Below are 57,671 nucleotides of genomic sequence, written 5' to 3'. Positions count from 1 at the left end.
CAATATAATACGTTTCACTCCGATCCAGCTGGTACTTGTCCACTAGGTAATCGACTCCTTCTGGGTCTGGTTTTCTCCTGAAGCCATTGTCAGTTGTAACGACCTCTTGGAAATAGGATAGAATCCCTAAATCTTCCAGAATTGAGTAGGCATTCTTCCCCTTGTGGGTATAGACGAATTGAACAATCCCTTCTTCTTTTGCCCAAGCTAGAATGTCTCTAGCTCCTGGCATTAGGTGGACCTGGGCGTTTTTCTCACGCAGACTAGAAGTGCGATAGCGATTCATCTCCTCCGCATCTAAGTCATGCTCTCTAGCCACTTCTTCAAGCAGAGCCTGGACAGACTGTTTGAGGATAAAGGCATAGACCACTTCCCGGTCAAAGTCTAGAGAGTAATGGGCATAAGTCTCTGCGATTCCATCCAAAATAGCTTCATAAGAGTCTAAAAGCGTCCCATCCAAATCCCAAATAAAAGCTCGTGTCATAGGTCTTATTCCTTCCATTTTCGATGATAGAGCGTTTTTAAGAAAAACCAGCGAAATCCATTGTCCAAGAGGGTACCTGCCCAAATACCTGGTAAGCCCCAGCCAAGGACGACCCCCATCAGATAACCAGAGCCAATCCGTATCACCCACATACCGATAGTGGTCGCATAAAAAGGAAGGCGGGCATTGCCCAAACCTTGCCAAACCGCCGTATAGATGACGGTCCCAGCTGTCAGAGGTGTTCCAAGTAAGGAGAACAAAATGACAGACAAGGAGGCAACAAGGGCCCCTGGATCCTTGGTGTAAAGGGCTGTTAAAGGACTTCCAAATAAGAAGATCGTAAGGGCGAGGGGGAACATGGAAAGAAAGGAAAGCCAAAAACTACGACTGGTGATTTGCTTGATACCTTGCCAATCATTCTGTCCCAAACTTTTGGCAACCAACATGACTGTCGCGGTCGCAATCCCAAAAGCCGGCATATAGTTGAACTGGGTCAAGACTTCCCCAATGGCATTCCCAGCTACCGCTCTGGTCCCAAAAACAGCCACCATAGCAATGATGACAATATCCCCTGCTCGCATCATGAGTCGTTCACCAGCAGCAGGCAAGACTAGGGAGAGCAAGTCTCGATCCAAGCCCCAACAAAAAGGAGCGAAGGGGAGTTGAACTTGACGCCAGAGCAAGTAGGTCCCTAGCAGGCGAGAAAGAACCGTTCCTAAGGCAGCCCCAGCTATGCCCAATCCAAAAACAAATATCAGGATACTCGATAACAGAGCATTCAACACATTAGTCAACAAACTGACATACATGGGTGTCCGCGGATTGTGGGCCACACGAACTAGGGCTCCAAAAGTCGTCATCAGCCCCAAAAGCAAAATACTTCCTCCGACAAGGGATAGATAGATCCCTCCGGCTTCTGCAACTGCAACTTCAACCCCTAAGAAGGCAATCAATTCCTTGCCAAAGCAGAGGGATAAAGTCCCTAAAACAAGACTTAATAAAACCGTTACTTTGATCGACTCAGTGGCTTGACGAGCAATGGCCTTCTGATCTTTTTGCCCCATACTTTTGGACAAGAGGCTCACGACCGCTGCTCCAAGAGCGATAAAAATAGCTTGGTAAATCGTAATGATATTGCCTGCAACGGATACACCCGAGACAGCAACCAAACCCAACTGAGCGACCAAGTAGCTATCTACCATCCCCATGAGCATCTGGAGAAAGTTTTCTCCGATGGCTGGAAGGGCAATCCTTAAAATTTGTCGATCTACTTGTTGACGAGACACACTTTCCTCCTGATGAAAAGAAACTCAGTTAGTTTCCCAACCGAGTTTACTTCCTCTCTTTTAAAGTCCTAGATAAGTTTCTACTGCCGTCTGCATATCTGCTGCGGCAACCGTTGTCTTGTGCCGAACTGGAGCTGTTTCAAGACCATCCACTGCTGGTGGCAAGGCAACGCCTGAAATCTCATGCAACTGTGCCAAGGCTTCAAAGTCGCTAAGTCCTGATTTTCCAGTTACAGCTTCTACTGCAACTACTGGGAACTTGTATGGACTAGCAGTTGATGCAATCACGGTCTTGGTCGCATCACCTGTCGCTGCTTGGTATTTTTTATATACGGCTGAGGCAACTGCTGTATGAGGATCCTCAATATAAGAATCTGATTCGTAAACACGTTTGATTTCTGCAGCTGTTTCTGCTTCAGTCGCATATTCAGCCGCAAAAAGGTCAAGAATCTCCGCATCAAAATCAGTCAACTCATACTGACCTTGGCTATTCAAAGCATTCATCAGTTCAGCTGTCTTAACCGCATCATTTCCCAAAAGATGGAAAATCAAGCGCTCCAAGTTTGAAGAGACCAAAATATCCATAGATGGACTAGTGGTTACCTTAAACTCACGCTTCTTGTCATAGACACGAGTTTTAAAGAAGTCTGTCAAGACATTATTGTCATTTGAAGCACAGATGAGCTTGCCGACTGGTAGGCCGATTTGTTTAGCGTAAAAGGCAGCCAAAATATTACCAAAGTTTCCTGTCGGTACAGTGAAGTTAAGCTTGTCCCCAGCCTTAATCTCACCAGTTTTAACAAGCTGAGCGTAGGCATAAACATAATAGACAATTTGTGGAACCAAACGGCCGATATTCATAGAGTTAGCTGATGAGAACTGGAGCTTGTTGGCTGCCAATTTTTCACGAAGGGCTACATCATTGAACATGTGTTTCACATTGGTTTGGGCATCGTCAAAGTTTCCATCAATAGCGATCACATGGGTATTGTCCCCAGTTTGCGTGGTCATTTGCAACTCTTGCACCTTGCTGACACCATCTTTTGGATAAAAGACGATAATTTCAGTACCTGGAACATCCGCGAATCCTGCCATAGCAGCTTTTCCAGTATCTCCAGATGTTGCTGTCAAGATGACGATCTTGTTTTCCAAGCCGTGCTTCTTAGCAGCTGTTGTCATGAAGTAAGGCAAGATCGACAAGGCCATGTCTTTAAATGCGATGGTTGAACCGTGGAACAATTCCAAGTTGTATTGACCATCAAGTTTGACAAGAGGGGCAATCGCTGGTGTATCAAACTTGCTATCATAGGCATTGGTGATACAGTAGTCCAACTCTTCAGCTGTAAAGTCATCCAAGAAGGCTGACAAGACAAGTTTAGCCACTTCTTGGTAAGAAGCGTCTTTCAATGTGTCAAAATCCAAGTCCACCTTTGGATAACTCACTGGAGTGAACAAGCCTCCATCTGTTGCCAAACCTTGCAAAATCGCTTGGCTGGCTGTTACTGTATTTTTCGCATCACGCGTTGATTGATAAACTAATGTCATGTAAATTTCCTCATTCTGTTCCTTTAGTGTACGGGCTAGACTGTTCTAGCTTTTGTACAATCCATTCCATTATACCATGAATCCTTCTGAATTTTATCAGTGAGAATGAAATTGTCTGAAAAAAGGGCCCTTCTTGCAAACTGAAAATCAACGAAAACCTCTCTTCATCGATTTATCTGCCCCCGACTCTCGCTACTCTCTTTTCACTTGTTCATAGGAGTCCTTGCCGTCATTGAGCTTGTCCCAAATGACAACCTTTCCTTCTTCCAATGATTTTTGAACATCAATGATCCGCTGGTTAGAAGAGCCTCGGAACTGCAACATCAGGTTGCGTTTGCTCTTATCATAGCGACCATCCACTAAGATATCAATCAGCGAAAGCAACTCCAGTTTGTCCGGTGTTTCCAGCATCATTTCTTCCCAGGTGTAGCCGGTCCAAGACCAGATATCTTTGTCAGGCAATTCTCTTTTCACGCGCTTGACCAAGGGCAGCAGGATGCCAGTGTTGAGAAAAGGTTCCCCCCCAAGCAGGGTCAGGCCCTGAACATAAGGTTGGGCCAAATCGGCCATGATCTGTTCTTCTAACTCTTTGGTATAGGGAATGCCAGCGTTGAAAGACCAAGTTGCTGCATTATAGCAGCCTTCACAGTGAAACATACAGCCACTGACATAGAGGGAGTTGCGGACGCCTTCGCCATCCACAAAGTTAAAGGCCTTATAGTCAATGATTCGCCCCTTACTCAGCTCCTCACTTTTCCATTCTTGAGGTTTGGGATTGTTCATGACACCTCCCCATCTAACTCTATCCAGTAGCGCTGACTTCTGTCGATTGTATTTTCGTAAACACCACCAGCAGATAGAATCGTGCGACGGCTAGCTTCGTTGTCTTCATCACAGGTAATCAGCACTCGTTCTAGTCCTTGTTTTCGAGCCTCTGCTAGTCCTAGCTCTAGCTGCAACTTAGCCAAGCCCTTTCTGCGTTGACTGGGCCGGATGGAATAGCCAATGTGACCACCCTCTACAAATAATTTGTCATTCAAGGACAAGCGCAGGGCTAAAAAGCCCAGAGGGTAGCCAGTCTCATCAAAGGATAAAAATTGAATGGCAGGAACCCAGCCTTCTGGCAGATTCTCAGTATCCTCCTGCTGCTCTACAATTCGCAACCAATCCGCAAAATCCTTTGCTCGCTTCCAAGTGGAGCCCATGCCACCGTGCATATAGGATTTTGCAGCATCGAACTCAGCAATCATCTCTAAAATCGCGTCTTTATCTTCTAAAGTTGGTCGTTGTAACTTCATAAACTTTCCTCAATCTAAATCAATCCAATAGCGCTCTTTCCCGCCTCGAACATCCTCTAAAGCTCCGCCATTAGTCAGAATCACTGCTCGACTGGCAGCATTATCACAATCGCAAGTCACTAGGACTCGCTTTATATTTTTACTTCTAGCTACTTGTAAGCCTTGTAGTCAATAATCCGACCTTGGCTCAGTTCTTCACTTTTCCACTCTCCTGGTTTTGGTGTATTCCATGTCATCCTTCTAGTCCACCTCTATCCAATACCGCTCCGTTCCATTTCGAACATCCTCAAATTGACCACCATTAGCTAAGATAACAGCTCTGCTGGCAGGATTTTCTGTGCTACAAGTTACCAGAGCTCGTTTGATATTCTTTTCCTTAGCAACTTGTAAACCTTGGCGGAGGGCCTCTTTAGCATAGCCCTTACCTCTTTCAGAGGGACGGATGGAGTAGCCAATATGGCCAGCATGATTCAGCAATCCCTCATTCAGTCTCAATCGCAGATTCAAAAATCCTAGAGCACGACCTACATCATCAAATGATACAAATTGAATAGAAGGAACACGATTTTCCGGCAATCCTATTCCCATTTCTTTATTATGGTTAGTTTCCAACCACTCCTCATAATCAAAGTTCTCAGCATCCCAAAATCCGCCATCGTGAGCTGATTGACTCTTTTCAAACTCTGCCATCATGTCTAATACAGTTTCCTTATCTGCTAGAGTTGGTCTGCGTAATTCCATCTTTACCTCCCCATAAGAGAAAAGCGAGAGCGGACTCTCACTTTTATTTTTTCTTAGCCTTTTTTAAGAATTGCTCTCTTAAGCTAGCTACGCGGTCTTTTTTATTGATTCCGCCTGTCGAATGTTTTTCGTGGAATCGTTGAACCTGGGCTTTGCCCTTATCGTCTAATTGGTATTTTCCCATAATATCCTTTTCTATTCTTTCACTCCATGTCCACCATACTTGATGGTAGACCCGTTCATGTGTTTAACCCGTGCAGCGATTTCTTTATGTCGTCCATTGACCATGGGGCGAGCTTGAGGATTTCCTAGATAGCCACAGGTCCGTTTGACCACATCTACCGTCTTGGGATCACTATTGCCACAGTTTGGGCAGGTGAAGCCCCGTTCGGTTGGTGTGAAGTCCCCTTCGAAATCACACTTGTAGCAACGGTCAATCGGCGTATTGGTTCCGAGATAACCGACCCGGTCATAGGCATAATCCCAAACCGCTTCAAGTGCTTTTGGATTTTGTTGCAAGACAGGGTACTCACAATAGTGGATGAAACCACCTGTCGCTCCAGCTTCTGGATAAACTTTTTCAAAATCCAGCTTCTCAAACGGGCTTGGATTCTTACGGACATCATAGTGGAAACTATTGGTGTAGTATTCCTTGTCTGTAATATCTGGAACCTTCCCAAATTTCTCTGTATCCAGGCGACAGAAGCGGTCTGTCAAGCTTTCTGATGGCGTCGAATAGATAGAGAAGTGGTAATCGTATTGGTCAGACCATTCTTCGACCCGTTTCTTCATATCCTTGATGATCTCGATTGTAAATTGTTTGGCTTCTGGATTTTCTTCCCAGTTAGGCCCATAAAAGACCGTCGCCACTTCATACAAGCCGATATAGCCGAGTGAAATCGTCGCTCTACGGTTACGGAAAAGCTGGTCTACCTGGTCATATTTGCCCAAGCGCTTTCCGAAAGCCCCATATTGATAGAGAATCGGTGCATTGGCTGGGGTTGCTTCCTTGGTCCGCTCTACCCGGTAAACCAAAGCATCTTCCGCGATGTTCATCCGCTCATTAAAGATTTCCCAGAATTTCTCTTTGTTCCCTTCTGACTCCAAGGCAATCCGGGGAAGATTGACTGTCACAACCCCCAGATTCATCCGGCCAGAATTGACTTCGACACCATTTTCATCCTTCCAACCTTGGAGGAAAGAACGACAGCCCATGGGTACCTTGAAGGAACCCGTCAATTCGACAATCTTATCATATGAGAGGACATCCGGATACATGCGTTTGGTTGCACATTCCAAGGCCAACTGTTTGATGTCATAATTGGGACTCCCCGGCTCTAAGTTGAGGCCTCTCTTCAAGGTGAAAATCAACTTCGGAAAAATAGCGGTCCGGTGTTCTGAACCGAGTCCCTTAATTCGAATTTCCAGAATGGCCTTTTGAATTTCCCGTTCGAAACGATTGGTTCCGAGACCGAAGCCTAGCGAGGTGAAGGGAGTTTGTCCATTGGAGGTAAAGAGGGTATTGATCTCGTATTCCAGCGATTGCATGGCATCATAGATATCTTTTTTCGTTTTTTGCCAAGCATAGTCCTCGCGTTTTTCAGGGAGAACCCACTCCTCAGCATCCTTCAAGTGCTTCTTATAATTCTTTTCTGCATAAGGGGCCAAAACTTCATCGATCCGGTCTGCCGAGCAACCACCATACTGGCTAGAGGCCACATTGGCAATAATTTGCGAGATTTGAGCCGTTGCAGTTTGGATGGATTTAGGACTTTCTACTTCTGCATTCCCAATCTTAAAGCCATTCTTTAACATACCTTCAAAATCGATCAAGCAACAGTTAGTCATTGGAGTATAAGGGCTATAATCCAAATCATGGTAGTGGATATCCCCTTTTTGGTGGGCATTGGCCACGTGCTTGGGTAACATTTTGAGACCAATAGATTTTCCGACAATCCCCGCAGTCAGATCACGCTGGGTGTTGAAAACATCGCTGTCCTTATTGGCGTTTTCATTCACCACTGCTTGGTCCTTGTTGAGGAGTTTGCCGATGGTAAAATTGATATCCGTCGCTTTTGAGCGCTCAAAATCCCGCTGGGTCCGATAAGTAATATAGCTCTCAGCAATCGCATACTCATTGGCTTGTAATAACTCGTGCTCGACGACATTTTGAATCTCGTAAATTTTCACGCCACGAGGGAAGCGTTCCAAAACTTCAGCCACGATCCGGTCTGTTACGGTTTCTAATTTCGCTTCCAGGGCCGGAGTGAGGCCTGTCACTTCTTCTGTCGCCTTGACCAAAGCACGGTAAATTTTATCGACATCAAACTTGACCTTCCGCCCATCTCTCTTTTCCACAAAGAGTTGGGGGAGACTTTGGATATGCTCTTCTCGTAACGTTATCATACTCTCGCCCACTTTCTTTTTAATACAAATAGAATTCACCCCATATTATATCACTCAAAAATAAAAAATCAATATCTTGTGGCAAAAAATGTTATTTCATTTCAAAACCACAAGATATTGATAGTCTATTTATATTGGTACAAGGTGTACTGCGAACCCTTCTGGTTCACTTTTTCGTAATTTTTGGTTAGAACTTTTTGCAGAGCAGACGTTACATCTAGGTCGTTATTGACCACAATAAACTTCGGCTTAGCTTGCTTAATCTGATTGATCAGATTGGTTCGATTTTCCTTCGGCCCCATATAGGCAGTTGGGGTTAGGAGGGCTGAAGCTGCTAAACGGCCACTTTCTTGATAGAGATGAGCCGTCTGATCCCAAGCATAGATTGTATCTTTGGAATCGCTATGACTCTTGATATACTGAGCGATTGCACTTCGGTCACTAGCTAGATTGCTTTGGAGGACCAATTGATTTACAACTGGATAACCCACTAAATAAGCCATTGCCAAAATCGGTAGGAAGGCTTGACTGGAGAAATAAAGGTCCCAGATAGAATTGTTCTTCATCTTCCGGCGCTGGTAAGTAGACTCATCCCCGGCAAACCAAAGGGCTAACAAGGGGAGACCAAAAGGTAACAGGCTAAGGAATTGATAGGCCCCTTGCTCTGGTGTCCCAACCACAACTGCAACAACTAGCAGAAGACCGAACCAACTCATAAACCGAATCACACGTTGACCACTTGTCGACACTTTTCGGAAGGACATGACGAAAGCTGAAGCGAAACCAAGCGTCAACAGCAATAAACAGTAATAAACTAGGTTGGCAAATAGATGCCCGGCATCAAACTGGAGGGAGCGGAGACTATACAAGGTCTGATGGATCGCATACCCAAATGAGCCGTTCCACACAGTGATGTAGCCCAAGGGATAGAAAACAAGAGAGAATCCCAAGAGGGCAGCAAGGAATTGATAGAAGCCGTGGGCTAATTTCTTTTGCTTCACATGATAGGCTGTCAATCCGAGAAAAGCAAGCAGATAAAAAATCACACTCAGCCATGGCACAATCATAAAGGCCAAACAGGCTCCTGCACCATAGGCGACAAAGGATTCGTCCGTTTTCTCACCTTCTAGATAAGCAAGGATGAAATTCATAGAGCCAAACAAGAAGGGAAGGGCATAAAAGACAGCATAGTTCCCACCAAAGCCAAGCACTCCAGCAAGAAGGTAGAAGAGTAGCTGAACTTGTCCTGCAATTTTTTCACTTGCAACCAAGCTTCTGACCATCCGATACAGGCTCGTCCCAGCAAAAAAGTAGGCTAAAATCTGGAAGGCCACCAAGAGAACTTGACCTCCTACCAAACTTCCTAAACCACTGAGCCCATAGTAGAGCAAACCATTGACCCCAAAGAAATGACCATAAGGAACTTGACCTTGAGAAATCGCCCAACCGGCATATAAGTCCTGGGTTTGTTGATTAGTCGCAACTAAGTTGATAAAAGGAAGAGCTACATGGACCATCCCAAGTAGGACACTTAAAGCAATTGGTAGTGACAAGGGAACTGGTCGCTTAATGGCATAGCGCCCCAAGGGCTTTTCATCTTCTTGGTTTTCTAACGACTCTTCTACATCCTCTTGGTCTCTTGACCTCGCTTCAAGCTTCTCTTTACGACTATGACCAGATCGTGATAAACGACTTAGAGTTTCGGTCGAAGCTTCTGTTTCGACCCCTTCTCCATTAACCTGGCTCTCTTTCTGGTTCTGATCTGATTCCACCGGTTGACTAGCAGTCAAAACTTCTTCTTCCCGGCTAATCGATTGCTCCAATACCTTTCGTAGCTCTTGAGTATCTTGAAAATTGGACCCGACACTTAAGCCAAGTTTATGCGATTCTTTTTCTTTTTCACTCATACCTTGTTTTTTCCTTTACTAGAATTGCAAGTGCTAAAGGGCACATGCATGCCCTACTAGTATATCAAAAATGGGCCCAGCTGTCAGCTTTCTCCACAAAGAGAAAATAGATGACACACAAAAAGACAGACTATTTTTCACTTAAACAAAGTATAAATTTCTAATTATCTTTTTATATTTTCTTAAATGCTCGTAAAGCCTTATTCTATGTGCTTTCGAGTATTTTTACTGTAGGAAGATACTTCACGTTTCTTTGCATATTTCCTCATGTCTTAGCTGTCAGAAGTGGTAAATAAGTAGTAAATTCATTTGTACTACTAAGCAACAAGACGCTCCTGTTGCTTCTCTTTATTCAAGCGTTTCATTTCTGCCATTGCAGAATCGAATGTTGCATGTGCGTAATAGTTCAGCGTCATGGCTATATTAGCATGTCCCATAATGTACTGTAATGCCTTTGGATTCATTCCTGCATTTGCATAGTTGGTACAGAATGTATGTCGCAAACTATGTGGAGTGATGTGTGGCAATTTATCCTCGTTATACTTATTGTATTTCTTAACAAGACCTTTCATCATGCCGTTGTAATCACTTGCCACTTTTGGATAGTTCTTTCTATTAAGAAAGAGGAAATCACTATATCCATCAATCTCAACACGCTTATCATTCTTTCGATTCGCTAACACTCGCTTAAATGCTTGATAGGCTTCTTCAACCATAGGAACTTGACGTTCGCCACTTTTGGTCTTTGGTGTTTCAATGTAGTACCCAATTTCAGTATCTCTCAATAGCTGATGGTCTATATTGACAAGACGATTCTCAAAATCTAAATCTGGAAGTGTCAAACCACCAAACTCTGAAATACGAAGACCTGTTTTTAAGAGTATCAGAATTTCATCATAATTTTTGCTGTAGGTTTTATCAGCTTTTGCAAAGGCTAACAGTTTTTCTTCCTGTTCTTCTGTTAGTACGGTCTTAGGGACAGTATCATCATCAAGAACTGCTTTCAGTTGAAAGTCAAATGGATTCTTCCGAACACAATCATCTTGTATAGCAATATAGAATGAAGCCTTTAAAGAACGTTTGTAGTTATTGATGGTTTGATAAGCATAACCATTTTCACTCATTCTAATAGCCCATTCTTTAGCGTCTGATGGCTTAATACTGTCAATACTTCTTACACCTAACTTGTCTTTCTTCAAAATATCCATAAGATATTTGCGTCCAGTTTCAGTGTTTTTTCTAACCTTTGGTCTTTGAGCGTTCTGTTTTGCGTAAAGCTGGCAGAGTGTCATTTTCTTTCCTACAACATCAATACCATCATGAATGTCTTTCTGTAACTCTGCGATTTTCTCTCTAAGTGAGATACAATCACGCTTTCCTGCTGGTACTCGGTCTGTAGCCACAAGTTTCCACGAGTAAACAAATTGCGGTTCTCCAAATGAATCTATATATTTGTATAAGTATCTTCCGTCTTTTCGTTGGCTCTCTCCAGTCTTTAAGATTCGACCTTTATTGTCACGTCTTTTTTCTGACATGGCATTTGCTCCTTTCCTTTATGGAAAGAGCCTTGATACGACTTAATACTATTTTATCATATACAAGACCCTTTGGCGACGCTAGATTGCGTCCAATGTATCTATAATTTTTTCAAATTGTTTTCGTTTAATCTGAATACGATTGCCATTCATAATCAGCCAATTTGCATTTTTATTTTCCTCTGCCAAGCGTCGTAGCTTGTTTTCGCCAATACGAAAATATTTTGACGCTTCTTCAATGGTTAGGGTATAACGTTCCCAAATAGGAATGTCAGTCTGCTTCATAAAATCCTCCTTTCCAAATCACTTATTTGGATTTCATAAAAGTTGTTTTACCAGCAATCGAACAGCTTTAGCAAAGCTCACGGGAGTTCCACCCCTGCATGGTTCTCATGTAGCCATACTCATTGCCTGCGACGGTTTTATCACGCTCGGACTATTGACTGTATGGGAGTATCATTATCACGATAAGAATGTCGTTGCAGGCAATCCTGCTAAAGATTGCTTCTCGGATCACTAACATGAATCGCTCGCTATCTTTATAAGATAGGTCATGGCGGTTAGTTCCGTTGGCTCTTTTCTTATCGAAACGTATTCGATTACTTTTATTCAGTTTTCAAAGAACAATGGCTCGTTAGCCTATCAAAACACATTGAAAGCTCAATATGCTTTGGTGGAATAACAAACCTCCCTGTTCGGGAAGCGTGGAATGGTTTAGCACGCTTCCACGAAAGGAGAGAGGATATTACTTAATTTCAAATGACAAAATCTTTGTAATCAGTCTGGTTTCCATTCTTCCACGTAAGACTTCATCAACGACCATACTTTGATTGCCATATTCATCTTTCATAAGTCGTAGGGAACGCTTCGTTATGTACCCTCTGTAATGATGTAGAATCTGGTTAATCGCTTCGGTATCGCCATCTGTTGCCTTTACAATGAGAGGAAAGGGAATCATAGGATATTGTGTTTTCATTCTTCAAATTCCTCCATAAACTTTTTAATTAAGGCTAGTCCACTGGTTCTATGCCGATAGACAGTAGAACGGTTCAATTTCAACAGGTCTGTAATTTCTGAATCGCTCATGTCCATAAAGTAAAACAGCAGTAGAATTTCACGTTTCTTGTCTGGCAACTCACGTAATGCTTCACTCAACAAATCATTTTCAACGCCTACTGATAACCCATTGAGTGTAAAAATCTGAAAGTCAGTTGAATAGTTATCTGTTGTCGCAAACTGGCTAACAAGATAATCGCCAACATCCGAAAAGGACACCTCACGCTTTGCAATCCTTGAAAGATAAAGCATATAATTCTTTCGCTCGTCTTCCATAGCACGTTTACAGATATAGTCAAACTGATTTTCTATTGTGGTCTGAAAAGAAGATGGTTTCATGTTTCTCACCCCCTTTCTGTCTAGGAAAGGAAGTGAGCCTTGCTCGTTTATCTCCTTTCACTCTTAGTCCCAATGTGAAAGGGGGATTTGTTGCATTACTGATAAATAAACTTTGTAAAAAAGTTCTGAATAGCCAAAAAAGCATATAAACAGATTTATTTCTCTGTTTACATGCTTCTGTTATTCTATCTATATGATTTATAAAACCACATTGGTGGACGTACTTATCTATTGCAGATAGACGACTTTTTTTGACAAGAACCCAATGTAAGGAAATTTATTGTATATGATGTACTTCATGGCGACGTTGACCTCCAACAAACCGCCATTTGGAAGTAATATACAATATTTTAACAGCGTAAATAGCACTACCATATAACGGTTTTTTTATTGGCGTTTAGTAGTGCTTTTTATTAAATATAAACCTATAAACCATATAACACGTTTTTCTATACCTGTTTTTAATTCAGTAGGAACAATAAAATGTATAGAGGTGGTCTACTATGCGTAAAAAAGAAGATAAATATGATTTTAGAGCCTTTGGTTTAGCCATTAAAGAAGCTCGATTGAAACGAGGTTTAACTCGTGAACAAGTGGGAGCATTGATTGAAATTGACCCACGGTACTTAACTAATATTGAAAATAAAGGGCAACACCCCAGCATACAAGTTCTTTATGACCTTGTATCGTTACTTCATGTTTCCGTTGATGAATTTTTCTTACCTGCTAATAACTTGGTAAAAAGCACCCGACGATTACAGATAGAGAAATACATGGATAGCTTTACAGACAAAGAACTATCCTTAATGGAATCTTTAGCCAGCGGTATCAACGAAGCAAGAAACATCGAAGACTAATTAAAAGAATCCATACATAACGGAAAGAGCCGATAAAATGAGATTGTATTAATCTCATTTTATCGGCTCTGCGTCTTTGCGTCTGGCTCTGTAATCACAGTTACTTTGAACTGCTTTATTTCAATTAAATTTTCTTGTCTGCATTTCGGACAATAGAGGGGGAATTTTTTTAATTCAGTATCTTCCCTTATCTTTAATCGTGTTTTATTTCCACATACAGGACATGTTGAGGCGGTAAGTTTGCTAGTCAAGGAGTAAAACGACGAAGATTAGCATTTACTTCCGCCCATGCGATAGCTGTCCGTGATTGACAAGTGCTAGCACGCAGACAGAACGGAGATAGCGAACCGCTGAGTGTGTCGCTCTGCTCGTAAAAGCTTAGAAACCTTTGAACGAAAGGGATAATGAAAGCCTTGATTGCAAGGCTTTTTGCTTTATGGTGGGTAAGTATCAGAGTGAGAAAATTTTTGGAATGAGTAGAAGTGATAGCTAGAAATTATCAGTTTCTATTTCCATTTACCCTGTGGGTACGTGTTTGTTTCCATTGACAAGGAGTTTGTGGGAATAGAAATGTACCCACCTTGTTTGAATCAAGTGAAGTGTAGTTGAAGGAAATCTGTTGAAAGCAATACTTCATTTTACCGAATAAGTAATAATTTAGGCAACTTCAAATCGATTAAAAAAAAACTATTTTAAAGGTTAAGAGTAGACAAAAATTGTCCACTCTTTTTTGCAAACTCAATTTATCAATAAATGAAATGAGGGAATGTAAAATGAAATATTTTGAGGTTGAGTTAGAAAATCCTGATGAATTTTTAAAACTACAAACAGAAGATTTTGTGAAAGCTAATCGCTTGCTACTAAGGAAGATAATCCAGAGCGTTACAGTCTATGAAGAAAACTTCGTCATATCCTTTAAATCTGGCATCGAATTGGAAGTATGAGTCTCATTCCATAACTTTTATATTGAACATATCATCTTGTTGTGTTATACTATAAATTGATATAAACAAAGATGTAGGAGGAACCGAAACTATGACAGCCTCAATGCGTTTAAGATAAGCTGGCAATAAAAAAAGCAGAATCTATACCCGATGATAGGCTTTTTTGTTGTGCTTATTTATACGATATTGAGCATTCATTAGTTACGGTGAGGATATTGGTTATTTAACTATACCTTTATTTAACTATGTCTTTAATATGAATGTTTCCAAATTGTATGTATGCAGACCAAAAGCCACATTGTGGGGTTTGGCCTGCATTTTTTATTGCCTAGAATGCTATTCAAAATAGAAATTCAAGCAAAATAATATGCAGGAGATAATATAAATGGAAAAATACAACAATTGGAAACGAAAATTTTATGCAATATGGGCAGGGCAAGCAGTATCATTAATCACTAGTGCCATCCTGCAAATGGCGATTATTTTTTACCTTACAGAAAAAACAGGATCTGCGATGGTCTTGTCTATGGCTTCATTAGTAGGTTTTTTACCCTATGCGATTTTGGGACCTGCCATTGGTGTGCTAGTGGATCGTCATGATAGGAAGAAGATAATGATTGGTGCCGATTTAATTATCGCAGCAGCTGGTGCAGTGCTTGCTATTGTTGCATTCTGTATGGAGCTACCTGTCTGGATGATTATGATAGTATTGTTTATCCGTAGCATTGGAACAGCTTTTCATACCCCAGCACTCAATGCGGTTACACCACTTTTAGTACCAGAAGAACAGCTAACGAAATGCGCAGGCTATAGTCAGTCTTTGCAGTCTATAAGCTATATTGTTAGTCCGGCAGTTGCAGCACTCTTATACTCCGTTTGGGATTTAAATGCTATTATTGCCATCGACGTATTGGGTGCTGTGATTGCATCTATTACGGTAGCAATTGTACGTATACCTAAGCTGGGTAATCAAGTGCAAAGTTTAGAACCAAATTTCATAAGGGAGATGAAAGAAGGAGTTGTGGTTCTGAGACAAAACAAAGGATTGTTTGCCTTATTACTCTTAGGAACACTATATACTTTTGTTTATATGCCAATCAATGCACTATTTCCTTTAATAAGCATGGAACACTTTAATGGAACGCCTGTGCATATTTCTATTACGGAAATTTCCTTTGCATTTGGGATGCTAGCAGGAGGCTTATTATTAGGAAGATTAGGGGGCTTCGAAAAGCATGTATTACTAATAACAAGTTCATTTTTTATAATGGGGACCAGTTTAGCCGTTTCGGGAATACTTCCTCCAAATGGATTTGTAATATTCGTAGTTTGCTGTGCAATAATGGGGCTTTCGGTGCCATTTTATAGCGGTGTGCAAACAGCTCTTTTTCAGGAGAAAATTAAGCCTGAATATTTAGGACGTGTATTTTCTTTGATCGGAAGTATCATGTCACTTGCTATGCCAATTGGGTTAATTCTTTCTGGATTCTTTGCTGATAAAATCGGTGTAAATCATTGGTTTTTACTATCAGGTATTTTAATTATTGGCATTGCTATAGTTTGCCAAATGATAACTGAGGTTAGAAAATTAGATTTAAAATAAACAATATTGGAGGAATATTTATGTATCTTATTTTCATGTAACTCTTCCTGCTAAAATCGCAGGGTTTTCCCTGCATACAAGCAAATGAAAGCATGCGATTATAGACAGGAGGAAATGTTATGGAATTAATATTAAAAGCAAAAGACATTCGTGTGGAATTCAAAGGACGCGATGTTTTAGATATAAATGAATTAGAAGTATATGATTATGACCGTATTGGTTTAGTAGGAGCAAATGGTGCTGGAAAAAGCACTTTACTCAGGGTACTTTTAGGAGAATTAACTCCCCCAGGATGTAAAATGAATCGTCTGGGTGAACTTGCCTATATTCCCCAGTTGGACGAAGTAACTCTGCAGGAGGAAAAAGATTTTGCACTTGTAGGCAAGCTAGGTGTTGAGCAATTAAATATACAGACTATGAGCGGTGGTGAAGAAACAAGGCTTAAAATAGCACAGGCCTTATCGGCACAGGTTCATGGTATTTTAGCGGATGAACCTACGAGCCATTTAGACCGTGAAGGAATTGATTTTCTAATAGGACAGCTAAAATATTTTACAGGTGCACTGTTAGTTATTAGCCATGACCGCTATTTTCTTGATGAAATAGTAGATAAAATATGGGAACTGAAAGATGGCAAAATCACTGAGTATTGGGGAAACTATTCTGATTATCTTCGTCAGAAAGAGGAAGAACGTAAGAGCCAAGCTGCAGAATACGAACAATTTATTGCGGAACGTGCCCGATTGGAAAGGGCTGCGGAGGAAAAGCGAAAACAGGCTCGTAAAATAGAACAGAAGGCAAAAGGTTCTTCAAAGAAAAAAAGTACTGAAGACGGAGGGCGTTTAGCTCATCAAAAATCAATAGGAAGTAAGGAAAAAAAGATGTATAATGCTGCTAAAACCCTAGAGCACAGGATTGCGGCCTTAGGAAAAGTAGAAGCTCCGGAAGGCATTCGCAGAATTCGTTTCAGGCAAAGTAAAGCATTGGAGCTCCATAATCCATACCCTATAGTCGGTGCAGAAATTAATAAAGTATTTGGGGATAAGGCTCTGTTTGAAAATGCATCTTTTCAAATTCCGTTAGGAGCAAAAGTGGCGTTAACTGGTGGTAATGGAATCGGAAAAACAACTTTAATCCAAATGATCTTAAACCATGAAGAAGGAATTTCTATTTCGCCTAAGGCAAAAATAGGTTACTTTGCACAGAATGGTTACAAGTACAACAGTAATCAGAATGTTATGGAGTTTATGCAGAAGGATTGTGACTACAATATATCAGAAATTCGTTCAGTGCTAGCATCTATGGGGTTCAAACAGAACGATATTGGAAAAAGTTTATCTGTTTTAAGCGGTGGAGAAATTATAAAATTGTTGCTTGCTAAAATGCTCATGGGTAGATATAACATCCTAATAATGGATGAACCCAGTAACTTCCTTGACATACCAAGTTTAGAGGCTTTGGAAATACTAATGAAGGAGTACACCGGAACTATCGTGTTTATCACCCACGATAAACGATTACTCGAAAATGTAGCAGATGTAGTTTATGAAATTAGAGATAAGAAAATAAATCTGAAACATTAAATTTAAGGTAGTCGCTGGTCAGTATAGTCTGTTCTGGTTGGCGACTCCATTGTTAAAGAGTATAAAGACTTTAGATTTTATGAATATTAAAAATAGGAACAGTCAATTGAACTGCTCCTATTTTTCTGCTAAATATATTGTAGTTTTCTTATATGTATAATGATAGATTAGCGGATTCTCATCTACGGTACTTACTTCAAATATGAAGAAGTGATCGCGGTTATCTCTGGACTTTTCCTTATTGAGGACAAAGTAATTCTTACGTGAAGTCGCCATTGTTTTTAGGATATCATCAGTTAGGAAGGTCAATGGAATATTCATGTTAGAGTAGCGGTAGAAGTCACGTTCAAAATCTTGGTAGCTCTCGCTATAATAGTCCATTTGTAGGTGATTACGCTGAAACTCAAGCTGATTCATAGAGCACCTCCTCGACAAGTTCAATACTAATAATGTCTTTTAATTTCAAATTGATGTGACCTGTTGTAGTTTTTATCAAAATGAAATCTTTGGTCAGACTTGGTATTGTTCCAGTGTAGGAAACACGCTTGTTTTTTTCAATCACTTGAATGCGTGTGCGTAGCTGCCCGGCGTATACTTGACTGAGGAGTAATAATTTCTTCTCTAGTGATAAGTCAGACATGTACGTTACTTTGTTTGTATCATCAGAGAGTGCTGATGCATGTTCAGATAGGAAAAAGCCCATCCATTTTTGCATCTTTGTATCCTGGTACTCTCTTGCTGATTGAAATGGTAAATATGAACGGTCAATCATATCAAATCCTTTCTATGCAGAGGCAAGGGTATTTTTATCAAATTGAATCGTAAAACCTTGAATTCCCCCACCTGTGTAACATTCTTTAAAGCGATTGATTACCTCAGTATAGATTATCACAGATGAGCTTGTTGGCTTAATGCTAAATGTAAATTCCAATGGTAATCGGTTTTCAGATTTAGCATGTACTAGTCGTATCGATATTTCAGTTGTTTTGAGTTTTCTCTGACGAAGTTTTGAAGTTGCTGTTTCAACGATTCCATGTAAAAATCTTTCAAGCATTTCAATATCATTACATCCTTTGCTACGGATTTCTGAAAATTGTACTGTATTTTTTTCTTGTTTCATTTTAATCCCTCCAATCCACCCGCGGAATGACCACCGATAAGTTTACTGCGTTCAATATTTCTGGAACCTTCAGTTAGGACGGTTCCTTTTTGTATGGCTAAAAAACCAAACTGTTCTCTGACAACATCAATAGCTGTCTGAAGTCTATTATCTTTTTCAATTTGTTCTACATCATCAAAGAGTGATAGTAGAGTATAGCTTTCATCTACGAAGCCACTATAAGATACACCAATTTGTCTCACTGCACCAGAGGTGTATTTTTTCGGAATAATACAAGTACATGACTCACCATTGTTTTGGGGAGATTTGCGGGTTCAATTTTATTCTGAGCATTTATAGATTTTTTCATCTCAGTCCTAGAATAGCCAATATGAATAGAAACGACAGTAGTCAATACTAGGGCTACTGTTCCGTTCCACAGTATCATTTAAAAATCATTTTCACACCCTTTCGTCTATTAGTATAGAAGAAAGCTCTCAGCACACAATATCCACTTGTAGTTTATAATAACTATCTCCTCCTTTACACTTTAATTCAAATCTTTATTAAAAAATATTTCATCTTATTTAACAAGAAACCATATTTATATAACAACATAAAATACACTAAGTTATTTTATTGAACATATATCGTACTTTATCTATCCGACTATTTGGACGACGGGGCTGGCAAACAGGTTCACCGGTAGTAACATGGTACCCTTTTAACTCTGTTAAACAAACACTACGTCCATTTGTAAAGAAAGTTAAATCACTACGATATTCTTGAATACACCGAGCAGGGATTTCTCCACTAAGAATGACCTCATTATTTTTCAATTGAGTGTCTACGATGTTCGCACAATATTTAGGAGCATCGGTGTATGCTCGTGAAAGATATTCCTGTGGCGCATAAATTTTAAAACTAAGATATGGCTCTAACAATTCTGTTCCAGCTTTTTTTAAGACTTGTTCCAATACAATAGGAGCAAGCATCCGAAAATCTGCTGGGGTACTAACAGGGCTATAGTATAAGCCATACTTAAAACAGATTTTACAGTCCGTCACATTCCAACCATACAATCCTTGTTCACAGCCATAGCGTATCCCTTCCATAACTGCATTTTGAAATGATTGATTTAAGTATCCAAGAGAAACCGAGCTCTCATACTGCATTCCACTTCCCAACGGAAGCGGTGATACAGATAAACCAATGGAAGCCCAGAAAGGATTCGGTGGAACTTCGATGTGAATGGTATACTCTGCTTTTTTTAACGGTCTTTCCATATAAATGACTGTAGGCTCTTTTATTTCTATCTCCACATGATACTTTTCTTGCAGCAGAGCACAAGTCACTTCCATTTGTACTTTCCCTAAGAAAGAAAGTATGATTTCATGTGTCGCAGAATCCACATAATATCGCAGAAGCGGGTCACTGTCGGAGATTTCTAAAAGTGCATCAAGTAACATTTCCCTTTGTTGAGGTTTGCTCGGTTCAACAGTCGTTTGCAGCAGAGGGAGGGGATTTTCAATTCTCTCTCTCTGTGGCAATAGCTTTGTATCTCCAAGAACACTATTTAACTTCAAAAACTCATTCTGCAAAATAACAATTTCCCCGGAATAAGCCTTATCGATTTTACATAATTCACCATTTATTGAAGTATACATTTCTGTAATTTTTATTTTTTCCTTTTCCGATATTCTAACCGAATCTCGCAAATGCAGTACGCCACTATAAAGACGTATATATGCAAGACGCTGTCTTTTTTCCGAATACTCAATTTTGAAAACTTTTCCGCAAAGTTCAGACTGACCTCGATGTGTTGATGAATAAAATTTATTCGTAATCACTTCTATAAGGTTATCAATCCCTATATTACTTTTTGCACTTCCATGATAAAGAGGGAACAGAGAACAATTCTGAAATCTTATGCTTTCCTCTTGTTCGAGTTCCAATGCTTCTAATGATTTACCGGACATATATTTCTCTAAAAGGTCATCGTTTCCCTCTATTACCGTATCCCATTGTTCAGATTCGGTAAAGTTCGTCACACACATATTAGGATACAGTTCTACCTTCTGTTTGATTACAATTTCGGCAGAAAGTTTCTCTTTAATATCCTGATAAACCGTTGATAAATCAATTCCATTTTGGTCAATCTTATTGATAAAAAAGATTGTGGGAATACCTATTTTCCTAAGTGCATGAAACAATATACGAGTTTGTGCTTGTACGCCATCTTTTGCAGAAATCAGTAGAATTGCCCCATCTAATACTGATAATGAACGATATACTTCTGCTAAAAAATCCATATGTCCTGGCGTGTCTATGATGTTTATCTTAGTATTTTTCCACTGAAAAGAGGTTATCGCCGTCTGAATTGTAATTCCTCTCTGACGTTCTAAAAGCGTATTATCCGTTTTCGTTGTACCTCTGTCCACGCTTCCTAATTCTGTAATCGCTCCACTGTTATATAATAAGCTTTCTGTTAAGGTAGTTTTTCCCGCATCAACATGAGCTAAAACTCCAATATTAATAATTTTCATGTGATTTTCCTCCATTCAAAAACCCAAAAGGGCATAAAAATCCCAGTGATAAATACTTTTATCACTGGGATTTTTATGCATAACCATAGGTATACAAAGCATACAGATATTCTCTGGATACTTTAGAATCACATGATAAAGGTATTCTTAAACTGGGTACAAAAAACTAAGCCCTCCTAAAAAAGGACATCTAATTATTTGTTCCCGCTATCAAATTGNCAGTTTATTTAAGAATACCTTGCCGCATATTTATTAACTCCTTTTAAATAGTCACTTAAATAATAGCACGTAAGAGCATATTTGTAAAGGAATCTCCAATTTTTTATCAAAAAGAGTACATGATTACAAAGTATCTGTAATCATGTACCAATATTTGTTATTTTACAATCTTCCAATTATCTTGTTTTTCTAATATCAACTCAAATTGCGAGATTTGGGTTGCCTTTGTTTCTTGATCTAAATATTTCACAGCGACATTCACGATTACTTGGTTATCTTTTCTGGTAAAGATAGGATTCACCAATTCCTCGAAAACATATTCCTTGTTAATCATAGGTAACACATGATTACTTACATAGTAAGTCAATTCTTTTTCTGTGGCGGTAGGATAGAGCTGGAAGAACGTTTCTAAAAAGCTAATGATTTCGTCCATCGTTTCTGTATCTACTGTATGGTCACTTTCTAGCTGTTTGGGTTGGTAGTCCGATTTTTGAGGTTTCTTACTCATTGTCGGATTTTTGATAATAACCATATTATCTGATTCATCTATATGGACAACCACATGAAAGCTAGACGATATAGTTTCCTTGTCTTTGTCTTCGGTAATAACTTGTTCAACAGAAAACAGTACCTCAAAGGTGTTCTCATTCACTTGAGAAACCTGCCACACCTGTATATCGTTCACACTAGAACTAGTAGGAATATCCTTACGAATCATTTCTTCATTTAATACCTGCAATTCTTCCGTCAAATAATGGGTCAATTTCTCATTTCGTTTATCAATGGCTTCTTGGGATTGTTGCCACGAAAAGTAGTCTTTCGCAAAGGATTTCACAAAACTTTCTACTTGGTTGGTATCGACAATCTGCTGTTTAATGATTTCTGTTTCACGGACAGTATGAGTGTCAATGGCAGTAAAATTTTTATAGATTCCAAATCCGACACTACCAATCAATAAAACCCATAAAACAAAGGTTAATTTCTTATGCGTGCCAACTTTAATCATCGGAACTTTTCTTTGCTTGCTCGGTTTTTTAGATTTCTTTGGTTTCTCCTTCTTTTCTTTTCGCTCGATTTTTATAATCATTTGATTCATTCCTTTCTTAGTTATGAATAACACGTCTAGCCCCAATCAGATGGTCTTGCCAATAACGACTGCTTAAGTCGCCATAACCGATTGGGTCGCCTGCATGATAAAAGCGATTTCCCTCTAAATATATCGCCACATGAGTCACATATGTGCCTGCATTATAGGTTGAATGAAAGAAGATAAGGTCGCCTGCTTGGGCTTCTTCCATAGAGATTTCTTGCGTAGCGTCATACTGATCTTGGGCGACACGAGGGAGAGAAATGCCAGCTTTGTCATACACCCATTGTATTAAGCCACTACAATCAAAAGAGGTGGTAGGCGACGCCCCTCCAAAGACATAGGGAAACCCTTCGTATTTCAAGGCTTCGTCCATAATGACTTGCACGGTTTCATCATCAAATTCTGTTGGGGAAGTGTCGGTTAGGTATTGTGAAACCAACTGAACATAAAACTGATTTCCATAGTTATATCGCCAACCACCATTCACAGGTATGGCTATGGGATTGGGGTAAGACACTTTTTCGCCACCTGAATACTCTTTTGAGAAACTTTGAGCCAGTTCAAAGGTATATTTATTTCCACGATTAGCCACATACCCTAAGAAACCACCACCATAATTGTAGGACTGGATAACCGATTCTAAATCTACACTGAGCCTTTCGCTACTGGCTAATAATTCACTGAAATACTTCACACCTTGCTTAATGGATTCTTCTGTACTCAATGAATTAGGTGGAAGACCGAGGGATTCCGAGGACTGCATAACATCTTCCGCAGTACCGCCCGATTCCACCTGTATAATCGCAAGAAGTATGTTGACATATTCTTCAACGCCATATTCTTTGGCATATTTTTCTACCATAGGCTTATGAGCCAGCACTTCTGCGGAAACATTCACACCTCCATAATGAATATTGGAAATTCCGCTGTCCTGTTCATCTGAAAATAAAATGGCAACAAACAGAAGCAGTGAGAAGACCATCAAGAATAATCCAGAACCACCAATCACTAAAGTTTTCAACTTCATGGTTTCTTACCGACTTTCTTAATGGTGGCGGTTTTGATTGGTGGTCTACTTCTTGTATTTTGTAGTGGTACTCTTTGAACAGTAGACGGACGTTCTTTTGTGATTGGACGTTGTGAAGTTCTATCTGCTGTAGTGGTTGAAGTTGCTGGCTTTTGAACGGTTTTTTCTTGAACGGTATTGCCTTGGCGTTCCACTTTTGGACTTGAAAAATCGGACTTAACTGCTGGACGCTCTTGTTTGGCTTGTTGAGATTCCTTATATGAAGTCTGAATATTAGACTGTTTTGAGGTCTGTTCATCATGATATTGTTCTTGTCTTGTAGTCGGTCTTTCATGAACAGAAGAAGCAGGCTGTTTTTTCTGTTTGACCTGTTCCATTTCAGAGCGACGCTTCGCAATGGTTTTTCGCCTTTGTTCCTGCTGTTCCTTGCGTCCACTGGCTCTGTCCGCTTTGGTTTGAGAAATACTACTGGTTAAATCACGGACATTCTCTTTTACTTTGGATTTTCCTTGATATACTGCATATCTTGCATTGGTCGGCAAATCTTTAACCTGTTCTTTCAAACCACTAGCAGTGTCTACCATTCTGTCTTTGGTATCAGCTACTGTACCGATGGTTTGACCGATACGTTTTCCAAGTGTTGATTTTTCCTTTCCGTCTGGTCGGGAGTGATCTGCTTGTGTCCTTGCAGAACTCCCCGAACCCGACTGTCCTTTTTTACCTGTAACAATGGCAGACCCAGCCCCTAGAGTAGTCATGGAACGTCCAAGTTTCCGCTGTAGACGGTGCATGTGAGCGTGCATAAGCATACGAGGTTTTCTCATCACACGACTTCCCACACTTTGAGAATCGTTACTCTGTAGAGAAAACATACTCATTAAATCGCCCAGCTTGAAGTAGATTCCTGCAAAGGTCACAATCTGTAGAAAAGCAATCAAAAAGAACGGATAACCAGCCGATAAGGTATAGAGCATGGTTGAAATACTAAATGCTGTCGTAATAATCAATGTGATTCCAGCTCGTGTCAAAATGGTATTAAAGAGCTTTGTTATGGCTCGTTTTGACATACCATCAAATGATGGAATCATGCTTAAAATAAAGCTCACAGGCAGAAACATAGCATAGATGATAAAAAGTACCTGCGAGAAAATCATGATTCCTGTTAATAGGAATACAAATATGGAAATCCCAATATTGAAGACAAATAGGAAGAAGACTGTACCTAAACGGTTAATGGTCTTTGTAATGGTTAGATTGGTATTGCTTCTGTCTTCAATTTCTTCCGCAACAATTTTTTCTCTGTCTTCGCCATTGTTGGAATCTGGGCTGGTGGAGAGCAGGCTTTCCACACGGTCAATACCGATACTTTCAATGTCTGAACTGTTGTATTGAAGCAGTAGCCACGGTTGCTGAACCTGTATGGAAAACAGGCTATCTCTGATTAAGTCCACGCTGTCCTTGCCTTGACTATCGGAATGGGGCATGACAATCTTCGTGCCAAGTGATAAACTGGCATTACTGATGTCTGATGAAAAGTCATTGATTTTTTTAATGTAGTCGGGAGCGTAGGCAATAAAGGAAGCCGATAGGATAAACACCAGCACAAAATTCATAATGGCATGAATTGCCTTTGTGGTTTCTCTCTTTATCAGTCCCGTATAGGCAACATAAACCCCAAGAACCAAAATCAAGAGTAAGAGGAATCCAACATAGAAACCCTCTGTTGAAAATCCGTTTGCACTCACACCAGCTAAGGTCTGCATATTCTTACCAATGGAATCTGCTGTAGCGGAAATGAAGTCTAAGGAATAGGCTTCCTGTACTAAGTAACCTGTCGCATTGGAAACATACAAACTGATTGTCCAAATAAAATTGGTAATGGCATATAGTCCATACATGACCTGTTTTCCAATCCCGTCCGACCAGTTCCACGGAAGCCAGCCCCAGCTATTATCCACATAAAAATCCAGTTGATAGTTTTCAAGTGGGTATCGGCTGTATTCATTTGCCACATTGACCGTATCATCTACCAAGCCCGCAGCTTGAACCACCGTTCCCAGCATGGCTAAAAGAAAAATGGCAATCACAAGTGTGAAAGCCACTGTCATTGCCACTTTACCTAGACGTTTCAGCGTCCAGTTTGATTTTATTCTGTTTACTATTGATGGTTTCACATTTACACCTCTTTTCGCACAGGTGGTCTGGTATCAAAGGCATGGAGCAGTTCTTCAAATACAGGGTGGAACTGTATCACACCGACACGACCATATAAATCACTGATAAGGCATTGCCCGTTTTCCAAATCACGCAATCGCTTCTGATTGTTTTCGTCCTCTGGGTCTACACCAAAAAAGGCTAAGGTCTTTTTAATCTCGTTAAGGTCAGTGGAACGAAATGCAAATTTTAAGCCGAGGTTATTTTTCAGTTTTTCATCTAAGAGGTCGTCTGTATTTTGGGTCACGAAATATACCCCAGCGTTCATAGCACGACCAGCCCGAACCAGCTTCATAGATAGTGTTTTTCCTTGTGCTACCTGTAAAAAGCTCCATGCTTCGTCTAAATCTACAATCTTGAAAATGCTTCGGTCTGTATGGATAAAGTCTAAAGCAAAGGTACTAATGACAATCAGCATAGCAACGGATAAAAGCTCCATAGTGGTATATTCCTCAAAGGAAGTTTCCTTGTCGGGAAGTACCAAGTCCGCAACCTGTATAATGTTCAGTTGTTTTTCTAAGCTGATAGACTGCTCCACATAACCATTACTGAATAATAAATGTGCAAAGTCATAGTCTGTAAAACTTTCGATATGGTCGGCTATACTGGTACTTAGTGGCGTATTCTCAACCCGTAATTCCTCAATCACTTTCATCAACCCTCGTACTTCACTATTGGTTACTGCACGAATGGCTTTTCTAAGGATTGGGAAGCGTTCCCCATCACGAGAGGAAATCCCCGTAAGGAATGTCAGAATATCAATAGCCAGTGATTCAGAATCTTTGGGATTTTTCATAATCACATAAGGGTCAAGTAAGCCTTTGTTTTTCTCATCAGAAGTCAGAGTGACGATATTGATTTCATGGGAAATCTCTGGCAAGGTTTCTTTCCATCTGCCACGTTCTGCTTTTGGGTCTACAATCACTGCTTGTGCCCCATAAAGCACCGCATAATAGACGATAAGGTTATTCGCAAAGGATTTACCACCACCCAGCGAACCAACAAAAGCCGACGCTAACGCATTGGTTACTGAACCCTTAACCCCTTGACTGGCAAGAGCAGGTTTCAGATAGACATTGCGTCCAGTATCTAAGCTGTAGCCAACATAAATCCCCTCATTTTCCCCCAGCATTTGAGTAGCACCAAAACCTAAACCAGCGAGGAAATCAGAGGTCACGTATTGAATATAATCATTCATATAACGCTTGCTGGCAGGTAAAAATTCTTCATGTAAGCCGAGCATATCCCCAAATGGTCGTACCAGTTTTACGCTTAAATCGTCATAAAAATCTTTCACTTCATTACAACGACGTTTGAGTTCGTCAAGATCATTTGCTGATACCCTTACCACATAAGACAGCTTGTACATAGATTCCTTGCTTTGGTCTAAATTGGTTTCCAGCTCATTCACACTTTCCAGAGCTTCCGCCACATTGGAGCTGGTTTCATTATCACTTTGCCAAGCGTGGTTATCCAAGTCTTTCAGTTCTTTCTTTTTATTGCGGACAGTAGATAGGGCTTTACGATTCGCTACAATTTCCACATTCATTGACGTATCAATCGGGAATGTAAATTGCTGTTGCTGGTAGTAGAAGATTTCAGAGGACGGGAAGTCCAGTTCTCCGACAATGCTGTTAATGGTAAAGTAAGCTACATAGACGGTTTCATCTTCCTGCTGGATTTTCAAATATCGCTGTTTTTCTTCCACCAAACAGCGAGTAGGCTTAATCAAGTCATAGTATTTAATCAGCGTTTCATTATCCAGCTTTTTCTTTGATAGATGGTACTCATACTCTTCATAGGCAGTGCCTGTCTGTCCGTAAAGGTGTTCAATCAGATAGCCGAAGTCGTCCTTATCTAACCTGCGGATTTTGAAACGACGAGAGATTTTATTTTCTAAGAGCTTTTCCATCTTCTGAAAACGCAGGATTTCATCATTACTCATACTAACAAAATCGCCCATCAGCTTATGGTTCACATCATAGACAAAATCAGACAAAGCATTTTTTGCTTCAACGGTAAGACTTTTCATAGAAAACTCCTGATCGTTGAGAAGCAACTTAAAGCCGATAAAGAAACGGTAGTTCACTTGATTTTCGCCAATCATGGATATTAAAGCGTCTGTCTGTTGGTCGATTTTGTCATAGGCAACCGCTTTGAGCTTGCCAGTGACTTCATTTTTGGAACGCTCTTGTGCAGAACGTATGCTGGATTCTGTACTGATTTGTAAAGCATGAATTTTGCCATCACGATTTTGTGCGATAAGCTGTCTGAAAGAATCATGCACTTGTATTTTCTGTTCTGGACTTAGAAATGAGTAATTGTAAGGAACAAGCTCATAGTAAGCATAACATTCCCCGTCTTTATTCCAGACGAGATTGTTTTCAATGTATTTAATTGGATATGCCATAAAATTCACTCCTAACTGCTGTAATGGCTTCTTGTGGCTGGTTTCTGCCAAGCGTTACTTTTTTTCCTGCATAGGTCAGCTTTGGTCGCAGTGCATAAGCAATGACAGACTTCAAAAATCCATAAGGCTTTTTACCATCAAAAGTTTTTGTAGACATAAACCATGTGAAAGCCACAGGAATCCCAAAGTATTTGAGAAATGCTCCCTCTATCATGGAAAGAGGGGGCAAGTTGCCAAGTATCATCACTGCAAAGAGTGACACGACAAACCATGTCATTTGCGTAAAGGTTATGGGAAACGGAAGTCTAAAATCATTGATAGAATACAGTACCTTTTCCACAGACCAGATACTGGTATAGCTTCGTATTTTCTTCATGTAATCAATCCTTTCATAAAAAATAGGGGTAGCTGATTGAGCCACCCCGTAAAATAGAAAATCTGCCAGTAGTAATGTACCGACAGATTTAATAGACGATTTCAAAAATCCCATGATTGGTTGAGATAAACGTTCCTGAAAGGTCTAAATCCCGACCATAGGCTTGATAATCAATATAGTTTTGAAGACTAGCTGGTACTTCGCCTAAAGCACCCGTTTCTTCAATGTAGTAGCGTGCCACGTCATACATATCATCACAATCGGAATGAATGATAATATCCTCTTGATGTTCGCTTAGTTCTTCAATGCTTGAAAAATGAGTGAGCAGAGCAGATAGCTCCGATTGTAATTCTTCGGGTAATTCCGATACCATTTCCCATAGTCGATTGAGTTCGCCAATGGAAGTGTATTCGTCAACCGTAAAGGGTAACTCGTAGTCATGAATGGCGTATTCCTCATATTCATCATTCAAGCCGATTTTCTCTTTGACTTCCTCAAAGTCAATGGGAAAGGTAAACCACGCACCGACCAATTCGCCCTCATTGTATTTGCCTAAATTCGCAATATAGACTTGCATATCGTCCATATATTCACGTCCTTTCTTTGTAGAGATTCAAAAATCCCTACCGCACTTCGTTTGGTGTACCATTCCTTTGCGGAACATAAGAAAACCACTTATATTCCACAAAAGAACGGTTTTATTTAAGCACCAATAATGCGATTGAATAGCTCTAGTAAAATGTCTTTTACTCCAGCAGCGTTGAAGACTAAGCCAACCGCAATAATCGCAATAATTAAAAAGCCAATCAGTTTGCTAAACTCACGCTTGAAGCCAAGATACAAGCCAATCACAACGATTGCTAAAAGCACCAGTGATTGAGCGTTTGATAGAAACCAGTTATAAAGGTTTTGTCCAAAATTCATAAAAATGTTCTCCTCTCTATATTCAATGAATTTGTATTTGAGTTATTTTTTTGTTGTTATCACGTCCTGTTCTTTTACTGACTGTTGCTTCAAAATCTGCTTGTGTCGGTCTGTCAGTTTCGCATGGTCGAGAATGTCTTTTACAACCTGCGTCTGGTTGATTTCATCAAGTTTAATCGCAACCTTTAAGGTCGGGGCAACTTGATGAGATAGCCAGTTCAGCGTCCTTTGGAAGGAGTAAGGCTCTGGTTTTGTGGTTAGTTTTAATCGTTCACGATTGTTCCCAATAAACCAAGCCCATTCTTCATTCAGTTTCCAATCAGAACGAGGTTTGGAATCGTCTTTATCTACAAAACGGATATACCGATTGATAATTTTAAAGGCGGTATGCTCTGGATTGTCATAGACGAGTAAATCACGGACTGCATAATAGGCACGCTCATTTTTCAATCGAATCTCAAAACGGTTTTTTACTTCTGCGTCTTCAATGGGAATATCATTTTTCTTGTACTGCTCGTAGTCCTTTTCATAGATACAGAAATAAACTTCACTTTGTAATGAACCGATATAGAGGGTGTTTCCCATACATTCCTTTTCCTCTTTGCGTACCAGTTCGCCACTGCGATAGCTTTTAAAACTGCGGAAGACGGAGATACATTCTTCCTGTTGGCACTTTTCAGTGAGTACAGGGATATTCAAAATCCCTGTCTTATCGTTAATGGCAAGGTCAAGGCGTTTCATCACACCGCCAGCCACCAAAACGTCCATAAAGAACTCATACCAGCTTCTTTGTTGTGCCAGAAGATAGCTTTCAAATTGTCTGCACCCACGACCTTTCAATTCCACCAGAACTCCTTTGTCCAGTTCATGGGAGCAAAGGACGAATATGTCGCCTAAAGCATAATGCTCTGAATAAGAATAGAAACCATAGTCCTCATGAAGAAAATAGGACAGTTTCAGTTGTAAGATGTTTTCGACCACCTGCTGTACGTCTGTTGTCGGAAAGCGAATCCTTACATAATCAAACAGCATTTCAAGGGGAGCGTCGGGATTGAAGCGTTCCAGAGCTTCCCAAAGGGACTGCTGTAAATCCTCTGATGGCTTGACTTTTCCTGTTTCAATATCGCTTAGATACTGCCTTGTAATACCAGTCGCAACAGCTAAACGGTTTTGAGATAGTCCATAAGCCAAGCGTTTTTCTTTTAAATGCTGTAACCAAGTTTGTTCATTCAGTAAAAATCCCTCCAATCAAAAAGGCGTATGTCAACTTTTAAAGCCCATTTGACATACGCTGAAATTTTGTAAATCCCTTGTAACCAAAGGATTTTCTAATGTTTTTTTGACTGTTTCCTGTCGATTTGTACCCCCCTGTTAGATACGGGGGGTTAAGTGCTGGCGTGGCTATTGCCACACCAGCCAGCAAGATCAGTCCACACCTGCGACTTCCGCTTCGCACGTCGCCTGCGTGGACTGTCTGCTGTTGGATAACTTTTTAATTTCCTCCAAGAAATCATATCCTTTTGGTACAAGGGGAGTATAAAACTCTGATATGACACTTGTTCCTACATCAACATAGCCACGACCTTTGATTCGCTTTAAGAAGAAATCCTTTTGTACGTCACTGCCAAACATCATGCCATAGCCCATTTCAGACATACGACCTAAAGCCACTCTGAAATTAAACTGATCACGGATTCCGTCGCCTAAATATTTTGCGTCTGGACGTTGACAAGCCAGTATTAGAAAGAAGCCAGCTTGACGACCTAACATGACAATCTGTTTCAGCTTATTCATAACTGCGGTGTTTTCTTTTGTTCCCAGCATTTCCATGAAAGCGACGTATTCATCAAAGATTAAGAAGTGTGCCGGGAGACCTAAGTAAGCATAATTTTTGCCAGTCTTATAGTTCTTCATCTGCTTCATTTCCTCACTACGTTTCATCATTTCTTCATAGAATGTTTCAATGCAAGAAAGCAAGTCTTCTTTTCTATAGTAGACATTTGCCATCACAGAACCTAAGTCCGCAAGGTCAGCATTTTTCGGGTCAAGAATATACAGTTTTGAATCTGTATGAAGCAAGGCTTCAATCAGTGTCAGTATAAAGTAAGTTTTACCGCCACCTGTACCACCAGCAATCAACATATGAGGGAGCTTATCATATTCCCACCATACGTTTTTCATTAAGCGAAGTTTACCATCTTTAGCTTCTACTTCATCAATAGAAATACGACTGGCTATGGTGTCATAGAGCAAAGTATATTCCACATAGGAATCCTTTAACTCTTTATCCGTCAGCTCACAGTACAAGCCACTCTCTAATTTCTTTTCCAAGTGTAAGAGTTGGTCTTGATATTTTCCCAGCGTGATTTCCACCCGTATCTGTATCAAGCCATTTTTAAGTCGATAATACATTTTAGGGAAGTAGGTTATCTTTTCCTTTGTACGACCAGCACTATCTTTAAAGAAACCCTCTGTTTTGACCTGTTCAGATTCATACCACTTGTTTTCAAGTATCATCTTTGCCAGTTTTTGACGGTGGTAAAGTTGTTTAACCGTATCATAGCGAACCCGTTTGAATACAAACGCTACCAGCAAGCAGATAAGAATTGCGACACTGAAACTGATAATTAAATAGGGAATGTCAATCTTATCTGCTTGTGATAGGTTAAAATCCTGCCAGTTGATCTGCTGGATTGTCTTCACATGAAACAGTCCGACAACCAGCAGGAAAACAGGCAGGAGTGACGCTATCGTAAAATGAAAGACTAAATCTTTACCAGATGGGCGAATCCTTTTACCACGCTGTTTCATGCGAAAAAGTCTCCTTTCTACCTAGCGACTATTTGTCTTGTGTCGGTTCTTTCTTTGCTTGTGGTTGAGCTTTGAATGAACTAGAATCCTTTGTCAGCACAATATCGTCTGCCTTGATATACCAGTCAACATCTGCTCCTTGATAGGTGGCAGTAGCAACGGTGTCCGCAATGGGATTGATAAGTTCCACCCGTGCGTTATAATCAAACTCTTTCAAAGGCACGCTGGCAGGAATACTTACTTGAATCATGCGTCCTTGTCCTTTGGATTTTAAGTCATAGGTACGTTCCTTGATTTCATCTGAAACCGACCCGTCTTCATTTTGGATTCTCACTTCACGACGTAGAGCAGAGAATTTCAATTCTCCAAAAGTCGTGTCTTTATCTAATACAATGCCATTTGCTAATCTCATCATTTTTCCTCTCTTTCTTTATTCTTTTATCATGTCGTCAGCATGTAAAAGGTAATTTGTAAAACCACGAGTGCCGATTTTGTAGCCCTCTGCGGTAATACGTGGATTGACTAACTTCACACGTTCCTCAAAGCCGAAATGTTTTTCGCCAGCTTCAGCAGGAAGCACCACCACAATATCATCTGCTCTTTGAACATCAGAATAGAGATTATAGCTTCTTGATAAGACAGTTAGCCGTCCGTTGATTCTTCGCTGAACGACTTTATCCTCGCCAGCAAATTCTAAATTGCCGAATGTTTTTTCCATGTTGGGAATCACAAATTTAAGTTCCATATTTTTACCTATCCTTTCTTTTTTATTGGCTGAATGAATGTTTGATGGTCTTAAAGAGTGGGGAACGACCTTTTGATTCTTGATTTTTTGTTTTCATAAGTTCACTTCCTTTCAAAATCGGGTAAAAAAATAGACACCTCATTTTTTGAAGTGTCTACCTATTAAATATTCAAATTTTATTGGAAGTATCTTTATATCTTCACTTTTCAAGGATAAATCGTCGTATCAAAGCTCATTCATAAGTAGTAAATTAGTAGTAAATTGAGTGGTTTTGACCTTGATAAAGTGTGATAAGTCCAGTTTTTATGCGGATAACTAGATTTTTATGCTATTTTTAAAATAAAATATCTAGATAATTGTTCAAAAAAATGACTCCTATTACTTTGAGTCATCTAAGAATCTCTGAAACTTTCCGCCGTGAGAAAAATGCTTGAAACAGTGGCGTTTCAAGCATTCGGGAGTTTTGAACTTAAGGAAAGATTCTAGGAATTCTTTTTCTTCAATCTGAGACCGATACCTTCTCGGCATCCGTCTTTTCTTTTTAAAGTTGATTCAAGATAGTCTGAAAATCGTTTTTTACTTCTTCGATGGAAGTGGTCACTTCCTGACGAGTCTGGTTATTTTTGACGGTGATTTGGCCACTTTCAACCTCGCTACCACCTAAGGCAATGATAGTTTTTGCCCCAAAGACGTCAGCTGACTTGAACTGAGCCTTCAACTTACGTCCTAGGTAATCACGTTCTGCGATAAAGCCTTGACGACGAAGAGCCTGAACCAATTCCAAGCTGGCCACTTCTGCTTCTGAACCCAGGACAGCTACATAGACATCTAACGATGCCTCTACAGGAAGTTCAACTCCTTGTTTATCAAGAATCAACAACAGACGTTCAAGTCCCATCCCGAAACCAAATCCTGGAGTTGCAGGTCCACCAAAATATTCTACTAAGCCATCGTAACGACCTCCCGCACAAACGGTCAATTCATTTCCATCTACTTCTGTCACGAATTCGAAAATGGTGTGGTTGTAGTAGTCTAGGCCACGAACCATATTGGTATCGATGACATAGTCAATTCCTAGTCCATCTAGCATAGCCCGCACGGCATCAAAGTGTGCCTGGCTTTCTTCGTCCAAGTAGTCTAGGATAGATGGAGCATTCTCAACCGCTTGTTTATCTTCTTTTTCTTTTGAATCCAAAACGCGGAGCGGATTTTCCTCTAAACGGCGTTGGCTATCCTTTGAAAGTTGGTCCTTCATCGGAAGGAGGTAGTCGATCAAAGCTTGACGATAAGCCGTCCGACTGGCTGTGCTACCAAGGGTATTCAAGTGGAGGACGACATTTTCAATGCCAATCTCTTTGAAGAATTGGTCAGCCATGGCAATCGTCTCGACATCCGTTGCAGGATTGCTAGATCCAAAACACTCTACTCCAATCTGGTGGAATTGACGCAAACGGCCAGCTTGAGGGCGCTCATAGCGGAACATGGGACCGATATAATAGACCTTGCTTGGCTTTTGAACCTCTGGTGCAAATAGTTTATTTTCAACATAGGAGCGGACCACCGGTGCTGTCCCTTCTGGACGCAAAGTAATGTGACGATCTCCCTTATCATAGAAGTCGTACATCTCCTTGGTCACGATATCCGTTGTATCCCCAACAGAACGACTAATTACCTCGTAATGCTCAAATATCGGTGTGCGGATCTCAGCATAATTGTATTTTTTAAAGGTTTCGCGAGCAAATCCTTCTACATATTGCCACTTAGCGGACTCCTGTGGCAGGATATCTTGGGTTCCTTTTGGTTTTTGTAATTTCATAGACACCACTCCTTTGCTTGCTTTGTACTATTTATTCTATCATAATTTCTAGTTCGTGACAGTGCTCAAGCGATAAAATCATCCCACAAGCCCATTAGGAAGAGAAAAAGCTAGCTTCTCCAGGCCCAAAAAAAGAGCCCGCATCAAATGCAAGGCTCTATTTCTTTCGTTGCTTTACTTGCAACTATCTTATAAGATATTTTCATATTGTTCGCGAACTTCCTGTGGCCAGACGCTGGTTTGGACTTCTCCGATATGTTTCTTACGAAGCAAGAACATAGCCATCCGCGATTGACCAATCCCGCCTCCGATAGTTAGTGGAAACAGGCCATTCAAAAGCGCACGATGCCACTCCAATTCCAAACGATCTTGATCTCCTGTAATAGCAACCTGGCGTTTGAGGGTGTCCTCATCAACCCGGATCCCCATAGAAGACAATTCGAAAGCCGCACCAAGGTTATCATTCCAAACAAGGATATCCCCATTTAAGCCCTTGTAGCCATTTTCGGTCTCCGTTGTCCAGTCGTCATAGTCCGGTGCCCGTCCATCGTGTGGTTTGCCATCTGACAAGACGCCACCAATCCCAATCAAAAAGACTGCTCCATATTCTTTGGTGATGGCATTTTCCCGTTCTTTTGGTGTCAGTTCAGGGTAACGCTCTACCAACTCTTCTGTATGGATAAAGGTGATTTGTTTAGGTAAGATAGACTCAATATCATAGCGAGCTTCAACAGCCAACTCCGTCAAACGAATGGCCTTGTAGATCTTTTCAACTGTTTCTTTCAAGTAAGCGAGGTTGCGGTTACCATTTGGAATAACCTTCTCCCAGTCCCATTGGTCGACATAAACTGAGTGGGTCGCATCCAAGGAATCTTCATCCGGACGAAGGGCCTTCATATGGACAAAGAGACCTTCCCCTTCCCCAAAGCCAAATCGCGCTAAGGTATGGCGTTTCCATTTCGCAAGGGAATGAACCACTTCATAGGTCTCGTTGGGAATTTGCAAGACCTTTACAGAGACAGGGTTTTCCACTCCAGATAGGTTATCCTGCATTCCATCTCCTACCTTACTCAAGATTGGACCTTGAACCTCAACGACTTCTAGTTTATCTTTCAAATACTGGGTAAACGTTGTTTTTACAAATGAAATTTCTTCTTGCTGGTGAATAAAACTCTTCTTCATAGAGACTCCCTTTAAATAGTTTGATTTTGATTATACCCTTTTTTAGAGAAAAATCAATAGGTACCGCTTCCGAACATTTATTTAGAAGTCAATTCCAATTATCTGATATTTGATGTACAACACATTACGTTTTTTCTACTATTTAATTTAAATAATCAAAGTTATAGTATTGAAACACGGTTTACCTTGTGATATAATTCACTACATAGGATCGTTTTATAACTAAAACTTTAGGAAGGAGGTTCTTAAAATAGTTTTCAAAGAGTCCTATATCGTGTATTAGACACAAACAATGATTTTATAATTTTAGGAGATATATTGGAAAAAATGAAAAGAATTTTTAATAGACGACTGCTTAAGCTTTTATTTATGGCTTTTTTACCGTTGCTACTAATTCTCATCGCTCCCAAAAAAGTGGTGCAAGCAGCTGATGTTAGCAATAATGTCAGCTCATTAACTGTTTCATCAAACGAATTGTATAACGGAGGACAAACAACTGTTAAATTCACTTTTGACGAGCATGCTCAAAAAATTAAGTCGGGAGATACCCTCCAAGTAACTTGGCCAAATTCAGGAACAATTCATGGGGCTGGATTTAAGAAAACCATTAAATTAACAATTGAAGGTACGTACGTAGGAGATATGGTAATCACTGATGGAGAAGCCAAAGTGACCTTTAATGACGGAATCACAAATCTTGAAAACATTCGTGGTTGGGGGGAGTTTGAAATCGAAGCCCACAATGAAACCAATACCGAGAAAGAACACACGGGTAGTTTTCGTATCACGAGTGGGACCAAAACTGTGGATATTTCCGTCAAGAAAGTAGCTACCGGAAAGTCCTCTGCACCATTTTACTTAAAGGTCGGGGACATGAAAGCTAATGATCCTGATCATATTCTATGGAGCTTAAATATCAATAATATGAAGGTGGATGTTGATGATGAAGTACGCGTAGAAGACCAAATTCAGCCAGGCCACACTCTGGAGACAGATAGTTGGATGATTATCGTAACAGGTAAAAAGTCGGGATATTATAGTGGATCTGATGCGATTACAAACTTTTTAAAAGATTTTCCTAATGCTCAATTTACTGCAGATGCGCAAACTGGAAAAATTTCAATTAAAATTCCTCAAGAAGACGCCGTACTAACAGGTTTCACAGTAATATATAAAACAAAAGTAACAAATCCTGATCAAGCTAAGTTTGAAAATCATAGCCAAGCTTGGTATCGTATAAAAGGTGAAGCAGCTGTTGTAGCCATAGAGAAGAATTCTTCTGTATCAAATATTCGAGCGGATGGTGGTGTTGATGGTGATAAAACCACTACAACAACTACAACAACAGAGGAACCTACAACCACAACTACTACCACTACAACAGAGGAACCTACAACCACAACTACTACCACTACAACAGAGGAACCTACAACTACAACAACTACCACTACAACAGAGGAACCTACAACTACAACAACTACCACTACAACAGAGGAACCTACAACTACAACAACCACCACTACAACAGAGGAACCTACAACTACAACAACTACTACAACAACAACTCCGGGAAATCCAGATAACCATGGTGCAGGTGAAGGTGATGGTGAAACCACAACAACTACTACAGTAAGTGAAGATACAACCACAACAACTACTACAGTAAGTGAAGATGCAACCACAACTACTACTACAGTAAGTGAAGATGCAACCACAACTACTACTACAGTAAGTGAAGATGCAACCACAACTACTACTACAGTAAGTGAAGATGCAACCACAACTACTACTACACCAGGAAACCCTGGTGGAAATGGAGATGGTAACGGTGGCGGACGCAAAGTCCTTCTCCCAAGTACAGGTGAAGTCTTAGCAACTGGCCTAGTATTCTCAGGAGTACTTGTCCTATCAGGTGCTATTGTAATGAAACGAAAAATGTCTAATAACTAGCAGTCTGTATTTTAACTTACTAATTTATCTTAAAGTTTGACAAAAGGTTTTAAAAGGATTTACTTCTAATTTAGAGGTAAATCCTTTTTCTAATCCTTAACTCTTTAAAATAAACTTCAAAATTATTTGCTCCACTCTAATATATGCATCTCTACTAAATTTGGATATATGGCTCACCTCATCAATTTATACTATATTTTGATATGATTTTATAATATACAAACATATTTTGGGTTGATACATTATTTTATTTGTGATATAATTCACTTTGTAGAAAATATTTTTGATTTCAAATCCCAACGTGATCTTGCATATTAAACAGTATTTCCTACAAAGTTATGTTGTAGCCGTGTGTCTTATAAACGATTATTTTATTACATTCTTCCTTATAAAAGTGTAAATAAATGATTTTTATAAAACACCCAAGTTTATGAAAAAGGAAGGTAAAAATGGACAAAAAGAAAAGTTGGATTTTTCCGTTCATTCTTTGTTTATTAGTTGCGATTTTTACATTTAATTGGAATAAAATCTCTGCAGAAACTCCTGAGGTTTCAGTCTCTGGAAAATTTGTGGATACAATCCAAAATGTTAAAGTATCAAATAACGAAGGAGGAGTTCTTGACTGGGACTTACAACAGTGGGCAACTTTCCGAATCAACGCTGATTATGATTTGTCTGGAAAAAATGTTAAAGCAGGAGATTCAACTGTAGTTACTGTTCCAGATGCTTTGATGATTACTAACACTTCGTTTCAAATTCTTGATATAAATACGAAGGAAGTTATCGCAAATGCTGAGGTAAGCCCAGATAATAAATCCATTACAATTACCTATACGGATTATGTTGAAAAACACTCAGATACCAGCGGATCATTCTTCTTTTACGCTCGTATCGATTTCAAAAAACACCCTCAAAAAGGTGAGGTTCCAGTAGAAATCACCATTAACAAAGAAACAAAAGTTGCTGGTAAAGTTTCATTTACTGGTATAGGTGATGGAAATCCTAGACTTCTAACAAAGACTAGTTGGGTAAACGCAGGGGACCAAAGGGAAATTCAATACACGATTTCTGTCAATCGTACAAAGCAAAATATTAAGAATGCCACACTCGAAGATCACTTACAATTTACGAATGCTTCTTACGAAAAAGATAGCATTAAAATTATTAAAGGTAAATTCTCTTATGATACTGGTGAATGGGTATTCTCTGATAGAGTTGATGTAACAGACCAGCATAAGATTACCATTAGCGAAGATGGTCGATCATTTGTTATCGATTTAGGTGATGTTACTGAAAATGACCAATATCGTATTGCTTATAATGTTCGTTTAAATTATGATCCTGCTGACGGAGAGGTCTTGAGAAATGAAGCAACTCTTAAAGGTCTAGGTATTGAAACCAAAAATGTAACTAATGCTGCTGCCGTTCAAATTGCTGGTGGTGCTGGTGTTGGTTATGTTTACTCAATCAATATTCATAAAGTCGATGATGCTAACCAACCACTTAAAGGTGCTAAGTTTAGAGTTGTTCGTCAAGCTAATAATCAAGTTATCGGTGAGTTTGAATCAGACGAAAATGGTAATATTGCCGTTGGTAAACTGTTGAAAGATAAATATATCTTAACTGAAACTGAAGCCCCTTCAGGTCATATCATCAAAGAAGCTGATACTGTGGTTAATGTTGAAGATTTTGGAGCAGACCATTCAGTAACCAAAACGATTGTGAATCCGAAGGAAGAAACAACCACTTCAACGACAACCACGACAACAACTTCNACTACCACAACAACCGAAGAGCCGACTACAACTTCAACTACCACAACAACTGAAGAGCCGACTACAACTTCAACTACCACAACAACTGAAGAGCCGACTACAACTTCAACTACCACAACAACCAAAGAAGATACAACCACTTCAACCACTACAGGTGAAACAACTACAACTACAACTACTACAAGTGAAGAACCGACTACAACTTCAACGACTACTCCAACACCAACTCCGTCATCTTCAACAACTGAAGGTACCGGCGACGGCAAAGGTAAAGGTCGTAAGAAATTTCTCCCAAGTACAGGTGAAGTCGCAGCTACTGGATTCATTGTCCTAGGAGCAGTTGTTCTATCAGGCGCTATCTTATTGAAACGTAAACTTTCAAATCAATAAACCTGACTAAATCGCAACCTCTAGCTAATAGCTAGAGGTTTTTTCTTCTAGCTTAATTTGACAATTGAAGAAATCTTAAATTAATGTTTTCATACACATCTTTTTACATTACTCAACTTTCCGGAAAATGACTCTTTTTCGAAAAGTCATAGTTTTTAAATTCTTTCTATAAGCTAGTATATTCATTGAAATTTATCCAAAAAAGGTAGAGTTTGGATTGAAATACAGTGCAATATATCGCATTAGGCAAAAAGAAAAAACGCTTGAAATCAGCGTTTTTCTTCTGTATTGATTCGTATTGAACCCCTACTTCACTTCTGTAAACACAACGTGTTTGCGAAGTTTTGGTGAGTATTTCTTCAATTGAAGACGATCTGGAGTGTTACGTTTGTTTTTAGAAGTAAGGTACAAGCGTTCACCAGATTCTTTGTGTTCAAGTGTAATATTTACGCGCATGGTATCTCCCTTCTATTATTCAGCTGATGCAGCTTTAGCGATCTTACGTCCTTTGTAGTATCCTTTAAGTGATACACGGTGAGAACGTGAGTAATCTCCAGTTGCTTCGTCAAAGTTTACAGATGGAGCTGTTACTTTGTAGTGCGTACGACGTTTGTTTTTCTTCGCTTTTGATGTGCGACGTGCAGGTACTGCCATTTCGTTTTTCTCCTTTTAAGATATAAATTCAATTAGGTTTGATTTTCATCAACTTTAACAGTATAACAAAACTTTTTTGTAAAGTAAAGTTACTTGACAAAAAATTGTTAAAAAAAATCTCCCGCCTCATCAAATGGGACAGGAGTTTTCCTTAAAGGTCTATTTCAAATGGCTCATCAATCATTTCCGAAACGTATTTGCCATCCTTTTTTCGTTGCTTGACACATTCTGTCAGCAGGTACTCGATCTGACCATTGACCGATCGAAAGTCATCTTCTGCCCATGATGCGAGAGCAGCATATAACTTGGCTGACAGTCTAAGTGGAATTTGCTTTTTCTTTTGATCAGCCATTCTTAATAGAGACTTCCTGTGTTGACAATTGGTTGTGCATCATGATTGCCACAGAGAACGACAAGAAGGTTCGATACCATGGCAGCCTTCCGTTCTTCGTCTAGCTCTACAATCTCTCCTTCGCTCAAGCGTTCAAGGGCCATTTCAACCATCCCAACTGCTCCATCGACAATCATCTTCCGCGCATCGATAATGGCAGACGCTTGTTGGCGTTGAAGCATCACAGCTGCGATTTCTGGAGCATAGGCCAAGTAAGTAATGCGAGCCTCTAGAATTTCAAGCCCAGCATCTTTAACACGCTCCTGAATCTCTTCTCGAATGCGACTGGCCACGATTTCACTGGAGCCTCGGAGACTACCCTCATCTGCCTGGCCATCTCCTGTCGTATCGACATTAGGAGCTACATCATAAGGATAGATGCGGACAATATTACGAAGGGCACTATCACACTGCAATGAGAGATATTCTTTGTAGTTATCCACATTGAAGACTGCTTTAGCCGTATCCACTACGCGCCAAGTAACTGCAATACCAATTTCTACAGGATTCCCTAAGCAGTCATTGATCTTCTGGCGAGAGTTGTTCAAGGTCATCACTTTTAAGGAAATATTCTTTTTACCTGTCTCTATGGAAATATTGTTGCCTTCTGCTGTTTTACTGACAGACATGGGGGACTTGGTGGTGACATCACCACTTTGGCCCAAGCGGGTGTTATTGGCAGGATTGACAGCGACACAGAAGGGATTGACAAAGTAAATACCCGCTTCGCGAATGGTTCCAATATAGTCCCCAAACAAGGTCAAGACCAAGGCCTCTTGCGGTTTAATAATTTTGATCCCCGCATAGCACACCAGACTAGCAATAAAGAGAAAAATACAGGTAATAACTCCAATTGCAAGCGGGAAACCTTCTGGTAAACTAGCAATCGCACTAATAAAGGCAAAAACTAAAACAAGATCTCCAACTAGCAAGCCTACAAGAACAGCTAAGCCGTTTTTCTTTTGGGTTAAAATTTTTTCTTCCATGGGACGAGCCCTTCTTTCTTTATGATATCTAAATGATATCACTTTGTACGCAAAAGTCAAGATATAACTGTAAATTATTTTAGCAAAAACTAAGTAAGCTGAATTGTCTGAAAATTCAAGAATTTTCTTCTGACGTTGGGCCGTAAATTGTGCTATAATAATAAAAAAACGATGAGAGGGAATCAGATGACAGAATTAGATACACGCCATCGCAGTAGCGTATACGACAGCATGGTTAAATCACCTAACCGTGCCATGCTTCGGGCAACTGGGATGACCGATGAAAGCTTTGAAAAACCAATCGTAGGTGTGATTTCTACTTGGGCAGAAAATACACCTTGTAACATCCACCTTCATGATTTTGGAAAATTGGCCAAAGAAGGTGTGAAAGATGCAGGTGCTTGGCCAGTTCAATTCGGAACCATTACGGTTGCGGATGGGATCGCTATGGGGACACCAGGGATGCGCTTCTCCTTGACTTCTCGTGATATCATTGCAGACTCCATCGAAGCAGCCATGGGCGGTCACAACGTGGATGCCTTTGTAGCGATCGGTGGCTGTGATAAGAACATGCCTGGTTCCATGATTGCCATTGCCAACATGGATATCCCAGCGATTTTTGCCTACGGCGGTACCATTGCACCAGGTAATCTGAACGGCAAGGATATCGACTTAGTTTCTGTTTTCGAAGGGATCGGGAAATGGAACCACGGTGACATGACGGCCGAAGAAGTGAAGCAACTGGAATGTAATGCCTGCCCTGGCCCTGGTGGTTGTGGTGGAATGTACACTGCCAACACCATGGCGACAGCGATTGAGGTCCTTGGGATGAGCTTACCAGGTTCATCTTCTCACCCTGCTGAATCAGCAGATAAAAAAGCTGACATCGAAGAAGCTGGTCGTGCAGTTGTCAAGATGCTTGAAATGGGACTAAAACCATCTGACATCTTGACCCGTGAAGCCTTTGAAGATGCCATTACGGTGACTATGGCCCTGGGTGGGTCAACCAATGCGACCCTTCACTTGCTTGCCATCGCTCACGCAGCCAATGTTAACTTGACCCTTGAGGACTTCAACGATTTCCAAGAGCGTGTGCCTCACTTGGCAGACTTGAAACCTTCTGGTCAATACGTCTTCCAAGACCTTTACAATGTTGGTGGTGTGCCAGCTGTCATGAAATACCTTCTGAAGAATGGTTTCCTTCATGGTGATCGGATCACATGTACCGGTAAAACTGTTGCAGAAAACTTGGAAGCTTTCGCTGATTTGACACCAGGTCAAAAAGTCATCATGCCACTTGAAAATCCAAAACGTGCGGATGGTCCATTGATCATCCTAAAAGGGAACTTGGCTCCAGAAGGGGCAGTTGCCAAAGTATCAGGTGTTAAAGTGCGTAACATTACTGGTCCTGCTAAGGTCTTTGACTCCGAAGAAGCTGCCATTGAAGCGGTTCTTTCGGATGAAATCGTGGATGGCGACGTTGTTGTTGTCCGTTTCGTAGGTCCTAAGGGTGGTCCTGGTATGCCGGAAATGCTGTCCTTGTCATCCATGATCGTTGGTAAAGGCCAAGGAGATAAGGTGGCCCTCTTGACAGACGGACGCTTCTCTGGTGGTACTTACGGTCTCGTTGTCGGACACATCGCACCTGAAGCCCAGGTCGGTGGCCCAATCGCTTATCTCCACACAGGGGACATGGTAACAGTCGACCAAGATACTAAAGAAATCACCATGCACGTCTCAGACGAAGAGTTGGCCAAACGGAAAGCTGAAACTACCTTGCCGCCACTGTATAGCCGTGGGGTTCTCGGTAAGTATGCCCACACAGTATCCTCTGCTTCTCGTGGTGCCGTAACCGACTTCTGGAATATGGAACAGTCTGGTAAACAATAAGATATGAAAAAACTCACTTTACGAATTTGTAAAGTGAGTTTTATTGATTTATCGCGGTGGAAGGCCAAGTGCAATACGCCCATAACGGCTGATCCGGGTAATTTTCCAAGCTGGCGACCAGGTTACTTCTACTTTGACGTCTTCAATACCGTCAATTTCTTTTAGGCGAGCGACGATTTCGATAGGCAAACTTTCCGCACAGTCACAAGCGGTATCGGTAAAAGTCATGACTACCTTGCAAGTCCCTTCCTCATCCAGATCCAGCTCATAAATCAAACCAAGGTTGTAGACGTCCAATTCAACATCGGTATCAAACACAAGCTCTAACTTTTCAATCAATTGTTTCTCCAGTGCTAGGGCACGGTCGTTAATCTTGATATCCTCTCTCATCTCGCTATCCTTTCCCTCTTTCAATGAAAACTATTTTCTCACAATTCTGACAATAATGCAAGTTAACCTACGAAAAGAAATGAAGACTTGTACCAATGACAGTATCCGTCTTAAGACTGATTTAAAATTACAGGAACTTATCTTAAGTTTTCTTTAAGTTTTCCGATTTATACTAATACCATCAAATGAAGACCTCCTAACTTTGTTTGATAGAAAATCCTAAACTTTTTCATAATAATCTCCCTATAAGAGCCACCAAATCCGGTGGCTTTTTCTATGGGAGTGAGACAGAACAATCTTTTAAAATTGTTCGTTGTCTCACCCCCGCACAGTTGATTAGGTATTCTTTGGAGCTATAAGAGCGAACAAAGATACCAATCAACCACTGCGTTATGTAATTATTACTAAGCCTATTTCCTTAAACCAATCCTAACAAGGACCGTAGACGAGTTCAGGTACATTGACGCAGTTCGAACGCTAGTGAGAATTACGATTCTTAGAAAACTGAATAAGGTGAACTCGGTGAGTTCAACCAAATTTAGAGATATGGATGCAGTTTAAGCGAAGCGAAAACTACGTGCCTATAAAAATATGTTCGAAGACAGTTTTAAAACCTTCAAAAAATTTTTTCAGTTCGATCTTTCTATTATTTCCTATATTTGTAGGCAAAACAGCTATTTTACAAGCTTTATTCATCGATAATTCCTTTTGCCTCCTCCAAGTTCTTGTGCTATAATGATACGGATGCTGTTCATTTTCAAGCAAGGAGGTACATTATGAAACAAAACCATTCACGTTTTCTTATTCCAGGAATCTTATTACTAGGAGTGGTCTTACGTGCACCATTTACGACCCTTTCCACTGTCTTATCAGATATTGCTGCTAGCTTTGGTGTCGAAGTGAGTTCTCTAGGCCTCTTGACGAGTCTGCCCCTATTAACCTTTGCTATTTTCTCTCCTTTTGCTACCAGCTGGGCGAGACGCTTTGGAATTGAGCGACTCTTTCTCGGAGTTTTGATCCTGATGACGATTGGATCGGCCCTACGTACCATCAATCTCCCTCTCCTCTATGTGGGAACTCTTTTGATCGGTGCTGCCATTGCCTTTATCAATGTCCTTCTACCAAGCTTGATCCAAGCCAATGAACCAAAACGTCTTGGCTTCTTGACTACCCTCTATATCACTGCAATGGGCTTGTCTACTGCGGTCGCTTCTTCTGTCGCTGTTCCTATTACTCAAGCTACCTCTTGGCAAGGCCTAGTCTGGGTGCTGACCCTTGTCTGTGCGGTCGCTCTTGTGATCTGGCTCCCCAATGCTCGCCACAATCATTATCTGAAAAAAAGCTCTTCTTCTCATGAAAATAAGACTAGCTGGTATAAGAATGGTAAGGTCTGGGCCATCATGCTTTTCTGTGGTCTACAGTCTCTCTTGTTCTATACCACGATGACCTGGCTTCCTACCATGGCGACTCAAGCCGGCATCAGTCAAGCCAATGCAGGAATTTTAGCATCTGTATTCACCCTGATGAGTCTTCCTTTCTCTATGACCATTCCAAGTCTCACCACCAGCCTTTCTGAACGAAACCGACGTATCATGCTGATAACGACTGTTTTAGCTGGTTTTACTGGTATTGCCATGCTGTTAATAAAGACAAACAACTTCATTTACTGGTTGATCCTGAATATCTTGATTGGAAGTTTTACGAGTATCCTATTCCCTTACCTCATGGTCACCTTCTCCATGAAGTCTAGCTCTCCTGAGAAAACTGCTCAACTCTCTGGGCTGGCTCAAACAGGAGGATATATCTTTGCTGCACTTGGACCTATCTTATTTGGTTCAAGCCAACAAATCTTCCACTCTTGGACACCCGGAATTTTAATTCTTCTGGTTGTTGCTTTATTTATGAGTATCGCTCTCTATCAAGTAGAAAAATCTGATGTTATCCTTTAATCCACTAGGTCCCATTGAGCAATGGGATCTATTTTTATACAAAAAAGAATCAGGAATATCCTGATTCTTTGCTATGTCTTAATTATTCGTAAAATGATACGTGTACGTGGTCGTAATGATTTTCTGTTACGCTACCACGGTCTGGCATTTCATTCCAAGTGTTTGCTGGTCCATAAATATTATTTACTGGAGCATAGAAACGTTGTTTCCAGATGATGTAAGAAATTCCATTTTCTTGCATGTGATCGATTGCATATTGAGCTACTCGATCACCAATCTCTGAACTTTCTGGAACCATGACGTCGATCGCAAGGCCTTTACCGTGATCTTCTGGGTCACCAGGACGGTAACCACCGATATCAGTCAAGCCAAGTTCATTTATTACTTGTTCTTTGAAGCGAATCGTTTGAGGTTGAAGACCTTCATTTGAAGTAGGTGTCGCAGTTGAAGGAGTTGAAGCTGTCGTGTCAACAATTGGTGCTGGTGCACCATATTGTGGTGTTGAAGCAACCGCAGTAACTTCTGGTTCTGCTGGAACTTCAACGACTGGTGCTGGTTCCGCTACTGGAGCCGCTGGTGCTTCCTCAACAACTGGCGCTTCTACGGGAGCAGCTACTTCAGCTGGTGTTGCAGCAGGTTGCGCAGGTGCCTCTTCAACAACTGGTGCTGGTGCTTCCTCTGCTACTGGGGCTGCTGGTGCAGGTGTTTCTGGAGTTGGCAAGCTTTCTGATACTTTGTCTGCCACTGCTGCTACAACTGCAGGTGCTTGAGGGAGTTCTACAGGTTGGTTGCTCTCATCTGCTACTGGTTTTGTCAAATCACCCACTGCAACAGTTTGGTTGTCTACTTTAATTTGGTTGTTAGTCAAATCAGCAGAAGTTGTCACAGTTGCATCACCATTACCTGTTGTAGGAGTTTGGATTTCTACACCTGTCACTTGGTTTTGATCATTGACAGTTGTTGTCAAGACAGTTCCTGGGAAAATCAAATCAATGTTGCTGATTTGGTTCAAGTTTGCCAAAACAGTTACGTCAACATTCAAAGCTTCCGCAATCGTGCTTAATGTATCCCCATACTTGATAGTGTAGGTTTGTTTGTTTTCTGAAGTTGAAATATCCGCACGAATTTCATCTACAGAACGGGCAACCCAGTCCCCATTTGATTCTGCTTTACCAGTTGTAAATGGCAAGACTGCCATAGCAACAGTAGAAGCAATTAGAGCTTTTTTGTTTACTTTCTTCATACGTTCTTTCCTCGTTTTCTTATTTTCGGAGATCCAACTCCAGACAGATATATTTAATATTTTATCACATTTTTTTGTCCGGGAAATGACTCTTCTTTTCTTTTAATCTAACTGACCCTAATTTGTAACATTAGCTCTTACTTGTTACATTCTCTTAATATTTAGTGACAGTTAGTACTATTTGGATAATCAAATTAATTTGTTTTATCAGAAGCCTTCAAGAGCCCTGAAGGAAGGGATTTTAGGAGATTTTTCAGTTGAATAGAAGTTAAAAAACACCCCAAGTTTGTCTCCTGTAAAGATCACTTGGGGTGCTATTTTTAACGGCTTTGTATCTTATAATTGAACACGCCTACAACTCTTTGGAAAATAGGAAATCCAACTAGAAGCTGGCGCTTCGTCGCTGGATTTCCTATTTTCCTTTGAGTTGCTTAACGGCTTTATATCTTATTTGACCTTCATCATTCTGACCAGGTTGGCGCGTTCGGCTTCTTCGAGTTTCATTTCGATATAATAGATGGTCTCCTTGAGGTCTGGAATGGTCGCATACTCCAGTCCATTTACCCGACGGCGCGTTTTTTCGATCTCATCGGCCATGAGCTGGCAAGTTTTTTCAATCTCAGCTAGACGCAGCAGGTCTGGGAGGAGTTCTTCCATTTCTTGAATGGTACTATCCATCTGACTATTGGAAGCCACGTAGCTGTAGACCACGTCTCCCTCATCGTCTCCATACGGATTATCGATATGGGCATGCATCTTGGGCACGCGCACACTCATGATATTCTCCGTCTCGATATGCAGGCTGACCTCACGCGTCGGCACCGCAAAGATTTCCTGGACCATGAGGTCATTTTCCAGACATTTGGCGAGGACAAATTCTTGCATATTTCCGACGAGAGCTGCCTCAACCTTCTGGCGGAGGCGGTCATTTTCACGGACCGATTCGATGAAGCGTCGCATGAGCTCATCTCGTTTGTCCTTGAGAAGTTTATGCCCTCTAGTTGCTGTCTTCAGACGCTCTTTGAGGGTGTTTAACTCCATCCGGGTGGGTTTGACATTTAATCGTGCCATTTGACTTCCTCCTTTCTACTCCTAGGCTTGTGCTTCCTTAGAAGTTTTTGGGAGGTATTCGTCAATCATATCATCCTTGATCCGCTTGAGCTCTGTCCTTGGCAAGATAGCCAGCAATTCCCAGCCCAGATCTAGACTTTCTTGAATGCTCCGATTGGTAGTAAAGCCTTGATTGATGTATTCCTTCTCAAAGCGATCAGTAAATTTGACATAGAGCTTGTCTGTATCTGACAAGGCAGATTCCCCAAGCACCACGGCTAACTCTTTTGCTTGTTTCCCTTGGGCATAGGCCGCAAAGAGCTGGTTCATGGTCGCCGCATGATCTTTCCGAGTCTTCCCTTCACCAGATCCCTTGTCTTTCAAACGAGAAAGAGATGGAAGGACATTGATCGGTGGACGGTAGCCACTGTTGTAGAGATCACGAGACAAGATAATTTGCCCTTCTGTGATGTAGCCTGTCAAGTCAGGAATTGGGTGGGTGATGTCATCTTCCGGCATGGAGAGGATCGGAATCTGGGTCACAGATCCTTTCTTTCCAACCAAGCGTCCTGCACGTTCGTAGAGGGTGGATAGGTTGGTATAGAGGTAACCTGGATAGCCCCGACGTCCTGGAACCTCCCGGCGAGCAGCGGATACTTCCCGAAGGGCTTCACAGTAGTTGGTCATATCCGTCATGATGACCAAGACATGCATGTCTTTTTCATAGGCCAAATATTCTGCAGCTGTCAAGGCAATCCGAGGAGTTGCAATCCGTTCGATAGCTGGGTCATTGGCTAGGTTGATAAAGAGGACAGAGCGGTCAATAGCCCCTGTTTCTCGAAGGTCATTCATAAAGAACTCAGCTTCTTCAAAGGTAATCCCCATGGCCGCAAAGACCACGGCAAAGTTTTCTTCGGAATTCAGTACCGTCGCTTGACGGGCAATCTGAGCCGCCAACTCCTTGTGAGGAAGACCAGAACCGGAGAAGACTGGAAGCTTTTGCCCCCGAACCAGGGTGTTCAAGTGGTCAATAGCTGAGATTCCTGTCTGGATAAATTCATCCGGATAATCCCGCGAAACAGGGTTGATGGCTTGACCATCAATGTCCAAGTACTTCTCTGGGATAATCTCCGGACCACCATCGATGGGTTTGCCCATCCCGTTAAAGATACGACCCACCATGTCTTCGGACACTGGAAGTTCTAGGGGACGTCCGGTAAAGCGAACCTTGGCTTTTTCCAAGTTGATCCCGCTAGATCCTTCAAAGAGCTGGACCATCGCCTTGTCTTCTTGAACTTCGAGGACTTGTCCCTGACGCGTTGTACCGTCATGGAGCTTGATTTCTACCAGTTCATTGTAGTGAACCCCTTGGACCTGATCGACAATCATCAAGGGGCCAACAACTTCGCTGACAGTACGGTATTCTTTAATCACGCTCATTGTCTACTCCTCCTTGGGCTACGATTTGGTGTAGGGTTTCTACGATTTCTTCTTTCAAAGCTTGGATGGTAGCCAACTGATCCTCATGGATGAACTTGCTACGGGCAATGCGGTCCCGAAGGTCTACCGTTCCTTCCATGATTTCTGTGAAGTAGGCCCCTAATTCCAATGCTTTTTGACTTTCTTGGTCAAAGGTTAAAATGTTGGTCAATAAGGCAACCTGCTTGCTGAAAGAAGTATAGGTGTCTACCTCATCAAAGGCATTTTGTTGCAGGTAGTCTTCGCGGATCATCTTGGCCGCATTCATGGTCAAGCGGTCTTTTTCAGACAAGGAGTCCAGACCAACCAGGCGTACAATCTCTTGCAATTCACTCTCTTTTTGCAACAGGTTCATAGCGCGAGTCACTTTTTCTGCCCAGCTAATCTGCTCATGCTGGTCAATGTATTGGCCCACCTCATCTTGGTATAGGGAATAAGAACTCAACCAGTTGATGGCTGGGAAGTGGCGACGTTGCGCCAACTGAGCATCTAGTCCCCAGAAGACCTTAACGATCCGCAGGGTGTTTTGCGTTACGGGCTCTGAGATATCTCCACCCGGAGGGGAAACAGCACCGATAGCAGTAATAGAACCTTCACGCGCAGTGGTTCCGAGTGTCTTGACCCGGCCGGCCCGTTCGTAGTACTCGGCAATCCGGCTACCAAGATAGGCTGGGTAGCCTTCATCTCCGGGCATTTCTTCTAGACGACCAGACATTTCACGAAGAGCCTCTGCCCAGCGCGACGTAGAGTCCGCCATGATGGCAACGGAATAGCCCATATCACGAAAGTATTCGGCAATAGTAATCCCTGTATAGATGGAAGCTTCCCGCGCTGCCACTGGCATGTTCGAAGTGTTGGCAATCAAAACCGTCCGTTGCATGATGGATTGGCCGGTTGTTGGATCGATCAATTCTGGAAATTCATTCAGAACGTCTGTCATTTCATTTCCACGTTCTCCACAACCAACGTAAATTACGATGTCCACATTGGCAAACTTAGCCACCTGGTGTTGCACGACGGTTTTTCCAGCTCCGAAAGGTCCAGGAACTGCCGCAGCGCCACCTTTTGTCACTGGGAAGAAGGTATCAATGACCCGTTGACCTGTCACCAAAGGCTCTACTGGGATCAGTTTTTGTGCAAAGGGACGGCCTCGACGAACCGGCCATTTTTGCATCAAGGTTCCGGTAAAGAGGCTGCCATCAGCCTGCTCGATCTCATAAACTGGCTCCTCTACTGTGTAAGAACCAGCTGCAATCTTAGTCACACGCCCACTGACTCCGTAAGGTACCATGATGCGGTGTTCCACCATATTGGTCTCTTGAACGGTACCGACGATGTCTCCAGCGACCACCTCTGTTCCTTCTGCCACACTTGGTTCGAAGGTCCATTTGGTGTCACGATCGAGATTGGGAACTTGTACCCCACGAACCAAAAAATCACTGGCAGTCACTTCTTGGAAACGTTCCAAGGGGCGTTGGATCCCGTCAAACATCTGAGAAATCAAACCTGGTCCCAACTCAACCGAGAGGGGAGCCCCAGTTGTGACCACCGGTTCACCTGGTCCGACTCCAGACGTTTCTTCATATACTTGGATAGATGCCTCATCCCGACGCATCTCAATAATTTCGCCAATCAAACCAAGATCGCCGACCCGGCAAATATCTTGGATGTTGGCCTCCTGCATCCCTGATGCGACCACCAAGGGACCGGAAACTTTAATAATTTTTCCTTGAGTCATGTATTCCTCCTGGGAATCCTTTGTTTCTTTGTATTACTTTTGCGCCATATCGGCTAGAGATTGCTTTTGTTGACCATTTTCATCGAAATTTGTTGGATCCAACCAAGCTTCGAAGCGCTCTTTGATAGCTGGCCATTCTTGGTCAATGATAGACAACCAGTCTGTGTCTCGAGTCCGACCTTTATAAACAAGAGCCTGGCGGAAACAGCCTTCATAGGTGAATCCCAGGCGCTCAGCTGCTTTGCGCGAAGCTTGGTTTAAGGCATCACATTTCCACTCATAGCGTCTGTAGCCCAAATCCTCAAACACATAGCGCGCCAAGAGATACTGAGCTTCGGTTGCCATGCGTGTCTTCTTAAGCAATGGTGAGTAGGTCACCGCTCCAACTTCAATCACCCGGTTGGCTTGATCCATCCGCATGAGAGAGAATGTCCCTAAAGCCTTGCCGGAATCTTTGTCTACAATCGCATAGTAAAAGCGACCTTGGGCTGTCATGAGATCATCCAACAGGCAATCCCACTCAGCTTCATTGTGGGCAGGGCCATTGAATAGATAGGTCCACATATCTGCTGGGGAGGCTGGCCCGTAGACCTGATAAAGATCCGCTCCGTGTTTTTCCTTTGACAGGCGCTCGATTACGGTATAGCGACCCTCAATCCGCTCAATAGCTGGTAGACGCCCTGGTGTAAAATCTGGCAGTTCATCTCCAATCGCTTGGCCAAATTCATTTATTCTCATAAAATATCCTGCCCCACTGCTTTTTCGACATTATCCCGAATGCGTTGGCGTCCTAGCCCAGTCGAGCCCTTATGAGTAGGAATCAAGATGACTGCTGGAGTTACTTGGCGATCGTAGTGGGCAATGGTATCTGGGATTTCCTGAGCCATATCTTCCGTCAGATAGATGATGCCAAAATCTTCTTGGCTCAAGTGACGTAAGGTATTAATGGTTTCCTGAGCCTCTGCTACGGGAAAGGTCTGAAAGCCAATCATCTGAAAAGGAAGGATAGCATCTCGGTTTCCCACAACGGCAATTTTTTGCGTTTTACTGGCCATAGATCGGTCTCATCCTTTCTTTTATTTTGTCAATTGGAAGCTGATTGTCCAGACCCGTCAAGACCAGACGTAAATTCTTCACCTCCAGCTCTTTTCCGAAAAGATAGCGAGCTAAAGGCAAGGGGCCGTCTGTCTCAAAGGAAGCTTGTTCCAAAATTCGGTACTTAATCACATGCTCCAGGTATTCCACTGTCTCAGCGCTCACTCTCCCTGCTCGCATCTGCTCTTCGTACCGAGTCAATTCCACATCATAAGGCAAGGGATTGACTTGTTGGAACCAACTGATGAGGTTTCCCTGCTCCACACATTGGATGACTTCTCTTGCTGAGAGAGTTCCAGCATCGGACAAGAGTTGCTTCATAAAGCTTCCTGGCTTTTTCAGGCTGAGGGACCGCTCAACTGTGATGACATTGTAACAATCAATGGTCAAGGTGACCAGCGATTCTAAAAGTGGATGCTCGAGGTTTTCCGCCAAGCGTTTGAGATGATCAAAGTAAGCCAGATCCATGCCGATCTCCAGAACTCGAATATCCTGATAGTCGACATATTCCTGCCAGGTCGCTGCTACTTCCTGAGCCATAAACTCTGGACAGTTCTCTGAAGAAAAGGTCTTGGCTACTTGTTCAAGAACTGCTAAGGAATAGGGGCCTGCATCCAATAATAAGAAGTTCAACTCCCTCCCCGTTGCTCGCTCTTTCAAGAAAACCTTGAGATTGTGATAGGTGTACTTAAGGGCAAAGAGGTCGACCACAGCTGGATTCGGAGCTACTTGATAAGCCCAGTCATACTCTGCTAGAAGGTGCTTCATCAAGGCTTGCTCGACTACTTGGACTTGACGCAGTTGATCTGCCTCCAAGGCATAGGCCGTCCCTTGCAAGAGACTGGCACGCGCTTCTGCATCTGGGCTGATCAGAAGGGCATCAAACTGAGCTGGGCTCAAAAAACTAGCTTCACGTACACTAATCCCGGTATTTACTTGAGAATACGTCCGTTCACTCATAGGCCCTCCTAGTTCTTCTCTTCTTTAAAAATGCTAGCTGCCATATGGAAGCTCTGCTCCTCCCGTACAGCATCAACGAGATCACGGTAGAGATAGCTGGCATCCACTTTGCCAAAGGAAAGGATAAAACCTGCTTCTTGGGCAAGAGTTTCTTTTGCTAACTGAAGCTGTGGATAGGCCTCTATCAAATCCCGACAATCTTGATCCGTCAATTTTTCTGCCGTCACAGCACCTAGGGTTAAGACCATTGCTTGGTCTGCATAACGAGGAAGAATGCGGTGAAGAAATGCGAGTTCTTCTTCACGCGACCAAGCCGCCATTTTATGGTAGGCGTCCGCAAACAGCTCTTTTAAAACCCGTTGCTTGGTAACCAATGTTGATTGACGTTTTTGATTTTCGATTTGTTGGCTTTCACGTTGCAAGCGGCGCTCAATCGTCTGCAATTGAACCGCCCGTTGGTGTAACTTTTCTTCCACCAAACGAGCTTCCTGCAACTGAGCTTCTGCTTGTACCTTAGCCGTCGCTTCCGCCACTAATTTCCGGCCTTTTTCATGGGCCTGTTCAAGGATGGAGTCCTTTAATTGGGAATAATCCGTCATTGTTTCTATTTCCTCCTTTGGAGTTCTTCACCACCGATAAAAGACGAAGAGAAGCCTCCTCTTCTTTGACTTAGGTGTGTCTAGATTAGCCGACGCGAAGAGTCAAAAGGAAGGACACAACGAAGGCCAAGATGGCATAGGTTTCAACCATGGCCGCAAGGATAACCCCTTTCATCATGTCTTCTGGGCGTTTTGCCAAGATTTGCATCCCAGCAGTTGCGACATTCCCTTGGTGTTTCGCTGAGAAATAGCCAACAATCGCTACTGGAAGGGCTGTGAAGAAGTAAGCAACTCCTGTTTCAAGAGCCATATCTGGCTTAATTTGCAACCAGATCAAGATCCCGATAACGAAACCATACAGACCTTGTGTACCTGGCAGCAATTGCAAGATCAAAGCTTGGGCAAATTTTTCTGGTTGTTCTTTCAAGAGTGCGGCAGCAGCTTGACCAGTTTTACCAACACCGAGGGCTGAACCCATTCCGCTAAGAGCCACTGCAATGGCTACACCAAGTGCTGCAAAGAAGGCACCCCCATGGGTTGAGAAATATGAAGCTAAAGATTCCATGAATATACTCCTATAAAATTTTTTATGATTGATTTACTGAATTATTTTTTTGTTTTGACATAGCGTTCCGACGGTTTTAGAGGTCGGAAGGGTTTGCCACCACCCTCGTAGAACTTGCCAAAGAACTCGACAAAGATCAAACGCGCCCCATGCACATAGCCTGATAAGAAGGACAGGAACATGTTGATGGCATGGAGAAGGACAAAGAGCATAAGGCCGACTGTGAACCGTCCCAGAGTCGGGAAGAGATTGACAATCAAGTTAAAGGCTGACCCGATGCTAGCCCCAGATAAACCGAGCGCCATCAAACGGGTGAAGCTGACCAAGTCTCCGACATAGCCACTAACATTGTAGAGGTTAAACAAACCTGCTGCTAATCCTGATAATTTCTTGGCACTGACAATGGACACCACCAGAATCCCAATCGCATTGAGAATAGCTAGCCACTGGCCAATGGGAACTAGGTAGGATAAGCCTGGTAGGATATTCCCGACTGCTAAGAGCATCAAACCTAATAAGATCAAGACCCAGGCAAAGCCTGCATTGTAGGCTTCCGTATAGTCTTTCAGGCGGACATTTTTCATCCCTCCTAGGAAGAGACCAACCAAAACGGTGATGAAACCAAAGACAACCGATAGGATCAAGATGGTCATAGCATTGGTGGTCGTGCTGATCAAAGCAAAGGGCATCTCAAAGCCGAAGAAGGAACCATATACGACTCCCCAAAGGGCTACCGAGATTCCTAAGAGGCAGAAAAAGCGAAGGTTTTTTGCTGCGCTCGGCCGTAGCTGGAAGGCTTTTAGAGCAAGGCCAGTTGCCAGCGTTAACAAGAGGCCATAGCCAATATCTGCTACCATCATTCCAAAGAAAACAAAGTAGAAGAGAGAGACGATTGGCGTCGGATCTTTCTCGTAATACTTGGGCAGGGCATACATCTCAGTCACCAACTCGAAAGGCTCCACCAAGGCATTGTTTTTCAGTTTGATTGGCACCTGATCCCATTCTTCTTGGGTAACCTCTCGCGTCTGCAAGACGACTTGGTTCCCAAATTCCTTTTGAAGTTTGCCCTTTAAAGCTTCGAGTTGAGAGGTCTCAATCCATCCTTCTAATGCGACTAGATGGGCTGTGCTGGCAAGAGAGCCTTTAGCCTCTTCCCGAGCTCCTAGACTCAAGACATAATCGAGTTGGTACTTGAGTTGATTGAGATCTTCCTTGGCTTGGCTGAGCCTTTCCAAAGTAGCCGCTTCAACAGCTCCTTGTTCTTTGATCTCTCTCTTGAGTTGCTCCAAACGTTCTTTGGGCAGGGTCTCTCCCTGATAGTCAAACTCTTTGAAATGCGAACTGGTCAGCGTATCTTGAAGATCCGCTAAGTCACCAGACTTATACAGGACAACGACTCCATGCTCTGTTTCCGAGCTGAAAACTACATCAACCTCTACATCTGGGTGCGCTAGCAAGGCTTGACGCGCCTGATCCTGTTCACTATTGGGAATGGTGCCGATTAAGCCATGAACATAGCGGAAACGCTTGAGCTGGTCCGGTGTCATTGTCAAGTCAACCCATTTTTCCAAAGAGGCAAGCTCTTCTTGAGCTAGCTGGATGCGATCCCGCGCCTTTGCTAAGACAGCCAATTGTTTTTGCACCGACTGTAAGAGACGTTGCTCATCACGGATAAGCCCATGAGACTCTAAATCGTGAAAAGACAAAGACAAGGGAGCTTCTTTTAGTTTTTCTAATCCCTTCTTTTGAGGAATGAAAGGCTCCAAAGCTTGAATGGCCTTTTCTAACTGCTCTTCCCGACGTCTTAGTTCATCCAGTCTTTGAGCTGATCCTTTGGTCCTATCACTCGTCTGGAAAGCAACTTTCCAGTCCTCTTGCTCGCTCAAATCATAGATTTGGACGGACTCCTCTGACTGGAGCGACAAGAGAAGCTCGTCCATTAGATTTGTAGGCAAGACGAGAGAAAGGTGTTGCATTGGGCTAATTGCCATAGGTTGCTACCACCTTTTCTACAATTTCGTCTACCAAAGCTGCACGCTTATTTGTCATGGCTTGCTGCACCTTTTCGTCATTGCGTTGACTGGTCACTGCAAGGTCTGCCTCCAAGCTAGCAATCGTCGCTCTCGAGGACTCTTCCCGCTCTGCTACTAGCTTAGCGGTCTCTTTGTCATAGGATGCTGCTACCTCCTGTAGGTGATAACCTAGCTGTTGGCGCAAATCTTGGACCTGATCCTCGTAACTTGCGACAACGGCTTCTGCCGCCATTTCAATCTCTTGCATCATTTCTAGAGTTGCGTTGGCCATCACTCCACCTCCTTACCTCTTCCTTTACGAGAAGGAACAAATTCTTGTGTAAATTATAACATATTTTAACAACTTTTTTCAGCGTCTTTCCTTTGTTTCCAGAGGTTATTTTTTAACAAAGTTGATTCAAAAGAGAGGCTGATTCTGTTCCTTCTTTCAGCCGTTCGCCGGTCGTATTCCTTGTATATCACAGGTTTTTATGTTATACTGTGAAATATAT

The 57,671-nt window shown here is 41.7% G+C and carries 56 protein-coding genes and 3 pseudogenes (1 of these 59 running past the window's edge); 8 read left to right on the top strand and 51 right to left on the bottom strand.

The window, feature by feature from the left end:
* The 15 genes and pseudogenes from D8785_RS08695 to D8785_RS08620 all read right to left on the bottom strand — a co-directional run.
* Window positions 1–484, bottom strand: the 5' portion of a protein-coding gene (locus D8785_RS08695; protein ID WP_125375145.1) for an HAD-IA family hydrolase. Its footprint begins 140 nt before the window's first position; 484 of the gene's 624 nt are visible here — the first part of the coding sequence; it begins with the start codon at window positions 482–484; its stop codon lies beyond the left edge, outside the window.
* A gap of 5 nt (window positions 485–489) precedes the next feature.
* Entirely contained in the window at window positions 490–1,770 is a 1,281-nt protein-coding gene (locus tag D8785_RS08690; protein WP_125375144.1) for an MATE family efflux transporter, read from the bottom strand.
* A 60-nt stretch (window positions 1,771–1,830) separates the two neighbouring features.
* On the bottom strand, window positions 1,831–3,315 hold the full coding sequence (gene thrC, locus D8785_RS08685) for a threonine synthase (RefSeq protein ID WP_125375143.1): 1,485 nt from the start codon (window positions 3,313–3,315) through the stop codon (window positions 1,831–1,833).
* A gap of 192 nt (window positions 3,316–3,507) precedes the next feature.
* Window positions 3,508–4,098: an anaerobic ribonucleoside-triphosphate reductase activating protein gene (nrdG, locus tag D8785_RS08680; protein WP_125375142.1), complete on the bottom strand. Its 591-nt coding sequence runs from the start codon at window positions 4,096–4,098 to the stop codon at window positions 3,508–3,510.
* The gene (locus D8785_RS08675) at window positions 4,095–4,613 is read right to left on the bottom strand and encodes a GNAT family N-acetyltransferase (protein WP_049472731.1); all 519 of its coding nucleotides are present in this window, start codon (window positions 4,611–4,613) and stop codon (window positions 4,095–4,097) included. Before D8785_RS08675 ends, nrdG begins: the two co-directional genes overlap by 4 nt.
* A 9-nt stretch (window positions 4,614–4,622) precedes the next feature.
* Window positions 4,623–4,778 (bottom strand): annotated as a pseudogene (locus D8785_RS08670) (GNAT family N-acetyltransferase); the annotation flags it as partial.
* Window positions 4,769–4,849: pseudogene (locus D8785_RS08665) on the bottom strand (anaerobic ribonucleoside-triphosphate reductase activating protein); the annotation flags it as partial. The pseudogenes D8785_RS08665 and D8785_RS08670, both read right to left, overlap by 10 nt.
* Window positions 4,850–4,853: 4 nt before the next feature.
* Entirely contained in the window at window positions 4,854–5,354 is a 501-nt protein-coding gene (locus D8785_RS08660) for a GNAT family N-acetyltransferase (protein WP_125375141.1), read from the bottom strand.
* Window positions 5,355–5,397: 43 nt separating this feature from the next.
* On the bottom strand, window positions 5,398–5,538 hold the full coding sequence (locus D8785_RS08655; protein ID WP_006595204.1) for a hypothetical protein: 141 nt from the start codon (window positions 5,536–5,538) through the stop codon (window positions 5,398–5,400).
* Between the two features lie 11 nt (window positions 5,539–5,549).
* Window positions 5,550–7,760, bottom strand: coding sequence for an anaerobic ribonucleoside-triphosphate reductase (gene nrdD / locus D8785_RS08650; RefSeq protein ID WP_125375140.1), 2,211 nt, complete (start codon window positions 7,758–7,760; stop codon window positions 5,550–5,552).
* Window positions 7,761–7,885: 125 nt separating this feature from the next.
* Entirely contained in the window at window positions 7,886–9,667 is a 1,782-nt protein-coding gene (locus D8785_RS08645) for an MFS transporter (protein ID WP_125375139.1), read from the bottom strand.
* A gap of 317 nt (window positions 9,668–9,984) precedes the next feature.
* Entirely contained in the window at window positions 9,985–11,202 is a 1,218-nt protein-coding gene (locus D8785_RS08640; protein ID WP_001291561.1) for a tyrosine-type recombinase/integrase, read from the bottom strand.
* 81 nt (window positions 11,203–11,283) lie between these two features.
* Complete coding sequence (locus D8785_RS08635; RefSeq protein ID WP_000814511.1) at window positions 11,284–11,487, bottom strand: excisionase; 204 nt, start codon at window positions 11,485–11,487, stop codon at window positions 11,284–11,286.
* 460 nt (window positions 11,488–11,947) lie between these two features.
* Window positions 11,948–12,178, bottom strand: coding sequence for a helix-turn-helix domain-containing protein (locus tag D8785_RS08625; protein ID WP_000857133.1), 231 nt, complete (start codon window positions 12,176–12,178; stop codon window positions 11,948–11,950).
* On the bottom strand, window positions 12,175–12,597 hold the full coding sequence (locus tag D8785_RS08620) for a sigma-70 family RNA polymerase sigma factor (protein WP_016399599.1): 423 nt from the start codon (window positions 12,595–12,597) through the stop codon (window positions 12,175–12,177). The genes D8785_RS08625 and D8785_RS08620 overlap by 4 nt, the downstream gene beginning before the upstream one ends.
* Before the next feature lie 503 nt (window positions 12,598–13,100).
* On the opposite strand from D8785_RS08620, the gene D8785_RS08610 reads away from it, so the two are divergent.
* Entirely contained in the window at window positions 13,101–13,454 is a 354-nt protein-coding gene (locus tag D8785_RS08610) for a helix-turn-helix transcriptional regulator (protein ID WP_001227347.1), read from the top strand.
* A gap of 59 nt (window positions 13,455–13,513) precedes the next feature.
* Here D8785_RS08610 and D8785_RS08605 read toward each other — a convergent pair whose 3' ends face one another.
* Window positions 13,514–13,705: a cysteine-rich KTR domain-containing protein gene (locus tag D8785_RS08605; RefSeq protein ID WP_001860868.1), complete on the bottom strand. Its 192-nt coding sequence runs from the start codon at window positions 13,703–13,705 to the stop codon at window positions 13,514–13,516.
* A gap of 522 nt (window positions 13,706–14,227) precedes the next feature.
* Between D8785_RS08605 and D8785_RS08600 the strand changes: the two genes are divergently transcribed.
* From D8785_RS08600 to msr(D), 3 genes are all read left to right on the top strand, one after another.
* Window positions 14,228–14,398 (top strand): hypothetical protein, encoded by a 171-nt coding sequence (locus tag D8785_RS08600; RefSeq protein WP_000873143.1) that lies wholly within the window; start codon window positions 14,228–14,230, stop codon window positions 14,396–14,398.
* A gap of 385 nt (window positions 14,399–14,783) precedes the next feature.
* On the top strand, window positions 14,784–16,001 hold the full coding sequence (gene mef(A) / locus D8785_RS08595; RefSeq protein WP_000417519.1) for a macrolide efflux MFS transporter Mef(A): 1,218 nt from the start codon (window positions 14,784–14,786) through the stop codon (window positions 15,999–16,001).
* Between the two features lie 119 nt (window positions 16,002–16,120).
* Window positions 16,121–17,584 (top strand): ABC-F type ribosomal protection protein Msr(D), encoded by a 1,464-nt coding sequence (msr(D), locus tag D8785_RS08590; protein WP_000420313.1) that lies wholly within the window; start codon window positions 16,121–16,123, stop codon window positions 17,582–17,584.
* A gap of 117 nt (window positions 17,585–17,701) precedes the next feature.
* Here msr(D) and D8785_RS08585 read toward each other — a convergent pair whose 3' ends face one another.
* The 19 genes and pseudogenes from D8785_RS08585 to asnA all read right to left on the bottom strand — a co-directional run bounded on the left by D8785_RS08585 (window position 17,702) and on the right by asnA (window position 36,043).
* Window positions 17,702–18,001 (bottom strand): DUF5960 family protein, encoded by a 300-nt coding sequence (locus tag D8785_RS08585; protein ID WP_001072467.1) that lies wholly within the window; start codon window positions 17,999–18,001, stop codon window positions 17,702–17,704.
* Complete coding sequence (locus tag D8785_RS08580) at window positions 17,988–18,356, bottom strand: hypothetical protein (RefSeq protein WP_000567222.1); 369 nt, start codon at window positions 18,354–18,356, stop codon at window positions 17,988–17,990. Before D8785_RS08580 ends, D8785_RS08585 begins: the two co-directional genes overlap by 14 nt.
* Before the next feature lie 12 nt (window positions 18,357–18,368).
* Window positions 18,369–18,704 carry a DinB/UmuC family translesion DNA polymerase gene (locus D8785_RS08575; protein WP_000806926.1) on the bottom strand — a complete coding sequence of 112 codons (336 nt, stop codon included), beginning with the start codon at window positions 18,702–18,704 and terminating at the stop codon, window positions 18,369–18,371.
* On the bottom strand, window positions 18,701–18,946 hold the full coding sequence (locus D8785_RS08570) for a hypothetical protein (protein ID WP_001813542.1): 246 nt from the start codon (window positions 18,944–18,946) through the stop codon (window positions 18,701–18,703). The genes D8785_RS08575 and D8785_RS08570 overlap by 4 nt, the downstream gene beginning before the upstream one ends.
* A gap of 363 nt (window positions 18,947–19,309) precedes the next feature.
* The gene (gene tet(M) / locus D8785_RS08560) at window positions 19,310–21,229 is read right to left on the bottom strand and encodes a tetracycline resistance ribosomal protection protein Tet(M) (protein ID WP_125375138.1); all 1,920 of its coding nucleotides are present in this window, start codon (window positions 21,227–21,229) and stop codon (window positions 19,310–19,312) included.
* A gap of 15 nt (window positions 21,230–21,244) precedes the next feature.
* Window positions 21,245–21,292: pseudogene (locus tag D8785_RS09945) on the bottom strand (hypothetical protein); the annotation flags it as partial.
* 313 nt (window positions 21,293–21,605) lie between these two features.
* Complete coding sequence (locus D8785_RS08545; RefSeq protein WP_000584386.1) at window positions 21,606–22,535, bottom strand: conjugal transfer protein; 930 nt, start codon at window positions 22,533–22,535, stop codon at window positions 21,606–21,608.
* Window positions 22,536–22,551: 16 nt separating this feature from the next.
* On the bottom strand, window positions 22,552–23,565 hold the full coding sequence (locus D8785_RS08540; protein ID WP_000769871.1) for a bifunctional lytic transglycosylase/C40 family peptidase: 1,014 nt from the start codon (window positions 23,563–23,565) through the stop codon (window positions 22,552–22,554).
* Entirely contained in the window at window positions 23,562–25,739 is a 2,178-nt protein-coding gene (locus tag D8785_RS08535; RefSeq protein WP_000804748.1) for a CD3337/EF1877 family mobilome membrane protein, read from the bottom strand. The genes D8785_RS08540 and D8785_RS08535 overlap by 4 nt, the downstream gene beginning before the upstream one ends.
* Before the next feature lie 2 nt (window positions 25,740–25,741).
* Window positions 25,742–28,189 (bottom strand): conjugal transfer ATPase TcpF, encoded by a 2,448-nt coding sequence (gene tcpF, locus D8785_RS08530; protein WP_000331160.1) that lies wholly within the window; start codon window positions 28,187–28,189, stop codon window positions 25,742–25,744.
* Entirely contained in the window at window positions 28,173–28,565 is a 393-nt protein-coding gene (locus D8785_RS08525; RefSeq protein WP_000723888.1) for a conjugal transfer protein, read from the bottom strand. The genes tcpF and D8785_RS08525 overlap by 17 nt, the downstream gene beginning before the upstream one ends.
* An 88-nt stretch (window positions 28,566–28,653) precedes the next feature.
* Window positions 28,654–29,151: an antirestriction protein ArdA gene (locus D8785_RS08520; protein WP_000342539.1), complete on the bottom strand. Its 498-nt coding sequence runs from the start codon at window positions 29,149–29,151 to the stop codon at window positions 28,654–28,656.
* A 116-nt stretch (window positions 29,152–29,267) separates the two neighbouring features.
* Window positions 29,268–29,489, bottom strand: a complete 222-nt coding sequence (locus D8785_RS08515; RefSeq protein WP_001009056.1) for a hypothetical protein — start codon at window positions 29,487–29,489, stop codon at window positions 29,268–29,270.
* Window positions 29,490–29,531: 42 nt separating this feature from the next.
* The gene (mobT, locus tag D8785_RS08510) at window positions 29,532–30,737 is read right to left on the bottom strand and encodes a MobT family relaxase (protein WP_000398284.1); all 1,206 of its coding nucleotides are present in this window, start codon (window positions 30,735–30,737) and stop codon (window positions 29,532–29,534) included.
* Between the two features lie 177 nt (window positions 30,738–30,914).
* On the bottom strand, window positions 30,915–32,300 hold the full coding sequence (locus D8785_RS08500; RefSeq protein WP_000813488.1) for an FtsK/SpoIIIE domain-containing protein: 1,386 nt from the start codon (window positions 32,298–32,300) through the stop codon (window positions 30,915–30,917).
* Window positions 32,301–32,328: 28 nt separating this feature from the next.
* Window positions 32,329–32,715, bottom strand: coding sequence for a YdcP family protein (locus D8785_RS08495; protein WP_000985015.1), 387 nt, complete (start codon window positions 32,713–32,715; stop codon window positions 32,329–32,331).
* 15 nt (window positions 32,716–32,730) lie between these two features.
* Entirely contained in the window at window positions 32,731–33,045 is a 315-nt protein-coding gene (locus D8785_RS08490; protein ID WP_000420682.1) for a YdcP family protein, read from the bottom strand.
* A gap of 541 nt (window positions 33,046–33,586) precedes the next feature.
* Window positions 33,587–34,861, bottom strand: coding sequence for a histidine--tRNA ligase (hisS, locus tag D8785_RS08480; protein ID WP_125375137.1), 1,275 nt, complete (start codon window positions 34,859–34,861; stop codon window positions 33,587–33,589).
* A gap of 189 nt (window positions 34,862–35,050) precedes the next feature.
* The gene (gene asnA, locus D8785_RS08475; protein ID WP_023024964.1) at window positions 35,051–36,043 is read right to left on the bottom strand and encodes an aspartate--ammonia ligase; all 993 of its coding nucleotides are present in this window, start codon (window positions 36,041–36,043) and stop codon (window positions 35,051–35,053) included.
* Between the two features lie 327 nt (window positions 36,044–36,370).
* On the opposite strand from asnA, the gene D8785_RS09900 reads away from it, so the two are divergent.
* Window positions 36,371–37,993, top strand: coding sequence for an LPXTG cell wall anchor domain-containing protein (locus D8785_RS09900; RefSeq protein ID WP_260469880.1), 1,623 nt, complete (start codon window positions 36,371–36,373; stop codon window positions 37,991–37,993).
* Between the two features lie 449 nt (window positions 37,994–38,442).
* On the top strand, window positions 38,443–40,158 hold the full coding sequence (locus D8785_RS08465) for an LPXTG cell wall anchor domain-containing protein (RefSeq protein WP_125375136.1): 1,716 nt from the start codon (window positions 38,443–38,445) through the stop codon (window positions 40,156–40,158).
* Between the two features lie 306 nt (window positions 40,159–40,464).
* Here the strand turns inward: D8785_RS08465 and rpmG are convergent, their stop codons facing one another.
* The 4 genes from rpmG to D8785_RS08445 all read right to left on the bottom strand — a co-directional run bounded on the left by rpmG (window position 40,465) and on the right by D8785_RS08445 (window position 42,189).
* A complete protein-coding gene (gene rpmG, locus D8785_RS08460) occupies window positions 40,465–40,614 on the bottom strand; it encodes a 50S ribosomal protein L33 (protein WP_001265622.1) in 150 nt (49 codons plus the stop codon).
* A gap of 15 nt (window positions 40,615–40,629) precedes the next feature.
* Entirely contained in the window at window positions 40,630–40,812 is a 183-nt protein-coding gene (rpmF, locus tag D8785_RS08455; RefSeq protein WP_003009516.1) for a 50S ribosomal protein L32, read from the bottom strand.
* A gap of 151 nt (window positions 40,813–40,963) precedes the next feature.
* The gene (locus D8785_RS08450; RefSeq protein ID WP_120701386.1) at window positions 40,964–41,164 is read right to left on the bottom strand and encodes a type II toxin-antitoxin system antitoxin; all 201 of its coding nucleotides are present in this window, start codon (window positions 41,162–41,164) and stop codon (window positions 40,964–40,966) included.
* Between the two features lie 2 nt (window positions 41,165–41,166).
* Window positions 41,167–42,189: an SPFH domain-containing protein gene (locus D8785_RS08445; protein ID WP_120701387.1), complete on the bottom strand. Its 1,023-nt coding sequence runs from the start codon at window positions 42,187–42,189 to the stop codon at window positions 41,167–41,169.
* Window positions 42,190–42,375: 186 nt separating this feature from the next.
* Between D8785_RS08445 and ilvD the strand changes: the two genes are divergently transcribed.
* Window positions 42,376–44,079, top strand: coding sequence for a dihydroxy-acid dehydratase (gene ilvD, locus D8785_RS08440; protein ID WP_125375135.1), 1,704 nt, complete (start codon window positions 42,376–42,378; stop codon window positions 44,077–44,079).
* A 48-nt stretch (window positions 44,080–44,127) separates the two neighbouring features.
* Here the strand turns inward: ilvD and D8785_RS08435 are convergent, their stop codons facing one another.
* Entirely contained in the window at window positions 44,128–44,469 is a 342-nt protein-coding gene (locus tag D8785_RS08435) for a metal-sulfur cluster assembly factor (protein ID WP_006595245.1), read from the bottom strand.
* A gap of 776 nt (window positions 44,470–45,245) precedes the next feature.
* On the opposite strand from D8785_RS08435, the gene D8785_RS08430 reads away from it, so the two are divergent.
* Window positions 45,246–46,418 carry a CynX/NimT family MFS transporter gene (locus D8785_RS08430; RefSeq protein ID WP_125375134.1) on the top strand — a complete coding sequence of 391 codons (1,173 nt, stop codon included), beginning with the start codon at window positions 45,246–45,248 and terminating at the stop codon, window positions 46,416–46,418.
* An 82-nt stretch (window positions 46,419–46,500) separates the two neighbouring features.
* Here D8785_RS08430 and D8785_RS08425 read toward each other — a convergent pair whose 3' ends face one another.
* The 11 genes from D8785_RS08425 to D8785_RS08375 all read right to left on the bottom strand — a co-directional run bounded on the left by D8785_RS08425 (window position 46,501) and on the right by D8785_RS08375 (window position 57,451).
* A complete protein-coding gene (locus D8785_RS08425) occupies window positions 46,501–47,661 on the bottom strand; it encodes a LysM peptidoglycan-binding domain-containing protein (RefSeq protein ID WP_125375133.1) in 1,161 nt (386 codons plus the stop codon).
* Between the two features lie 447 nt (window positions 47,662–48,108).
* Window positions 48,109–48,732 carry a V-type ATP synthase subunit D gene (locus tag D8785_RS08420; protein ID WP_023027505.1) on the bottom strand — a complete coding sequence of 208 codons (624 nt, stop codon included), beginning with the start codon at window positions 48,730–48,732 and terminating at the stop codon, window positions 48,109–48,111.
* A 21-nt stretch (window positions 48,733–48,753) separates the two neighbouring features.
* Window positions 48,754–50,151, bottom strand: coding sequence for a V-type ATP synthase subunit B (locus tag D8785_RS08415; protein WP_125375132.1), 1,398 nt, complete (start codon window positions 50,149–50,151; stop codon window positions 48,754–48,756).
* Window positions 50,138–51,928, bottom strand: coding sequence for a V-type ATP synthase subunit A (locus D8785_RS08410; protein ID WP_125375131.1), 1,791 nt, complete (start codon window positions 51,926–51,928; stop codon window positions 50,138–50,140). The genes D8785_RS08415 and D8785_RS08410 overlap by 14 nt, the downstream gene beginning before the upstream one ends.
* A 33-nt stretch (window positions 51,929–51,961) precedes the next feature.
* Entirely contained in the window at window positions 51,962–52,666 is a 705-nt protein-coding gene (locus D8785_RS08405) for a GNAT family N-acetyltransferase (RefSeq protein WP_125375130.1), read from the bottom strand.
* Window positions 52,663–52,983, bottom strand: a complete 321-nt coding sequence (locus D8785_RS08400) for a V-type ATP synthase subunit F (RefSeq protein ID WP_023027501.1) — start codon at window positions 52,981–52,983, stop codon at window positions 52,663–52,665. The genes D8785_RS08405 and D8785_RS08400 overlap by 4 nt, the downstream gene beginning before the upstream one ends.
* Complete coding sequence (locus D8785_RS08395; RefSeq protein WP_125375129.1) at window positions 52,973–53,983, bottom strand: V-type ATPase subunit; 1,011 nt, start codon at window positions 53,981–53,983, stop codon at window positions 52,973–52,975. The genes D8785_RS08400 and D8785_RS08395 overlap by 11 nt, the downstream gene beginning before the upstream one ends.
* 8 nt (window positions 53,984–53,991) lie before the next feature.
* Window positions 53,992–54,582, bottom strand: coding sequence for a hypothetical protein (locus tag D8785_RS08390; RefSeq protein WP_125375128.1), 591 nt, complete (start codon window positions 54,580–54,582; stop codon window positions 53,992–53,994).
* Window positions 54,583–54,667: 85 nt separating this feature from the next.
* Window positions 54,668–55,147: a V-type ATP synthase subunit K gene (locus tag D8785_RS08385; protein WP_023024938.1), complete on the bottom strand. Its 480-nt coding sequence runs from the start codon at window positions 55,145–55,147 to the stop codon at window positions 54,668–54,670.
* A gap of 41 nt (window positions 55,148–55,188) precedes the next feature.
* Complete coding sequence (locus tag D8785_RS08380; protein ID WP_125375127.1) at window positions 55,189–57,138, bottom strand: V-type ATP synthase subunit I; 1,950 nt, start codon at window positions 57,136–57,138, stop codon at window positions 55,189–55,191.
* Entirely contained in the window at window positions 57,128–57,451 is a 324-nt protein-coding gene (locus D8785_RS08375; protein WP_125375126.1) for a hypothetical protein, read from the bottom strand. Before D8785_RS08375 ends, D8785_RS08380 begins: the two co-directional genes overlap by 11 nt.
* Window positions 57,452–57,671 lie beyond the last annotated feature (220 nt).

Source organism: Streptococcus australis, assembly GCF_003943615.1.
GTDB lineage: Bacteria > Bacillota > Bacilli > Lactobacillales > Streptococcaceae > Streptococcus > Streptococcus australis_C.
This window is presented reverse-complemented; position numbering and strand designations above follow the sequence as displayed.

What these genes read in the sequence shown, in the direction of transcription:
- thrC (WP_125375143.1), bottom strand. Translation starts at nt 3,315, where the DNA reads ATGACATTAGTTTATCAATCAACGCGTGATGCGAAAAATACAGTAACA.
- nrdG (WP_125375142.1), bottom strand. Translation starts at nt 4,098, where the DNA reads ATGAACAATCCCAAACCTCAAGAATGGAAAAGTGAGGAGCTGAGTAAG.
- D8785_RS08675 (WP_049472731.1), bottom strand. Translation starts at nt 4,613, where the DNA reads ATGAAGTTACAACGACCAACTTTAGAAGATAAAGACGCGATTTTAGAG.
- D8785_RS08660 (WP_125375141.1), bottom strand. Translation starts at nt 5,354, where the DNA reads ATGGAATTACGCAGACCAACTCTAGCAGATAAGGAAACTGTATTAGAC.
- D8785_RS08655 (WP_006595204.1), bottom strand. Translation starts at nt 5,538, where the DNA reads ATGGGAAAATACCAATTAGACGATAAGGGCAAAGCCCAGGTTCAACGA.
- nrdD (WP_125375140.1), bottom strand. Translation starts at nt 7,760, where the DNA reads ATGATAACGTTACGAGAAGAGCATATCCAAAGTCTCCCCCAACTCTTT.
- D8785_RS08645 (WP_125375139.1), bottom strand. Translation starts at nt 9,667, where the DNA reads ATGAGTGAAAAAGAAAAAGAATCGCATAAACTTGGCTTAAGTGTCGGG.
- D8785_RS08640 (WP_001291561.1), bottom strand. Translation starts at nt 11,202, where the DNA reads ATGTCAGAAAAAAGACGTGACAATAAAGGTCGAATCTTAAAGACTGGA.
- D8785_RS08635 (WP_000814511.1), bottom strand. Translation starts at nt 11,487, where the DNA reads ATGAAGCAGACTGACATTCCTATTTGGGAACGTTATACCCTAACCATT.
- D8785_RS08625 (WP_000857133.1), bottom strand. Translation starts at nt 12,178, where the DNA reads ATGAAAACACAATATCCTATGATTCCCTTTCCTCTCATTGTAAAGGCA.
- D8785_RS08620 (WP_016399599.1), bottom strand. Translation starts at nt 12,597, where the DNA reads ATGAAACCATCTTCTTTTCAGACCACAATAGAAAATCAGTTTGACTAT.
- D8785_RS08610 (WP_001227347.1), top strand. Translation starts at nt 13,101, where the DNA reads ATGCGTAAAAAAGAAGATAAATATGATTTTAGAGCCTTTGGTTTAGCC.
- D8785_RS08600 (WP_000873143.1), top strand. Translation starts at nt 14,228, where the DNA reads ATGAAATATTTTGAGGTTGAGTTAGAAAATCCTGATGAATTTTTAAAA.
- D8785_RS08585 (WP_001072467.1), bottom strand. Translation starts at nt 18,001, where the DNA reads ATGAATCAGCTTGAGTTTCAGCGTAATCACCTACAAATGGACTATTAT.
- D8785_RS08580 (WP_000567222.1), bottom strand. Translation starts at nt 18,356, where the DNA reads ATGATTGACCGTTCATATTTACCATTTCAATCAGCAAGAGAGTACCAG.
- D8785_RS08575 (WP_000806926.1), bottom strand. Translation starts at nt 18,704, where the DNA reads ATGAAACAAGAAAAAAATACAGTACAATTTTCAGAAATCCGTAGCAAA.
- D8785_RS08545 (WP_000584386.1), bottom strand. Translation starts at nt 22,535, where the DNA reads ATGATTATAAAAATCGAGCGAAAAGAAAAGAAGGAGAAACCAAAGAAA.
- D8785_RS08540 (WP_000769871.1), bottom strand. Translation starts at nt 23,565, where the DNA reads ATGAAGTTGAAAACTTTAGTGATTGGTGGTTCTGGATTATTCTTGATG.
- tcpF (WP_000331160.1), bottom strand. Translation starts at nt 28,189, where the DNA reads ATGGCATATCCAATTAAATACATTGAAAACAATCTCGTCTGGAATAAA.
- D8785_RS08525 (WP_000723888.1), bottom strand. Translation starts at nt 28,565, where the DNA reads ATGAAGAAAATACGAAGCTATACCAGTATCTGGTCTGTGGAAAAGGTA.
- D8785_RS08520 (WP_000342539.1), bottom strand. Translation starts at nt 29,151, where the DNA reads ATGGACGATATGCAAGTCTATATTGCGAATTTAGGCAAATACAATGAG.
- D8785_RS08515 (WP_001009056.1), bottom strand. Translation starts at nt 29,489, where the DNA reads ATGAATTTTGGACAAAACCTTTATAACTGGTTTCTATCAAACGCTCAA.
- D8785_RS08500 (WP_000813488.1), bottom strand. Translation starts at nt 32,300, where the DNA reads ATGAAACAGCGTGGTAAAAGGATTCGCCCATCTGGTAAAGATTTAGTC.
- D8785_RS08495 (WP_000985015.1), bottom strand. Translation starts at nt 32,715, where the DNA reads ATGATGAGATTAGCAAATGGCATTGTATTAGATAAAGACACGACTTTT.
- D8785_RS08490 (WP_000420682.1), bottom strand. Translation starts at nt 33,045, where the DNA reads ATGGAACTTAAATTTGTGATTCCCAACATGGAAAAAACATTCGGCAAT.
- hisS (WP_125375137.1), bottom strand. Translation starts at nt 34,861, where the DNA reads ATGAAATTACAAAAACCAAAAGGAACCCAAGATATCCTGCCACAGGAG.
- asnA (WP_023024964.1), bottom strand. Translation starts at nt 36,043, where the DNA reads ATGAAGAAGAGTTTTATTCACCAGCAAGAAGAAATTTCATTTGTAAAA.
- D8785_RS09900 (WP_260469880.1), top strand. Translation starts at nt 36,371, where the DNA reads ATGAAAAGAATTTTTAATAGACGACTGCTTAAGCTTTTATTTATGGCT.
- rpmG (WP_001265622.1), bottom strand. Translation starts at nt 40,614, where the DNA reads ATGCGCGTAAATATTACACTTGAACACAAAGAATCTGGTGAACGCTTG.
- rpmF (WP_003009516.1), bottom strand. Translation starts at nt 40,812, where the DNA reads ATGGCAGTACCTGCACGTCGCACATCAAAAGCGAAGAAAAACAAACGT.
- D8785_RS08450 (WP_120701386.1), bottom strand. Translation starts at nt 41,164, where the DNA reads ATGGCTGATCAAAAGAAAAAGCAAATTCCACTTAGACTGTCAGCCAAG.
- D8785_RS08445 (WP_120701387.1), bottom strand. Translation starts at nt 42,189, where the DNA reads ATGGAAGAAAAAATTTTAACCCAAAAGAAAAACGGCTTAGCTGTTCTT.
- ilvD (WP_125375135.1), top strand. Translation starts at nt 42,376, where the DNA reads ATGACAGAATTAGATACACGCCATCGCAGTAGCGTATACGACAGCATG.
- D8785_RS08435 (WP_006595245.1), bottom strand. Translation starts at nt 44,469, where the DNA reads ATGAGAGAGGATATCAAGATTAACGACCGTGCCCTAGCACTGGAGAAA.
- D8785_RS08430 (WP_125375134.1), top strand. Translation starts at nt 45,246, where the DNA reads ATGAAACAAAACCATTCACGTTTTCTTATTCCAGGAATCTTATTACTA.
- D8785_RS08425 (WP_125375133.1), bottom strand. Translation starts at nt 47,661, where the DNA reads ATGAAGAAAGTAAACAAAAAAGCTCTAATTGCTTCTACTGTTGCTATG.
- D8785_RS08420 (WP_023027505.1), bottom strand. Translation starts at nt 48,732, where the DNA reads ATGGCACGATTAAATGTCAAACCCACCCGGATGGAGTTAAACACCCTC.
- D8785_RS08415 (WP_125375132.1), bottom strand. Translation starts at nt 50,151, where the DNA reads ATGAGCGTGATTAAAGAATACCGTACTGTCAGCGAAGTTGTTGGCCCC.
- D8785_RS08410 (WP_125375131.1), bottom strand. Translation starts at nt 51,928, where the DNA reads ATGACTCAAGGAAAAATTATTAAAGTTTCCGGTCCCTTGGTGGTCGCA.
- D8785_RS08405 (WP_125375130.1), bottom strand. Translation starts at nt 52,666, where the DNA reads ATGAGAATAAATGAATTTGGCCAAGCGATTGGAGATGAACTGCCAGAT.
- D8785_RS08400 (WP_023027501.1), bottom strand. Translation starts at nt 52,983, where the DNA reads ATGGCCAGTAAAACGCAAAAAATTGCCGTTGTGGGAAACCGAGATGCT.
- D8785_RS08395 (WP_125375129.1), bottom strand. Translation starts at nt 53,983, where the DNA reads ATGAGTGAACGGACGTATTCTCAAGTAAATACCGGGATTAGTGTACGT.
- D8785_RS08390 (WP_125375128.1), bottom strand. Translation starts at nt 54,582, where the DNA reads ATGACGGATTATTCCCAATTAAAGGACTCCATCCTTGAACAGGCCCAT.
- D8785_RS08385 (WP_023024938.1), bottom strand. Translation starts at nt 55,147, where the DNA reads ATGGAATCTTTAGCTTCATATTTCTCAACCCATGGGGGTGCCTTCTTT.
- D8785_RS08380 (WP_125375127.1), bottom strand. Translation starts at nt 57,138, where the DNA reads ATGGCAATTAGCCCAATGCAACACCTTTCTCTCGTCTTGCCTACAAAT.
- D8785_RS08375 (WP_125375126.1), bottom strand. Translation starts at nt 57,451, where the DNA reads ATGGCCAACGCAACTCTAGAAATGATGCAAGAGATTGAAATGGCGGCA.